The organism is Arenibacter nanhaiticus, assembly GCF_900141935.1.
Lineage (GTDB): Bacteria > Bacteroidota > Bacteroidia > Flavobacteriales > Flavobacteriaceae > Arenibacter > Arenibacter nanhaiticus.
Map to the genome: position 1 here is coordinate 115344 of NZ_FQYX01000006.1, position 57671 is coordinate 173014.

General features: G+C 38.7%; 55 protein-coding genes and 1 riboswitch (2 of these 56 cut by a window edge). Of the genes, 33 read left to right on the top strand and 22 right to left on the bottom strand.

Going from position 1 to position 57671, the window contains the following annotated elements:
- The 3 genes from BUA16_RS05755 to cls form a co-directional block, all read left to right on the top strand.
- Positions 1–612, top strand: partial view of an alpha/beta hydrolase gene (locus tag BUA16_RS05755; RefSeq protein ID WP_072763711.1) — the 3' portion only. 51 nt of this gene lie to the left of the window's left edge; the window shows 612 of its 663 coding nt (coding positions 52–663); the start codon falls outside the window, past its left edge; it ends in the stop codon at positions 610–612.
- A gap of 156 nt (positions 613–768) precedes the next feature.
- Positions 769–1719 carry a lytic transglycosylase domain-containing protein gene (locus BUA16_RS05760; RefSeq protein WP_072763811.1) on the top strand — a complete coding sequence of 317 codons (951 nt, stop codon included), beginning with the start codon at positions 769–771 and terminating at the stop codon, positions 1717–1719.
- The gene (gene cls / locus BUA16_RS05765; protein WP_072763713.1) at positions 1719–3179 is read left to right on the top strand and encodes a cardiolipin synthase; all 1461 of its coding nucleotides are present in this window, start codon (positions 1719–1721) and stop codon (positions 3177–3179) included. Before BUA16_RS05760 ends, cls begins: the two co-directional genes overlap by 1 nt.
- A 225-nt stretch (positions 3180–3404) precedes the next feature.
- Here the strand turns inward: cls and BUA16_RS05770 are convergent, their stop codons facing one another.
- Both BUA16_RS05770 and BUA16_RS05775 read right to left on the bottom strand, forming a co-directional pair.
- A complete protein-coding gene (locus tag BUA16_RS05770; RefSeq protein ID WP_072763714.1) occupies positions 3405–3920 on the bottom strand; it encodes a hypothetical protein in 516 nt (171 codons plus the stop codon).
- Positions 3921–3926: 6 nt separating this feature from the next.
- The gene (locus BUA16_RS05775) at positions 3927–4811 is read right to left on the bottom strand and encodes a DUF6263 family protein (protein ID WP_072763716.1); all 885 of its coding nucleotides are present in this window, start codon (positions 4809–4811) and stop codon (positions 3927–3929) included.
- 205 nt (positions 4812–5016) lie between these two features.
- Between BUA16_RS05775 and rpmH the strand changes: the two genes are divergently transcribed.
- On the top strand, positions 5017–5178 hold the full coding sequence (rpmH, locus tag BUA16_RS05780) for a 50S ribosomal protein L34 (protein ID WP_026809253.1): 162 nt from the start codon (positions 5017–5019) through the stop codon (positions 5176–5178).
- A 100-nt stretch (positions 5179–5278) separates the two neighbouring features.
- The gene (gene carB, locus BUA16_RS05785; protein ID WP_072763717.1) at positions 5279–8131 is read left to right on the top strand and encodes a carbamoyl-phosphate synthase large subunit; all 2853 of its coding nucleotides are present in this window, start codon (positions 5279–5281) and stop codon (positions 8129–8131) included.
- A 1279-nt stretch (positions 8132–9410) separates the two neighbouring features.
- Here carB and gndA read toward each other — a convergent pair.
- Positions 9411–10820, bottom strand: a complete 1410-nt coding sequence (gene gndA, locus BUA16_RS05790; protein WP_072763718.1) for an NADP-dependent phosphogluconate dehydrogenase — start codon at positions 10818–10820, stop codon at positions 9411–9413.
- Between the two features lie 193 nt (positions 10821–11013).
- Between gndA and zwf the strand changes: the two genes are divergently transcribed.
- Together zwf and pgl are read left to right on the top strand one after the other, a co-directional pair.
- Complete coding sequence (zwf, locus tag BUA16_RS05795; RefSeq protein WP_072763813.1) at positions 11014–12546, top strand: glucose-6-phosphate dehydrogenase; 1533 nt, start codon at positions 11014–11016, stop codon at positions 12544–12546.
- A 10-nt stretch (positions 12547–12556) separates the two neighbouring features.
- Positions 12557–13267, top strand: coding sequence for a 6-phosphogluconolactonase (pgl, locus tag BUA16_RS05800; protein WP_072763720.1), 711 nt, complete (start codon positions 12557–12559; stop codon positions 13265–13267).
- A 103-nt stretch (positions 13268–13370) separates the two neighbouring features.
- On the opposite strand, the gene BUA16_RS05805 is transcribed toward pgl, so the two are convergent.
- The 6 genes from BUA16_RS05805 to BUA16_RS05830 all read right to left on the bottom strand — a co-directional run bounded on the left by BUA16_RS05805 (position 13371) and on the right by BUA16_RS05830 (position 18924).
- Positions 13371–13925: an acyl-CoA thioesterase gene (locus BUA16_RS05805; protein WP_072763722.1), complete on the bottom strand. Its 555-nt coding sequence runs from the start codon at positions 13923–13925 to the stop codon at positions 13371–13373.
- 6 nt (positions 13926–13931) lie between these two features.
- A complete protein-coding gene (locus tag BUA16_RS19140) occupies positions 13932–14144 on the bottom strand; it encodes a hypothetical protein (RefSeq protein WP_317045386.1) in 213 nt (70 codons plus the stop codon).
- Between the two features lie 201 nt (positions 14145–14345).
- Positions 14346–15695 (bottom strand): DNA recombination protein RmuC, encoded by a 1350-nt coding sequence (gene rmuC / locus BUA16_RS05815; RefSeq protein WP_072763723.1) that lies wholly within the window; start codon positions 15693–15695, stop codon positions 14346–14348.
- A gap of 154 nt (positions 15696–15849) precedes the next feature.
- The gene (locus tag BUA16_RS05820; protein ID WP_072763724.1) at positions 15850–16641 is read right to left on the bottom strand and encodes an ABC transporter ATP-binding protein; all 792 of its coding nucleotides are present in this window, start codon (positions 16639–16641) and stop codon (positions 15850–15852) included.
- Between the two features lie 105 nt (positions 16642–16746).
- A complete protein-coding gene (locus tag BUA16_RS05825) occupies positions 16747–17778 on the bottom strand; it encodes a FecCD family ABC transporter permease (protein WP_072763726.1) in 1032 nt (343 codons plus the stop codon).
- The gene (locus tag BUA16_RS05830) at positions 17779–18924 is read right to left on the bottom strand and encodes an ABC transporter substrate-binding protein (protein WP_072763727.1); all 1146 of its coding nucleotides are present in this window, start codon (positions 18922–18924) and stop codon (positions 17779–17781) included. It lies immediately after the preceding gene.
- 74 nt (positions 18925–18998) lie between these two features.
- Positions 18999–19262, top strand: a riboswitch (cobalamin riboswitch).
- A 33-nt stretch (positions 19263–19295) separates the two neighbouring features.
- Between BUA16_RS05830 and BUA16_RS05835 the strand changes: the two genes are divergently transcribed.
- Genes BUA16_RS05835 through BUA16_RS05845 form a run of 3 tightly spaced genes read left to right on the top strand, consistent with a single transcriptional unit; the run spans position 19296 to position 23176 of the window.
- A complete protein-coding gene (locus BUA16_RS05835) occupies positions 19296–21140 on the top strand; it encodes a TonB-dependent receptor (RefSeq protein ID WP_072763815.1) in 1845 nt (614 codons plus the stop codon).
- Between the two features lie 12 nt (positions 21141–21152).
- Positions 21153–22211 (top strand): YncE family protein, encoded by a 1059-nt coding sequence (locus tag BUA16_RS05840; protein ID WP_072763729.1) that lies wholly within the window; start codon positions 21153–21155, stop codon positions 22209–22211.
- A gap of 14 nt (positions 22212–22225) precedes the next feature.
- Positions 22226–23176 (top strand): ABC transporter substrate-binding protein, encoded by a 951-nt coding sequence (locus BUA16_RS05845; RefSeq protein WP_072763731.1) that lies wholly within the window; start codon positions 22226–22228, stop codon positions 23174–23176.
- A 34-nt stretch (positions 23177–23210) separates the two neighbouring features.
- Here BUA16_RS05845 and BUA16_RS05850 read toward each other — a convergent pair whose 3' ends face one another.
- Both BUA16_RS05850 and BUA16_RS05855 read right to left on the bottom strand, forming a co-directional pair.
- Complete coding sequence (locus BUA16_RS05850) at positions 23211–24671, bottom strand: S41 family peptidase (RefSeq protein ID WP_072763732.1); 1461 nt, start codon at positions 24669–24671, stop codon at positions 23211–23213.
- A 125-nt stretch (positions 24672–24796) separates the two neighbouring features.
- Entirely contained in the window at positions 24797–26308 is a 1512-nt protein-coding gene (locus BUA16_RS05855; RefSeq protein ID WP_072763734.1) for a S41 family peptidase, read from the bottom strand.
- 237 nt (positions 26309–26545) lie between these two features.
- On the opposite strand from BUA16_RS05855, the gene BUA16_RS05860 reads away from it, so the two are divergent.
- The 5 genes from BUA16_RS05860 (at position 26546) to BUA16_RS05880 (ending at position 29374) form a co-directional block, all read left to right on the top strand.
- Positions 26546–27055, top strand: a complete 510-nt coding sequence (locus BUA16_RS05860) for an RNA polymerase sigma factor (protein ID WP_072763736.1) — start codon at positions 26546–26548, stop codon at positions 27053–27055.
- The gene (locus tag BUA16_RS05865; RefSeq protein WP_072763738.1) at positions 27042–27470 is read left to right on the top strand and encodes a hypothetical protein; all 429 of its coding nucleotides are present in this window, start codon (positions 27042–27044) and stop codon (positions 27468–27470) included. Before BUA16_RS05860 ends, BUA16_RS05865 begins: the two co-directional genes overlap by 14 nt.
- A 4-nt stretch (positions 27471–27474) precedes the next feature.
- Positions 27475–28047 carry a DUF4252 domain-containing protein gene (locus BUA16_RS05870; RefSeq protein WP_072763739.1) on the top strand — a complete coding sequence of 191 codons (573 nt, stop codon included), beginning with the start codon at positions 27475–27477 and terminating at the stop codon, positions 28045–28047.
- 138 nt (positions 28048–28185) lie between these two features.
- Entirely contained in the window at positions 28186–28728 is a 543-nt protein-coding gene (locus tag BUA16_RS05875; protein WP_072763740.1) for a DUF4252 domain-containing protein, read from the top strand.
- Positions 28729–28819: 91 nt separating this feature from the next.
- On the top strand, positions 28820–29374 hold the full coding sequence (locus BUA16_RS05880) for a DUF4252 domain-containing protein (RefSeq protein ID WP_072763742.1): 555 nt from the start codon (positions 28820–28822) through the stop codon (positions 29372–29374).
- Between the two features lie 251 nt (positions 29375–29625).
- On the opposite strand, the gene purB is transcribed toward BUA16_RS05880, so the two are convergent.
- Both purB and BUA16_RS05890 read right to left on the bottom strand, forming a co-directional pair.
- A complete protein-coding gene (gene purB / locus BUA16_RS05885; RefSeq protein WP_072763816.1) occupies positions 29626–30969 on the bottom strand; it encodes an adenylosuccinate lyase in 1344 nt (447 codons plus the stop codon).
- A 216-nt stretch (positions 30970–31185) separates the two neighbouring features.
- A complete protein-coding gene (locus BUA16_RS05890; protein WP_072763744.1) occupies positions 31186–31746 on the bottom strand; it encodes an adenylosuccinate lyase in 561 nt (186 codons plus the stop codon).
- Between the two features lie 35 nt (positions 31747–31781).
- Between BUA16_RS05890 and BUA16_RS05895 the strand changes: the two genes are divergently transcribed.
- A complete protein-coding gene (locus BUA16_RS05895; protein WP_072763746.1) occupies positions 31782–32255 on the top strand; it encodes a heme-binding domain-containing protein in 474 nt (157 codons plus the stop codon).
- Here the strand turns inward: BUA16_RS05895 and BUA16_RS05900 are convergent.
- Positions 32218–32910 (bottom strand): SIR2 family NAD-dependent protein deacylase, encoded by a 693-nt coding sequence (locus BUA16_RS05900; protein WP_072763748.1) that lies wholly within the window; start codon positions 32908–32910, stop codon positions 32218–32220. The genes BUA16_RS05895 and BUA16_RS05900 overlap by 38 nt on opposite strands.
- A 53-nt stretch (positions 32911–32963) precedes the next feature.
- Here BUA16_RS05900 and BUA16_RS05905 point away from each other — a divergent pair, with 53 nt between their 5' ends.
- From BUA16_RS05905 to BUA16_RS05915, 3 genes are read left to right on the top strand one after another with little or no spacing between them, the layout of a single operon-like run.
- The gene (locus tag BUA16_RS05905) at positions 32964–33620 is read left to right on the top strand and encodes a TrmH family RNA methyltransferase (protein ID WP_072763749.1); all 657 of its coding nucleotides are present in this window, start codon (positions 32964–32966) and stop codon (positions 33618–33620) included.
- A 39-nt stretch (positions 33621–33659) separates the two neighbouring features.
- Positions 33660–34190 (top strand): SRPBCC family protein, encoded by a 531-nt coding sequence (locus BUA16_RS05910; protein ID WP_072763750.1) that lies wholly within the window; start codon positions 33660–33662, stop codon positions 34188–34190.
- Positions 34191–34193: 3 nt separating this feature from the next.
- A complete protein-coding gene (locus BUA16_RS05915) occupies positions 34194–34571 on the top strand; it encodes a VOC family protein (RefSeq protein ID WP_072763752.1) in 378 nt (125 codons plus the stop codon).
- A gap of 2 nt (positions 34572–34573) precedes the next feature.
- On the opposite strand, the gene BUA16_RS05920 is transcribed toward BUA16_RS05915, so the two are convergent.
- The 6 genes from BUA16_RS05920 to BUA16_RS05945 all read right to left on the bottom strand — a co-directional run bounded on the left by BUA16_RS05920 (position 34574) and on the right by BUA16_RS05945 (position 41387).
- Positions 34574–35389: a metallophosphoesterase gene (locus tag BUA16_RS05920; RefSeq protein WP_072763753.1), complete on the bottom strand. Its 816-nt coding sequence runs from the start codon at positions 35387–35389 to the stop codon at positions 34574–34576.
- A 121-nt stretch (positions 35390–35510) separates the two neighbouring features.
- Positions 35511–37223 (bottom strand): alpha-amylase family glycosyl hydrolase, encoded by a 1713-nt coding sequence (locus BUA16_RS05925; protein WP_072763755.1) that lies wholly within the window; start codon positions 37221–37223, stop codon positions 35511–35513.
- Positions 37224–37336: 113 nt separating this feature from the next.
- Positions 37337–38116, bottom strand: a complete 780-nt coding sequence (locus BUA16_RS05930; RefSeq protein ID WP_072763756.1) for a carboxypeptidase-like regulatory domain-containing protein — start codon at positions 38114–38116, stop codon at positions 37337–37339.
- 77 nt (positions 38117–38193) lie between these two features.
- Positions 38194–40002 carry a DEAD/DEAH box helicase gene (locus BUA16_RS05935; RefSeq protein WP_072763759.1) on the bottom strand — a complete coding sequence of 603 codons (1809 nt, stop codon included), beginning with the start codon at positions 40000–40002 and terminating at the stop codon, positions 38194–38196.
- A 167-nt stretch (positions 40003–40169) separates the two neighbouring features.
- Entirely contained in the window at positions 40170–40808 is a 639-nt protein-coding gene (locus BUA16_RS05940) for a DUF4337 family protein (protein WP_072763761.1), read from the bottom strand.
- A 3-nt stretch (positions 40809–40811) separates the two neighbouring features.
- Positions 40812–41387 carry a non-canonical purine NTP diphosphatase gene (locus BUA16_RS05945; protein ID WP_072763763.1) on the bottom strand — a complete coding sequence of 192 codons (576 nt, stop codon included), beginning with the start codon at positions 41385–41387 and terminating at the stop codon, positions 40812–40814.
- 114 nt (positions 41388–41501) lie between these two features.
- On the opposite strand from BUA16_RS05945, the gene BUA16_RS05950 reads away from it, so the two are divergent.
- The 4 genes from BUA16_RS05950 to serA all read left to right on the top strand — a co-directional run bounded on the left by BUA16_RS05950 (position 41502) and on the right by serA (position 45487).
- Positions 41502–41954 carry a methyltransferase family protein gene (locus BUA16_RS05950; RefSeq protein ID WP_072763765.1) on the top strand — a complete coding sequence of 151 codons (453 nt, stop codon included), beginning with the start codon at positions 41502–41504 and terminating at the stop codon, positions 41952–41954.
- 103 nt (positions 41955–42057) lie between these two features.
- Entirely contained in the window at positions 42058–42675 is a 618-nt protein-coding gene (locus BUA16_RS05955) for a SatD family protein (protein WP_072763766.1), read from the top strand.
- Positions 42672–43376, top strand: coding sequence for a DUF3307 domain-containing protein (locus BUA16_RS05960; RefSeq protein ID WP_072763768.1), 705 nt, complete (start codon positions 42672–42674; stop codon positions 43374–43376). Before BUA16_RS05955 ends, BUA16_RS05960 begins: the two co-directional genes overlap by 4 nt.
- A 218-nt stretch (positions 43377–43594) precedes the next feature.
- A complete protein-coding gene (gene serA / locus BUA16_RS05965; protein ID WP_072763770.1) occupies positions 43595–45487 on the top strand; it encodes a phosphoglycerate dehydrogenase in 1893 nt (630 codons plus the stop codon).
- Positions 45488–45833: 346 nt separating this feature from the next.
- Here the strand turns inward: serA and rlmH are convergent, their stop codons facing one another.
- Positions 45834–46307, bottom strand: coding sequence for a 23S rRNA (pseudouridine(1915)-N(3))-methyltransferase RlmH (gene rlmH / locus BUA16_RS05970; RefSeq protein WP_072763772.1), 474 nt, complete (start codon positions 46305–46307; stop codon positions 45834–45836).
- A gap of 179 nt (positions 46308–46486) precedes the next feature.
- Between rlmH and nadC the strand changes: the two genes are divergently transcribed.
- The 4 genes from nadC to priA are packed head-to-tail and all read left to right on the top strand — an operon-like array spanning position 46487 to position 51216.
- Positions 46487–47344: a carboxylating nicotinate-nucleotide diphosphorylase gene (gene nadC, locus BUA16_RS05975; RefSeq protein ID WP_072763774.1), complete on the top strand. Its 858-nt coding sequence runs from the start codon at positions 46487–46489 to the stop codon at positions 47342–47344.
- Positions 47345–48322 carry a YihY/virulence factor BrkB family protein gene (locus BUA16_RS05980; RefSeq protein WP_072763776.1) on the top strand — a complete coding sequence of 326 codons (978 nt, stop codon included), beginning with the start codon at positions 47345–47347 and terminating at the stop codon, positions 48320–48322.
- Positions 48309–48746: a DUF2147 domain-containing protein gene (locus BUA16_RS05985; protein WP_072763778.1), complete on the top strand. Its 438-nt coding sequence runs from the start codon at positions 48309–48311 to the stop codon at positions 48744–48746. Before BUA16_RS05980 ends, BUA16_RS05985 begins: the two co-directional genes overlap by 14 nt.
- 13 nt (positions 48747–48759) lie before the next feature.
- Positions 48760–51216: a replication restart helicase PriA gene (gene priA / locus BUA16_RS05990; RefSeq protein WP_072763779.1), complete on the top strand. Its 2457-nt coding sequence runs from the start codon at positions 48760–48762 to the stop codon at positions 51214–51216.
- On the opposite strand, the gene BUA16_RS05995 is transcribed toward priA, so the two are convergent.
- The gene (locus tag BUA16_RS05995; protein WP_072763780.1) at positions 51217–51909 is read right to left on the bottom strand and encodes a LytR/AlgR family response regulator transcription factor; all 693 of its coding nucleotides are present in this window, start codon (positions 51907–51909) and stop codon (positions 51217–51219) included. It abuts the gene before it with no gap.
- A gap of 230 nt (positions 51910–52139) precedes the next feature.
- Between BUA16_RS05995 and rpsF the strand changes: the two genes are divergently transcribed.
- The 6 genes from rpsF to hisS form a co-directional block, all read left to right on the top strand.
- Positions 52140–52478, top strand: coding sequence for a 30S ribosomal protein S6 (gene rpsF, locus BUA16_RS06000; RefSeq protein WP_072763782.1), 339 nt, complete (start codon positions 52140–52142; stop codon positions 52476–52478).
- Between the two features lie 5 nt (positions 52479–52483).
- Entirely contained in the window at positions 52484–52780 is a 297-nt protein-coding gene (gene rpsR / locus BUA16_RS06005; RefSeq protein ID WP_031444567.1) for a 30S ribosomal protein S18, read from the top strand.
- Positions 52781–52793: 13 nt separating this feature from the next.
- Positions 52794–53249 carry a 50S ribosomal protein L9 gene (gene rplI, locus BUA16_RS06010; protein ID WP_072763783.1) on the top strand — a complete coding sequence of 152 codons (456 nt, stop codon included), beginning with the start codon at positions 52794–52796 and terminating at the stop codon, positions 53247–53249.
- Positions 53250–53350: 101 nt separating this feature from the next.
- On the top strand, positions 53351–56518 hold the full coding sequence (locus BUA16_RS06015; RefSeq protein WP_072763785.1) for a TonB-dependent receptor: 3168 nt from the start codon (positions 53351–53353) through the stop codon (positions 56516–56518).
- A gap of 150 nt (positions 56519–56668) precedes the next feature.
- Positions 56669–57139: a DUF6495 family protein gene (locus BUA16_RS06020; RefSeq protein ID WP_072763787.1), complete on the top strand. Its 471-nt coding sequence runs from the start codon at positions 56669–56671 to the stop codon at positions 57137–57139.
- Between the two features lie 110 nt (positions 57140–57249).
- Positions 57250–57671 carry the 5' end (the start) of a histidine--tRNA ligase gene (gene hisS, locus BUA16_RS06025; RefSeq protein ID WP_072763788.1) on the top strand. The gene runs 955 nt beyond the window's last position, so 422 of the gene's 1377 nt are visible here — the first part of the coding sequence; the start codon lies at positions 57250–57252; the stop codon falls past the right edge of the window.

Genomic DNA, 57671 nt, shown 5'->3' on the forward strand with positions numbered 1-57671 from the left:
GCTTCCATTTTTGAAAATATACGCTTGCCCGGGGAAGTATTTGAACTTCATTTTTTGGAATGGAAAATTCCAAAAAAGAACGAAAGTTTAGAAGAGTATGCTGTTAGGATGAATACCCTTGTAAAGCATCCCAATGCTGTTTTGGTGGGAGTGTCTTTTGGAGGGATATTGGTTCAGGAAATGGCCAAACATATTGCGGTGAAAAAAGTGATCATTATCTCAAGTGTAAAACTGGCCTCCGAACTTCCAAGGCGGATGATTTTTGCCAAATACACTAAAGTTCATAAATTGCTGCCGACAGGTATGGTGAACAATATTGAGTTAATGGCTAAATATGCCTTTGGCGAAACAGCTACAAAGCGTTTAAAACTTTATCAACAATATTTGTCCGTTCGCGATAAATATTACCTAGATTGGTCTATTGATCAAATTGTGAATTGGAAACAGCAGGGATATGACAATAAGGTGGTTCATATCCATGGAGAGAAAGATCCTGTTTTTCCGATCACATATATTCGCGATTGTGTGAAAGTGAAGAATGGTACGCATACGATGATTATCCATAGGGCAAAATGGTTTAACGAGCACTTGCCAGAAATTATATTGCAATAAAAAATGGCTAAATGAGGTTTTTTGAAAAAAAAATCCTTTGTATGGAAAGGGTGATCTATAATAATTATCTTGGAATGGAAAATAATTGCCCTAAAAAAGCAAGGAAATAAGAGTAGGACAGACAAACTAAAGAGAGGGATGAAAAAAATGAATTTTATGAAAGCAGTAAAGAATATTTTAATGATTTTGGGAGTTGTTTTTGTGGGTAGCAGTTTAATATTTGCTGTAAAAAACAACGACGCTTCTGTGTCGACAGAAGTTGTAAAGACTACTAAAAACGATGTAGAAAAGGAAGGATATCGGATTACGGCCATTGAAATTCCTGAAAATTTAAATTTCTCGGGAGAAGCGGTTCCTTTTGACGATCCTGAAATTATGGAGCGTGTAGATCGTGAGTTCTTGGTAAATACCTATTGGCAATCCAATGCTGTGCTTTTGATGAAGAGGGCAAACAAGTATTTTCCGATCATAGAGCCTATTTTGGCTAAAAATGGCATTCCAGACGATTTTAAATATTTGGCAGTGGCCGAGAGTGGGTTGCAGAATGTAGTGTCCCCAGCAGGGGCGAGAGGGTTTTGGCAAATTATGCCGGGCACGGCCAAGGATTACGGTTTAGAGGTAAATGCCAATGTGGATGAAAGATACCACATAGAAAAATCAACAGAAGTTGCTTGTGAGTATTTGAAAAAATCCAAGGAAAAATTTGGGAGTTGGACCCTCGCCGCGGCGGCTTATAATGCCGGACCTGCAGGGATACAACGGTATATGGGAGTACAGCAGGTTGATGGCTATTACGATTTGTTGCTTGGGGAGGAAACTGGGCGTTATGTGTTTCGAATCTTGGCAATAAAAGAAATACTTTCCGATCCTGAAAAATACGGGTTTCATTTAGATAAGGAAGATATGTATACCAAGGTCCCTACCTTTACTGTAGAGGTATCAGGGCCAGTGGCCAATTTCGCGGATTTTTCTAAGGAATATGGAATTAATTATAAGATTCTAAAACGCCATAATCCTTGGCTTAGAGAGCCGCACTTGAACAATGCTTCCAAAAAAAAATACATTCTGGAAATCCCTAAAAAAGGCTACTATAAGATATCTAATTAATGGGGCTATGGAAAGAACATATATGGTCTGTTCTATTAGGAGTTAATTATTTGTTGGTTATTGTTTTTGCTGTGATTATTGTTTTGAAAAACAAGAATCCGGTAAAAACCTTATCGTATATTTTTGCCTTGGCCGTCTTGCCTTTTATAGGATTGCTGGTCTATTATTTATTCGGACAGGATTACAGAAAAAATAAAATTTTTGAGAAAAAATATATCCTAGATAATGAAAGACTTGGGGAATGGGCAACCTCCTTAAGCTTAAGTGAAAGTGAAAAGGATAGGTTCGAATCGGAATTTGGCGAAGGTATTTCCAAGATTTATCGTTTGCTTGACAACAATCAAAAGGCTGTACTGACCTTTGATAATAAACTAGAGGTTCTTTTAAACGGGGAAGAAAAGTTTAAATCTTTAAAGGCCGATCTCAAAAATGCTAAAAAGCATATTCATCTAGAGTATTTTGTGATTTTTGACGATGAGCTCGGTAGCGAAATCATAGATATTCTCTGTAGCAAAGCTCAAGAAGGGGTGGTGGTTCGTTTAATATACGACGATGTAGGAAGCAATATGTCTTCTAAGAGCAAAGCAAAGCTCACACAAAACAAAGTGGCTCATTTTCCCTTTTTACCGGTGCTTTTTTCTAATTCTACCTCTAAATTAAACTATAGAGACCATAGGAAAATTGTGGTTGTCGATGGGGATGTTGGGTATGTAGGCGGAATTAATATGAGTAAGAAATACGACAATTCCTTTGATAATGCCCGCTATTGGAGAGACACGCACTTGAAAATAACCGGAGGAGCTGTTGGAGCACTTCAGGCTTCCTTTTTGCTGAGCTGGAACTTTGTGTCTAAAGAGGAGATCACTATAAAAAATGGTTATTTGCCTCAGGACAAAAATAAATTTCAAAACCCTGTGGCCGTACAAATAGCCGCTAGCGGTCCGGATAGTGATTGGGCTAATATTATGGAAGCTATTTTTTGTGCCATTAACTCAGCAAAGGAAAAAGTTTTTATAACCTCTCCTTATTTTATGCCTAACGGTGAAATTTTAACCGCATTGTCAACGGCTGCACGTAGTGGCGTCGATGTCCGTATTCTAATTCCTTACAAATCAGATTCATGGGCGGCCCAATATGCCACGGATTCATATATTGAAGAGTCGCTAAGATCCGGGATTAAAATTTATAGGTATCGAAAAGGGTTTATACATGCCAAAACCATGGTTATAGATGATTTGTTTTCGAGTATTGGTACCGCAAATCTAGACTATAGGAGCTTTTCTATCAACTTTGAAATAAACGCTTTGGTGTATAATAGGGAGGTTAATGAACAAATGAGTGTAGTTTTTGTTCAAGACCTAGAAGATAGTGAAGAAATGACTCTGGAGCGCTGGGAAAACCGTGGCATAGTTAGAAAGCTTCAAGAGTCGTTTGGGAGACTTTGGGCTCCGTTGCTGTAGGAACGCAATAGTTTATTGATGTTGGATTAGGTGAATAAAAAAAAGCTCTGGTAAAAGGTTACCGGAGCTTTTTTTATGTAATAATGAAATGTGCATGGCCGAAAACACGAATGAAGGAACGTGAATTGTAAATGACCGTTAAAAAACAATAAATATCGGCTTATGAAAATTGGAATTCTTTTAGAAGTCCCAAGAAAAGGTATTTGTGAAAAAGACCTCTCTTGCTTAAATTTTTTTCAATTGTTGTTGCATCATTTTAATTTGATCAGCCAGCATATTTTGTTTGTCTAATTTCTTGGCCTCGTTTAAAAGCAAGGTAGCTTCTCTTTTACGGCGCTTTTGCATGGCAATTCCAGCAAGGCTTAATTTCGCCATGGCTACGTCATAATCCATGTTAAGACCCAGTTTTAATGCCTTCTTAAAGAATTTTTCGGCTTGGGTCAAGTTGGTTTGTGAAAATATAATTCCGTTAAGGTAATTATAGTAGCCGTTTTGTTTTGTCGTAAGTGCTGCGTCTGGGTTTTTGATTTTATCGAGCCATTTCTTTGTTCCTTCCATGTCCTGCTTGCGCATTTTTAAAAAGGCCAAAAGAATTATTTCATTTCTATAATACAGAAAAATAAAAATAGAAGAGAGTAAAAGTAAGAATATTCCATTCCCGATATTGCCTTCTATAAATTGGAATACGGCATAGGCAATAATTAGCCCTGCAACGACTAGTTTTAAATTTTTGTTGAACATATTTACTTATAAATTAATTAATTCGTACGTAGTTTTAGAGGTTATTGTGGTAGGGATTTCCTGATCGCTCATTTGTGCAATGGTCGATGTTCCTGAAGATTTTCCGTTTACTTCCATCTTGACGATAAAACCAGAGGACATATCTGTTTGGACCTTGGTAGTCTGAGTGCCACTTAATTTCATGCTGGTGCTCGGGTCCTTTACATCCATGTTTACCTTGGCCTTGCCACTAATATTGGCTCTGTTGTTGGTCACACCAATTAAGGTCCACGTATTGGAAGAGGTCAATGTACCAGAATAGGTATTTTGCCATTGATCGTGTATTTTTATTTTATTGTTGGGGTAGATATAGGTCATTTGCTTATAGCTGTTCGATAATGCTTCCGAACCGAATTCTTTTTGCAAAGACTTTTTCATCATGTTTAAGGAAAATTTGTCTTTTAAGCCAGAGGCCTTGGCCATTTTGCTGACCAAACTATCGCCGCCTTGAACCTCTAGAATATTGCCGTTCTTGGCTAAAATTAATTTGATAGGATTGTTAAGGATGGTATGGAAAACCCTGGATTGTATGTCTCCTTCCTTAATTTGCTTGGCTCTTACGTTCATTAATTCCCCCTGGATGCTCGAAGTCATTTTTAAGTTGAGATCCTTAAAAGTTAGGGAAACCACATAGTTTTTGTTTTCTTCCCCTAAGACTTTAAATTGCAGGATCCCATCAATGGTATTGGTGATGATGTGTGAGGCTCCGTCCAACTCTTGGGTAATCACCTGTTTTGCCTGTTGTTTTATAGTGAAAACATCCCCTTTGTCAAGTTGGTACGCAAAAGTAGTTTGTCCAAATAGTGTTGCGTTGAACAAGGTTAAAAATAATAAAATAAGGGAGCACTTCATGTAATTGTCGAGATTCGGTTTAAACCGATGCAAAAGTAATAAAAACCTAGCGGTCGGCAGTCGAGCTGTTCTAAAAAAAATATTTTTTTAATTACATTTGCCAAAGCAAAAACTCTTTGTATATTTGCACCCGGAATTTGTTGGGACAAGCAAATTCAGAATGATTGTAAAAAGTAATTTAAGGAGACTATAAAAATACGCTACGATGAGCAAAAGAACATTTCAACCATCTAAGAGAAAGAGAAAAAACAAACATGGTTTCAGAGAACGTATGGCTACTGCTAATGGTAGGAAAGTTCTAGCTAGAAGAAGAGCTAAGGGAAGAAAGAAATTATCGGTCTCCTCTGAACTGAAGCATAAGAAATAATGTCGACATTATTTTTGTTTAAAATATTAAGGTGTTACTTTTTTTAGAGTAGCACCTTTTTTTTGCCCAATTCGCTTTTATATTTAAACACTTATTAAAAATGCCCAAAAGAAAAGATTTAAACTCTATTTTAATTATTGGTTCTGGCCCAATTGTAATTGGTCAGGCTTGTGAATTCGATTATTCAGGTACACAAGCATTGCGTTCTTTACGAGAAGATGGGATAGAAACGATACTGATTAACAGTAATCCGGCTACCATCATGACCGACCCGACAATGGCCGATCACGTTTATTTGAAACCGTTGACTACCAAATCGATTAGAGAGATTCTGGAAAAGCACCCTAATATTGATGCCGTTCTACCAACAATGGGTGGTCAAACCGCATTGAACCTTTGTATTGAGGCAGATGAAAAGGGAATTTGGGAAGATCATGGAGTCGAAATTATAGGTGTCGATATCGATGCTATTAATATTACCGAAGATAGGGAGAAGTTCCGCGAACTGATGCTTAAAATAGGGATCCCTATGGCGCCTCAGGCTACCGCAACTTCATTTTTAAAAGGGAAGGAAATTGCTCAGGAATTCGGTTTCCCATTGGTTATTAGAGCTTCCTATACCCTAGGAGGGGCAGGAGCATCTATTGTTTATAAACCAGAAGATTTTGATGAACTTCTTAGTCGTGGTTTGGAGATTTCTCCTATTCACGAGGTGATGATAGATAAAGCCTTAATGGGCTGGAAAGAATACGAACTAGAATTGTTGAGGGATAAAAATGATAACGTTGTTATTATTTGTACCATCGAAAATATGGACCCTATGGGGATCCATACCGGGGATTCTATTACAGTAGCTCCAGCAATGACCTTGTCTGACCGTACCTTCCAGAGGATGCGTGATATGGCCATCAAAATGATGCGTAGTATCGGTGATTTCGCAGGAGGATGTAACGTGCAGTTCGCAGTTAGTCCGGATGAAAAAGAAGATATTATCGCCATTGAGATTAACCCAAGGGTTTCTAGGTCTTCAGCATTGGCTTCTAAAGCAACTGGTTATCCGATTGCTAAAGTAGCCGCTAAATTGGCTATGGGGTACAGCCTGAACGAGTTAAGCAACCAGATCACTAAATCTACTTCCGCTTTATTTGAGCCTACCCTAGATTACGTGATCGTAAAAATCCCACGTTGGAACTTTGATAAATTCGAAGGATCGGACAGGACTTTAGGTCTTCAGATGAAGTCTGTAGGGGAAGTAATGGGAATCGGTCGTTCTTTCCAAGAAGCTTTGCACAAGGCAACTCAATCTTTGGAGATAAAAAGAAACGGTTTAGGTGCCGATGGTAAAGGATATACCAATTATGATGAAATCATCAGTAAACTTACCATCCCAAGTTGGGACCGTGTATTTGTGATCTATGATGCTATCCAGATTGGAATTCCGCTAAGTAGAATCCACGATATCACTAAAATAGATATGTGGTTCTTAAAGCAATACGAACAACTACACCACCTGGAAAAAGAGATTTCTAAATATACTGTAGAGACCCTGACCAAAGACTTATTGTTAGAGGCTAAGCAAAAAGGTTTTGCTGATAGGCAAATTGCCCATATGTTAGACTGTTATGAAAGTGAAGTTTATAAAAAACGCGAATCGCTTAATATTAACAGAGTCTATAAATTGGTAGATACCTGTGCGGCAGAATTTGAAGCAATGACCCCGTACTACTACTCAACTTTCGAGGCAGAGATAGAAACTCCTCAAGGAGAAAAGTATGTGGCCAATGATAGCGTTGTCAGCGATAAAAAGAAAATCGTAGTATTAGGGTCAGGTCCTAACCGTATCGGTCAGGGAATAGAATTCGATTATTGTTGTGTTCACGGGGTACTTGCAGCAGCAGAGTGTGGTTACGAAACCATCATGATCAACTGTAACCCCGAAACGGTTTCTACAGATTTCGATACCGCAGATAAGTTGTATTTTGAGCCTGTATTCTGGGAGCATATTTACGACATCATCAGACACGAAAAACCAGAAGGGGTAATCGTTCAGTTAGGGGGACAGACCGCACTGAAACTTGCTGAAAAACTAGATAAATACGGTATTAAGATTATTGGGACCAGCTATAAAGCCCTTGATTTGGCCGAAGATCGTGGTAGTTTCTCGAACCTTTTGTTAGAAAATAATATCCCATTCCCACAATTTGGAGTGGCAGAAACAGCAGAGGAGGCCTTAGAACTTTCAGATGAGCTAGATTTCCCATTGTTGGTAAGACCTTCCTATGTTTTGGGCGGTCAAGGGATGAAAATTGTGATCAACAAAGAAGAGTTGGAAGAGCACGTGGTAGACTTATTGCGTAAGATTCCAAATAACAAACTCTTGTTGGATCATTACCTAGATGGTGCCATTGAGGCCGAGGCAGATGCAATTTGCGACGGAGAAGATGTGTATATCATCGGAATTATGGAGCATATAGAGCCATGTGGAATTCACTCTGGGGATTCCAATGCTACCTTGCCACCATTTAACTTAGGGGAATTTGTGATGCAGCAAATTAAGGACCATACCAAGAAAATTGCACTGGCCTTAAATACAGTTGGACTTATCAATATTCAGTTCGCAATTAAAGATGATATGGTATATATCATCGAGGCGAACCCGAGAGCATCACGTACGGTACCATTTATCGCAAAAGCCTATAAAGAGCCATATGTAAACTATGCTACCAAAGTAATGTTGGGCGATAAAAAGGTGAAAGATTTCAACTTTAATCCTCAATTGGAAGGATTTGCCATCAAGCAGCCAGTATTTTCATTTAACAAGTTCCCTAATGTAAACAAAAACTTAGGGCCGGAAATGAAGAGTACCGGAGAGAGTATTTTGTTTATCGACAGCCTTAAGGACGATGAGTTCTACAACCTGTACGCCAGACGTAAAATGTACTTGAGCAAGTAAAACAATCCTGCTGGGCGGTTTCTGATAGAAACAGTCCTTAGGTATATAACATCCCTTTTGTTTCCAATGTTTTTGGAAATGGAAGGGATGTTTTTTTTAAAGGGTTTACAGAGGCGCTGTGGAAGGGTATAGATGTCTATAATTTCATTTTGAGATCTTTATTATGATCTCTTATCTTATGAAAATCAGCGCTCTATCTGGTTTGATGTATTGATAAAAGGAGTTTTAAAAGCATCTTCTTTTTAGTGTAATACTTTGGGCGTTCCCTCCTTCGTCGGGCGGGCCCTTGGCTATATCCCTGGCTCCGCTGCGGGGATGCCGCCGCGGTCCCTAACGCGCATATCAATGAACAATAAGCAGTAAACAATTAGCAATGGGAAAACGGAAAATATTTGAATGTGCCAATGGGTTAATTTGAAAATTGGGTGTTATGGGAACCACTTTAATTTGGACATGAATCAATGTTATCTTGAATCGATTAATTTCAAAATTCCAGCAGGGCGGCATATTAATAGGGATTATTTTTATTACCCATCAGCACAGTCCTATGATGGCGACATATTACTGGAATTATTAGTATTAAAGGACGCCCCAAGGGTACGTTTGTAGAGACGCCTAATTTGGGCGACTTTCTTCCACAGAAAGACCGTTGGATTTTTTGGCATTTCCGCCATCAATTTCATCATAGGTTTTATTAATGATTATAGCATTAAGTAGGTGATTTTGGAATTGCTCTAAAGGCACCAAATTCCACAATTGGAAAATGTTGTGTGTTTCTAACTAATATTTTTCTGCCAATTTTCCAATTTCAGACAATTGTATTGTTGAAGTGTCCAAATCGGTTGCGGTCCTATGACTAATTGAATATTGAAATTTACCCTTTCTCCCCAGGCACTCCAATTCGTCATTTAACAGTCTTTTTTCTCTTCTCTCTTTTCTTTCATCCAGGTCTCTTGTTTATGGATAAATGTTCACTGAATTCAGCGTTAGCTATTGCAGCGGTATCCTTTTTTTGCGGAAGGCCGGCTAAAAAAGATTTAGCGGAAAGAGCGACCCGTAGGGGAACGCCCTAAATAAGATTGGTACCTGAAATAAAAATGAAAGGAGTATTTTGACGAAACTTCTCGGTAAATCAACAAAAACGGGAATATAAAGGAGCCAAATGAGTCTTTTAATTGCGTTATAATTCAAATTTCCCAGTACCCTACAACAAAAAAGACTGCCTTCACAGACAGTCTTTTGTATAATAATCCCAAAAACTTCGGGTAGGTGATATAAATTAATCTTCCCACTCGGTATGGAAAATACCTTCCATATCGGTACGCTCATAGGTGTGCGATCCAAAATGATCTCTTTGTGCCTGAATAAGATTCAACGGCAATCTTCCAGAGGTATAGGCATCAAAATAAGTCAATGAGTTAGAGAGTGCAGGTAAAGGAATACCGTTTTTAGCGGCATATGCTACTACATCTCTAGTGCCGCCCAAGGTGGCTTTTACTTCAGTGACAAAATTTGGCGCCACCAATAGGTTTACTAAGTCTTTATCCGCAGCATAGGCATTAGAAATGTCTTCTAACAATTCGGCACGGATAATACAACCTGCTCTCCATATTTTGGCAATAACGGCTAAATCTAGCTCGTAACCATATTCCTTAGAAGCAAAGGCTAATTGGTGCAACCCTTGTGCGTAGGTGTTTATAAAAGCAAAATAAAGTGCTTCCTCGGCCATTTTAATCAAGGCTTTCTTGTCAATAGCTTCTGGCGTTGGACGACCGTAAAGGTCTTCGGCCGCTACGCGCTCTTCTTTTAAAGCAGAGATTTCGCGCATGCTTACCGCAACATCAATACTAGGAACAGGAATGCCTAAATCCATAGCGTTTTGTGAAGTCCATTTACCGGTACCTTTTTGCTTGGCCTTATCAAGGATTTGGTCAACCAATCTACCATCGGTCTTGTCGTCTTGTTTTTGGAATATTTCAGCAGTAATCTCTACCAAGAAAGATTGTAGCCTTCCCTTGTTCCAAGAGGCAAAAGTTTCGTGCAACTCATCGTTGGTAAGCTTGCCTGCCTTTTTAAGGAGATCATAAATTTCTGACGTTAACTGCATAAGGCCGTACTCTATTCCGTTATGCACCATCTTGACATAGTTTCCGGCAGATTTAGGTCCTAAATATGCTACACAGGGCTCGCCTTTGAACTTGGCAGCTACTGCTTCAAAAATAGGTTGTACTTCTTTGTAAGCTTCTTTGTTACCTCCTGGCATAATACTAGGGCCACGTCTAGCACCTTTGGCGCCTCCAGAAACACCGGATCCAAAAAAGTGGATGCCTTTTTCCTGTAAATAAGCCTCTCGACGATCGGTATCCGTAAAAAAGGAATTTCCACCATCGATGATAAGATCGTTTTTGTCTAAATGAGGCAATAAACTTTCGATTACCGTATCGACAATTTTACCTGCAGGAACCAATAACATGATCTTTCTTGGCTGGGATAAAGAATTTACAAATTCTTTGATATCAGAAGTGGCATTCACTTTATTAGTGTCTTTTCCTTCTTCGATAAGGGCATTGACTTTTTCCTGATCAAGGTCATAACCCATGGAAGTGAATTGGTTATCTGCTACGTTTAAAATAAAGTTGCGACCCATCACCCCAAGGCCAATTAATCCAAAATCGTATGTATTTTCCATGTTTTAGTTTTAAAGAAACCTAACAAAACTTAGTTACTTTTGTTAAGTGTCTCTGTTTATAAATGAATAAGCTAGTTTTGTTTTATCTTTGCAGCTGAAAAATAAAAAAAACAAAAATAATCAATTAAAAGGTTTTGACGGCAATTGTTACAAAATCCTTGCTAATTGTATAAAATTTTCAATTACATATTATATGAACAAAACTACAAATCAAATGCTCGTTATATTTGGGGCATCGGGTGATTTAACAGCAAGAAAATTAGTGCCTGCCTTATATAATTTATACAAGGCGAATCAACTTCCTGAGAATTTTGTCGTTTTGGGTGTTAGTAGAAGTAATATGACAGATGGGGAGTTTAGGAGAAAAGTTGTTTTAGAAAGTAAATTCCTAGAAGAAAAGAAAAAGGGCGAATCCCTGGACTTTATCAACTCCTTGGCAGAAAAATTTTTTTACGAAGATCTAGGGGCCGATTACAATCTTGAATACAGTAAATTGGCCACTCGTATTTCTGACCTTAATAATAAATACAGGACAGACCATAACTATATCTTTTATTTGTCAACTCCACCTAGTCTGTATGAGGTAATCGCGAAAAACCTTTCAGATCAAGAATTGAACAATGAAGAAAAGGGATGGAAGCGTATCGTTGTCGAAAAACCTTTCGGTTATAGCTTGGGAACGGCGAAAGAATTAAACCGTGGGCTTCAGAAATATTTTAAGGAATCCCAGATTTATAGAATAGATCATTACTTAGGAAAAGAAACGGTACAGAACTTATTGGTGACACGTTTTTCCAATAGTATTTTTGAGCCACTTTGGAACCGAAATTATATCAGCCATATTGAAATTACCAATGCCGAAAGTGGTGGGGTAGAAAAAAGAGGGGGATATTACGATACTTCTGGTGCTTTAAGGGATATGTTTCAAAACCATTTGATGCAAATAGTTTCCTTAATCGTTATGGAGCCGCCGATAGATGCAAGTGCATTAGAGATTAGGAACGAAAAGGTAAAGGCCTTAAAATCGCTGCGTATTATGCGTGATGAGGAAACCCTATTTAAAAACACCATAAGAGCACAGTACCTGGCATCGGAAATCGATGGCGAAACAGTAAAAGGTTATAGGGAAGAAGAAGGTGTGAATCCGGAATCTAAAACAGAGACCTATGCCGCTATTAAGTTCTTTGTAGACAACTGGCGTTGGAAAGACGTACCGTTCTATGTGCGTACGGCAAAAAGAATGCCTACCAAAGTTACCGAAGTTGTGGTACATTTTAAATCGCCTCACCACCAAGTGTTTAAGGATTCCGATATGGGGAACAAGGACAATAAACTTATTATCCGTATTCAGCCAGATGAAGGGATTTTATTGAAATTTGGGGTTAAAGTTCCAGGACAAGGTTTTAAAGTAGAACAAACACATTTAGACTTTTCGTATTCCGATTTAGGAGAAACGGTAGTAATGGAAGCATACGAACGTTTGTTGTTAGATGCCATGCAAGGAGATGCTACCCTTTATGCCAGAGCCGATGAAGTGGAGGCAGCTTGGGATTTTGTAGATCCTATCTTGGATTATTGGGAAAACGGTAAGGATGTAAATATCTACGGGTATTCTGCCGGTGTATGGGGACCATCCAATGCCGATGATTTGTTGGAAGGTGATTTTAAATGGAGAAATCCAACGGAAAGTTTAGTAGACAACCCAGGTTTTTGTGTTATTAAGTAAAAATATATAGATGGAAATTAAAATTTTTGCTTCCAAAAAGGAAGTTGCCAAAAACTTTTCGGATTTTTTAGAAGAGTTGATCGAGTCAAACGGAAGTGCTCATATTGCCTTGTCTGGCGGTAGTACCCCTAAGGAAGTGTTCGATTTTATGGCAGCCAATTACAAAGGAGTAAATTGGGCTAATGCACATTTTTATTGGGGCGATGAACGTTGTGTTCCTCCTACCGATGCCGAAAGTAATTATAGGATGACCGTAGACCATTTGTTGTCTAAGATCGATATACCTCAGGAAAATATTCACAGAGTATTTGGGGAAGACCAACCTGCGGAGGAAGCCCAACGCTACGCCAAATTGTTGGGCGAAAAATTACCGATGGTAAATAATACCCCACAGTTTGACCTTGTGATTCTCGGGATGGGTGATGATGGCCATACAGCCTCTATTTTTCCTCATGAAATTGAACTTTGGAATGCAGAAGATTTTTGTGAGGTGGCCGTACATCCAGATTCTGGACAACGCAGAATAACCCTTACAGGTAAGGTTATTAATAATGCCAAAACAGTAGCCTTTTTGGTGACCGGAAAAGGGAAAGCCGAAAAGGTGACTAAAATTATAAATGAAGAGCCAGGGTCGCACGTATATCCTGCATCTCTAGTAGCTCCTGCCACCGATAACCTTATATGGTTCTTGGACGAAGAGGCTGCGGCCGGAATTATATAATTCCCATACCTTCTAAAACCCCAATTTCCTAGTAACTACACTAAGGGGATTGGGGTTTTTTAATTGAAGATTTCCGAGGAATGCTTCCGTAGCGATAGGAGCCTTAATTGTTTTCTATAGCTATTTTTAAATTTTCTGCTTCTAAAAAATCCATGTTGTCGGGCATTTTAAATTGTGATTCCGTAAAGAAATTAGTCCTGGTCAAACCCTCGGTTTTTCGCTGTATACTACGCGAAAACCTTCGGATACCCTGCTTGTCAGTGACCAATAGGCCAGGGACTTGAATGTTTTTGCCCTCATTGTCCTTAGCTACCATCGTGAAGTAAGAAGAATTGCAGTGTTTCTTTTTTCCTGTAGTGATATTCTCCGATTCTACCCGGACCCCCACGACCATAGAAGTTCTTCCTGTGTAGTTAATAGAAGCTTTTAAGGTAACCAATTCCCCTACCTCTATAGGGTTTATAAAATCTACCTTGTTTACCGATGCTGTTACACAATAACTTTGGGAATGCTTAGAGGCACATGCAAAGGCAATCTGATCCATTAAATTTAATACGTAGCCTCCGTGAACCTTGCCTCCAAAATTGGAGTGGGAGGGAAGCATTAATTGGGTAATGGAAACACGTGATTCCTTAGCTGTTTTAAACTTTTTTTCCATATTATTTTATTCTTTATAGTGAGGAGAAGTTTCTTTTTCTATATCGTTAATGAAGTGTTTTGTGCCGCTCAGCCAGCATATACTGCCAATATATTCGGGATACTTCACCCGAACATAATTCCCTGGATACTCTTGTGTTTTGGCAACATTTTTTTCAACTAAAACCGAAACTGAAAATATTTGGGCTCCAGAAATCCCTTGACTTATTTCGCTTGCCATGTTTTTATAAGTAGGCCTTTATGGCTTGTTTTAATGAGTTCTCCTGAAAGGATACCGCTGCTGTACGGTATGCTGGATAAATACATAATAAGCTATAAGGTTTAGTGGTAAGGCTAAAATGGTGTAACTAAATATTTTTATCAACTTATAAGGGTGTAAAAGTTTGTTGAAGGCATATGTTTTCTTTGTACATCACGGGTTTTAAAGTTTAAATAAGGTTTCTTCTGCCTCACTTTCTTCCTCATGTGCTCGTTTTAGAATAGATTCGGGGATAGATTTTTTAGCCTTAGCACCCATTTTCTTTAATTTTTCTATACTTCCCACAATATTACCTCTTCCTTCGACTAGTTTATTCATGGCGCCTTTATATTCTTGTTTGGCTTCATCCATTTTTTTGCCCACCTTGGTAAGGTCAGCGACAAACCCTTCAAATTTATCGTATAAGGCACCCGCTTGTCTGGCAATTTCTATAGCGTTTCGTTGTTGTTTTTCATTGTTCCACATGCTGTCTATGGTGCGCAAGGTTGCTAATAGGGTAGCAGGGGTTACAATAATAATGTTTTGTTCAAAAGCCTTGTTGTATAGGGAATTGTCGTTGTTGACGGCAATGGCAAAGGCAGGCTCTATAGGTACGAACATCAAAACAAAATCTGGACTTTCCATCTCGTAAAGATCTTCGTACTTTTTAGACGACAATTGGTCTACATGCCTCCTTAAGGAATTGAGGTGGTCTTTTAAGAACTTCTCTTTTAGGTCGTCCTCGGCATTTACATAACGTTCGTAATCGGTAAGGGAGACCTTGGAATCTACAATCATCTTTTTGCCGTCTGGAAGGTTAATGATCACATCGGGCAAGACCCTGCTGCCATCGGTTCTGGTAAAGCTTTGTTGTACAGTGTACTCTCTGTCTTTTTCCAATCCCGATTTTTCTAAAACACGCTCTAGTACCAATTCTCCCCAATTCCCTTGCATTTTACTGTCTCCTTTTAAGGCTTTTGTTAAATTTTCGGCCTCTTTGGTGATTTTTAAGTTTTGGGATTGTAGGTTGGCCAATTGCTCCTTTAAAGCAGAATGCATGCCGACACTTTCTTTTTGGCTGTCCTCGACCTTCTTTTCAAAAAGGTGGATCCTTTCCTGTAAGGGCGATAAAATGTTTTTGATGTTCTCTCGGTTTTGTTCGGTAAACTTGCTGCTCTTCTCTTCGAGGATCTTATTTGCTAGGTTCTCAAATTCCTTAGTGAATTTTTCTTGTAATTTTTCAACCTCTAATTTTTGCTCCCTATTCTTAAAATCCAAATTTTCCAAATCTGTTTCATTACGGGCAATTTGAAGATTTAGTTGTTCGCGCTCTGTGTTAAGGGACAGTTTATCAGCTTCGAGTTGTTCTATTTTTTGGGTTAGATCGGCCGTGGTCCTTTTAAGGAGTTCCATTCTTTCCAACAAGGTGTTTTCACTCGACTTTGATTTGAGTTTCTCAATGTATTGGCCTAATAAAAATCCAAAGATGAGGAGTACGGGCCCCGCTATGATTATGATGGTTAAATCGTTCATTAAATATAGGTTCTTTATTGTAAAGATAAGAGATTGAAGTTAATTAAGAGTATAATCCCTGTTCGTATTTGTAGTGCTTGTATTACGTAAATGACATCTCCAAACTTATAGTACCCAGGAGAACATAATTTGTGTGGGCAAAGGGGATTATCGATTAAATAATTTTGAAAGATCCAGAAGTGGGGTCAAACGTAATAGTGTCCGAAGGAAACAATCTTTCAAAACTTTGTTGGCGAATGAGTTCGCAGGGTTCTCCAAAACTGCTCCTATCTTTCTCTAAAATTAGCATTTTATCGCATAATTGAATGGCAATCTCGATTTCGTGAGTAGTATAAAGGATTGTTTTTTTGGTTTCGTGGGCAATATGTTTTAACAATTTTAAAATATGCACCTTGTGATACAGGTCTAGATGCGAAGTAGGCTCGTCTAACAATATAATAGAAGTGTCCTGGGCCAGGGCCCTGGCAACCATTACCTTTTGTAATTGACCATCACTGAGTTCGTAACATTTTTTATGCTGAAGCGCCTCTAGCTGTACCATGCTTATCGCCGCCTTTATCTTATGTCGGTCTTGCTCGTCTAAAGAGCCTATCCAATTGGTATAAGGCTGTCTTCCAAGGCTGATTAATTCCAATACGGTTAGGTTCTTAGAGGCTATGGGTTCCGTGAGCACCACACTAATTTCCGAGGCAAGTGCCAAAGGGGTGTAGTGTTCCAAAGGTTTTTTGTTAACAAGGATTTCCCCAGATAATGGTGGTTGTACCTTTCCTAAGGTTCTTAAAAGGGTAGACTTCCCAATGCCGTTGATTCCAACGATAGCAGTCATTTCACCTTGGGATAGCGAAAAATGAATATCCTTAGCAATAACCGTTCGTTGTTTTTTGCTAAAGTAACCGATTTGTAATCCGTCTACTTTTAGGGCGATATGATGGGTATGGGCGTTGATGATGGTTTAAATTTTACGATGCTAAGATATTTGTTTTTTGGTAACCGCCTTGCGGTATTCCCAAATTCTTGTGGTTCGTGGTCCATTCGTCAAGAACTCCAATTCTTAAAAGATCATTTTTCGTTTGCGAAGTAATAACCAAATAACTACGGGTGCCCCTATAATAGAAGTGATCGCATTTATGGGCAATACACTGGAAGAATTTGGCATTTGAGCAATTGTATCGCATAAAAGCATTAATATAGCGCCATAAATCAATACTGCGGGTAGTAAAATTCTATGATCTGTAGTATTGAAAATTTGTCTGGTAAGATGCGGAACGGCCAAGCCTATAAAGGCAATGGGGCCAGCAAAGGCTGTGATTCCGCCAGCCAGTAAACCTGTAGCTATAATTATGAAAAAACGCGAATTTTTTAAATTCACTCCTAAACTTCTAGCGTAATTCTCGCCTAATAAAAAGGCGTTCAAAGGTTTTATACATAGAATGCTTATAAGGGTTCCAACAAAAATTATTATCAGCAACATTAACAATTGATTCCAAGTTAAATTACCAACAGAACCAAAGGACCAATAAATATACTGTTGTAATTTTTCGGCATTGGTAAAATAGGAGAGTACACTAACCAGAGCTCCCGTAATACTGCCGAACATTAAGCCAATGATCAATAAGGCCATGGTGTCTTTTACTCTTGCTGCTACGATTACTACGGCAAACAGCACCAAAAAGCTACCAATACTCGAGGCTATGGCCAATGAAATATCGTTGATAAAAGAAAGACTAAATAGGGAGCCCAATAAAGAAGATCCCATGATCAGTATCGCAGCGCCAAGGCTGGCCCCCGAACTAATTCCCAAAACAAAAGGGCCGGCAAGTGGATTTCTAAACAAGGTCTGCATTAGCAAGCCGCTTAATGACAAACCGCTCCCGATCAAAATAGCAGCAAAGGCTTTTGGAACTCTATAATTCCATATGATATACTGCCAGGAATTGTTGGTTGCCTCTGTACCAAATATAATTTTCATGGTATCTGTAAAAGGAATGCTTACCGAGCCAAGACTTATATTGATAACAAAGCATAGCAATAGAATTATGCCTAATACTATAAAGGGAGCCTTATGTTTTTTATGGTCGTTCAATTATTGTAAGGGCTTGAAAAAAGTTGGCAAATAGTCGGGTAATAACTCTGGATGAAAAATATGAATAAAATCCTTTAGGACAATATCCGGACGGCTGGGCCCCAATTCAAAAAACAATAGACCGCCCGTACTCCCTGTCGCTAAGGTGTAACTGTGAATGTTTTTGTTCTTAAAGGCATCAAACTGTTGGTAATGCAAACTAGCCTCTGCCATGGAGGCGTAGGTCGTATGCATAGAGGGCGATATCCAGAAATCGGCCTTCTCGGCCTTGCTAAAAACACTTTCCCAGCTTAGGGAAAGACTGCCGGTTTCTCGGGTTTCCTTCCAAAGATAGTCAGCTTGGGCATCTTTAAAAAACTGTGCCATCCAGCTATTTCCACCTGGTAAATACCAAACATCTTTGTACAGTCCGCCACTGAGTACCGTAGGTTTGGAAGTTGCTTTTTTTGCCAATTCCTTGGCTTCTTGATACGAGGTTTCTATGGTGTTGAAAATAGTGTCCGCTTTTGCTTCCTTGTCAAAGAAAGGGGCAAAAAACTTTATCCATTCGCTTTTTCCCAACGGACTTTCCTCGGTCCAATCGCCGTTGTAGACAACGGGAATGTTGGCGCGCTGAATGGTGCTATAGGCACTGTTTTTATTATCGATGCCAAAACCTATGACTACTTCTGGCTGTAGGGCAATGACCATTTCGGTATTAATAGATTCGTTGCTGCCTAAATCTTGTACCTGACCTTTTGAAATTAATTCTCGGGTAGCTTCGGAAGAAATAAAATTGGTGTTGGGGAAACCTACCAGTTTATCGGGAACGCCCAGAGCTTCCAAGGCGGGAATATGGGTCGTTGAGGTCACTATAATTCTTTCGATCGGAGTGGCAATAATGGCATCATAGGCCGATGCATCCAAACTAATGAAAGCTTGTTTGGCTTTTGGAATCAAAGCATAGGTATAAGAAGACTCGGCATTAGGCCAAGGAGAATTTATGGTGATAACGGTAATATCATCGGAAGTTTTTGCTATGCTAAAACCTTTGGCATATTCAATGACAACCTTTTCCGTTTCGTTTAATTTGGGTAGCTGTTGCTTTTTTTCCTCTTTACAAGACAAAAAAAACAGAAGAAAGATAATAGTAAGGAGCTTTTTCAAAGCAAATTGTTATTGGTTAAGCGGTCAAAAGTAGTATTATTTGAGCGAGACAAAAAAGATAAAACAAATTGTTTAACTTTGCACGGAATTTTGGTTCCTATCTGTTTTAATAATAGGATTAAATGGGAATCCGGTTAAAATCCGGAACTGTTCCCGCAACTGTAAGCTTTGTTTGTAGTACTACAAACTCTTGTCTACATCCTCAAAAACCACTGTTTGTGTTATGTATGCTGATGTAATTCAGTAACCAGGTCCTCTTATATATTAAAGGGCCGCATAAATGGGAAGGTTGGTAGCAAGAAGCAAGTCAGGAGACCTGCCATTTTCAAAACATAAATTTACAAGCTTTCGGGAAAAAGGCTTTAAAGGATATGGCAAATAACAAGACGTTTTTAGTAGTGTTAATGGTTTTTCAGGTTTTGGCATTAAATGCCCAAAGTGGTAATACCATTGTTTTGGAGGAGGTCATTTTAAGCGATGTAAAATTGCTACACTTTTCCAATGGAATAAAGGTTACCGTTCTTAAAGATTCCGTTATTCAACGCAACGGAACCTCCCTTACAGATCTCTTGCAGTTTAATTCTACGATTTATTTTAAGGAAAATGGGTATGGGATGATATCTTCCCCTTCCTTTAGAGGCACCAATGCCTCCCAGACCGCCGTGGTATGGAATGGGATCAATATAAACTCACAATTGAGTGGGCAAACCGATTTTAATACCATTAGTCCTCAAAATTATAAGGATGTGGTGGTTAGAAGTGGAGGAGGAAGTGTGCAATTTGGGAGTGGGGCTATCGGTGGAAGTGTGCACCTAAACGATACCTTTCTTTTTCAGGAGCATTACTATAACCAGCTAGTGTTTGGATATGGAAGTTTCCAGACCAAAAATGTAACCTACAAAACTGCCTATGGTACCGATAAATGGTCTTTGAGTTTAGGGGCTAATTATAAAATTTCGGAAAATGATTATAATTATCTAGGCACTGATAGGAAAAATGAAAACGGGGCCTATAATAACTTGGATGTAAAGGCTACCGTGGGTTATTTTCTTTCCAAAGCCAAGGTGCTAAAGCTATACCATAATACTTTTATAGGAGATAGGGACTTTTCCGGAACCATAACTGCAGCGGCAAAAGACCACTATAAAGATGTTACTTCTCGCTCTCTTTTAGAATGGGGGAATTTTAATGGGCATAAGATAAGTAGAGTGAAATTGGCCTATTTGTATGAGAAGTACCGCTATTATCCCAATAAAGAAAAATCAGATTTTAGTTATGGCAGCTCTAATAATCTGATCTTTAATTATGATTACAAGTATACTGTAGGCAACTTTATATTTAATGGGATAGCAGATTTTAATGTCATTTCTGCCGAAGGGACCAATATAGAGAATGCGCATAGAAATATGTTTTCGGGCACATTTTTGTTAACCCATCACCTAAGTGAAAAATTTCGCTATGGTGTTAATATCCGAAAAGAGGTGGTCAATGATTACGATAGCCCATTGCTGTTTTCTATGGATACAAATTACGATGTTTCTGATCGTTACAGTATTAATTTAAATGCTTCTAAAAACTATAGGATTCCTACTTTTAATGACTTGTATTGGGTAGGTGCTGGAGCAATTGGCAATAAAGAGGTTACACCCGAATCGTCTTTCCAGGCAGAATTGGGACAACATATAAAAGGTGAGAAATATACGTTAGGGCTCACGGCATATTATATTATATCTGAAGATCTTATACAATGGAAGCCTAACGATGCCGGTAATTGGATGCCTGTGAACATTAAAGACGCTTACAATTATGGTTTGGAGGCTTCTTTAGATTTGCGCCAACAATGGCACATCCATCAATTATCGTGGAAGAATCTATACGCCTATTCCAAATCCGTAGACAAGGATACTAACAAGCAACTCATTTATGTGCCCTTCCATAAAATCACCTCTAATATTGCCTATCAATACAAAGCATGGGAGTTGTACCATCAATTGCTCTACAATGGTCAGGTGTATACAACCTCTGATAATAGCGATTTTCTACAGGGATATGTCTTGTCTAATATAGGAGTTGGTCGCTCCTTTGAAATAGATAAAGTGATAAGCGGTAAAATAGGGGTGAAAATCAACAATCTATTTAATAAAAATTATCAGAATGTGGCGTACAGACCTATGCCCAATAGAAATTATCAACTTAATATTTCAATTAAATTTTAAACAACAAGAACAATGAAAATTAAACATGCAATACTTGCTAGTCTAGCCTTTGGACTGCTATTTACTTCCTGTGAGAATGACAACGATGATAATAAACGATCTTTAGGGGATTATGATAGAGGAATATTAATCTCAAATGAAGGTCCGTTTCAAAATGGTAGTGGTACCGTGTCCTATGTTTCTTATGATTTAAATGAGGTAGAAAACGAAATCTATAAAAAGGTAAATAATGAAGACCTTGGAAATATTGTTCAGTCCATTGGATTCTATGATAAAAAAGCCTTTATTGTAGTTAATAACTCTAATGCCATAGTAGTGGCAGACCGTTTTACCTTTAAAAAATTAGGGGCCATTACAGAAGGGCTCCATAACCCAAGATATTTTACCGCTGCCAACGGAAAGGGTTATGTCACCAATTGGGGAGATCCAAATGACAATAATGATGATTTTGTGGCTATTATTAATTTGGTAGATTTTACGGTTGAAGGAACAATTCCTGTAGAATTTGGCCCAGAAGTATTGGAGGAGGAAAACGATATGGTGTATGTAGCTCATCAGGGTGCTTGGGGTTTTAATAATAAAATTTCCGTGATAGACCCTGCTACCGATAAGGTGGTAAAAATCATTCCCGTAGGTGATGTGCCTAATTCCATGGCTTTTGACGATGCCGATAACCTTTGGGTAATGTGTGCTGGGAAGCCAAGTTATAGTGGTGAGGAAACTAAGGGGGAATTGGTAAAAATAAATACGACTACCAATACTGTGGCAAACACCTTTGAATTTACTACTACCGATCATCCAAAACAATTGGTTGAAGAAGACAATAGTATTTATTATACCTTAAATAGTAATGTTTATAGTATGACTGCTACTGCGACGTCACTGCCAACATCACCCTTATTAGAAGGAGTTTCTTTTTATACGATGCGAGTCGATGATGGAAAATTATATGGCACCGATGCTAAGGACTATAATAGTAAGGGCGATCTAACTATTTACAATATAAACTCTAAAGAAATAATTAAAACAATTCCAGTCGGAATTATTCCTGGAGGAATTTATTTTAACTAATAGCTTCATGCCCTATGCTAAAAGTCTGTTCGTTTTTACCTGCCGTTACCCAAATGTTATACGATATGGGGTTGGAAGACCACTTGTTCGGGATAACTTTCGAATGTCCCCAGCAAGCTTTGCAAGAGAAACTTCCGGTGGTCCGTTGTGTAATGGAAGGTAAAAACCTGACTAGTAGAGAAATAGACACCTTGTTTTCGGAAAGTAAACATCAGGGAAAGAGCCTTTATTATGTAGATGAACCTGTGTTAAAACAAATAGCGCCAGATATCATCTTTACTCAGGATATTTGTGATGTTTGCCAGATAGATACCGAGTGCACCGCGGCAGCGGTGGCAGTTTTAGAAAAACAACCTACCATAATTTCTATTTCGCCCGAGTCCTTGGAAGATGTTTTTAGGGCCGCTATTGTTATAGGGAAAGCCTTGGGACAAGAAGGGAAAGCCCATGCCTATTTGGAGGCACTGTACAGAAGAAGGGACAGGGTTATAGATAATTTAAGGAAACATAGGGCTATGCCGAAACGGGTAATGCTGATGGAATGGATTCACCCCATTTATAATTGTGGACATTGGATTCCACATCAAATCGCCTATGCCGGAGGTATAGATATGTTGGCGAATCCTTCGGGGGATAGTATTGTAACCTCTTGGGAAAAGATCGTAAAATACGATCCAGAAGTATTGGTTATTGCCCCATGCGGATTTACTATAACCAGGACGATGGAGGAAATGCATCTACTGACACAAAAACCAGGTTGGGAAACCTTAAAAGCTGTAAAGAACAACAGGGTGTTTTTGGCAAATTTTGAGCTGTTTACCCAGTCTTCGGCTGGTACTCTGGTCGATGGGATAGAGCTTTTGGCTGGACTTTTTCATCCAGATATCAATACTATTCCACCACATCTACAACATAAATACCTGCAGTATTATCGAACGGATACAGAAAAAGGGCTTGCGAAATAACGCAAGCCCTTTTTTTATATAAGTCTGATGTTGGCTATTTTAGAGATTTGTCTAATATCATATGATCTTTTAAGGACGTGAACATCTTGGAATTGGTGAGCTCCTCTATGGGCATATTTACCTTAAAGTCCCACTTGCCTGTGGTCCCCGCAATTTCTTGAATGGCTCGGGCCAATAAAGGCTCGTTAAGATCCCCTAATGATCCCATGTTCGATAAATCTTCATTTAAAGTGATATCTGGTAATAGACCCGAGGTGTAATCCGAGAACCCGACTGAATTTTCATTCCTACCCATAAGAGGTTGCATGGCCCAACGGTTTTTGGGATTTATTTTACCCTCTCGGCTTTTATGATAGATGTAATCGTTTTCCCTATCATCGACCATAGTGACCGAAAATTCATTTTTCCCCCTCGTTGTAGTCCCTATATGAACAATATCCATATAAGGATCCAATCCGTTCATTACCAGTTCGCTGGCAGAGGCCGTACTATTTGTGGCTAAGACATATACCTTGCTAAGATTTAGGCTGTTAATAGGAGTACCCGAAGCGGTTTTATCGGTAAAATAATCTTCTAGTTGTTCTTTCTTTAGGGTGGGTTGTATTTTATCGTTCCAACGTTGCCTGATATAAAGGTCCTCGGTATTGGTGCCGTAGATCATACTGGCCAAAAGTTGGGAGGAATATACCGAGCCACCAGGATTGTATCGCAGATCCAAGATCAACTCTGTTACGCCCTCATTTTTAAAACCACCGAAAGTATTGTTTAAGGATTCGTTAAAGGACTGCGTAAAACCGTTGTACATTAAATACCCAATTTTAATTCCGTTGCTTTCTATCGTTTTGGCCACAAAAATTGGGTCCTCTACCAGTCCTACCTCCTTGGTAAGGGTAACTTCCTTATTGTTGTCGCTAATTTGGGAGCCAGAGATATCGGCCATGCCGAGGGTATAGGTATCATTTTCTCCAAAGAGGAGAGAGGTGTAATTTTCATCGGTAAGTTGCTGGCCATTGACCCGTGTAAAAATATCGCCCCTAGCAATTGCTTTGTTGGAAGCATTGGAATTTGGAATAATATATTTTACATACCCATAAAGATCCTTTCCCTGGTTAATTCTGACCAGTCCGAATTCAACCCCGTTGCTTTTGCTTATGCCATTCAATTGATTTACCAATGTCTTATAATCGCTATTTACAAAACTAAATCGGTCTATAGCGGCATCCGAACCTACAATGTTACTATGCCGGTGGCAGGTATTGTAAAAGAAGTTTTCCGGATCTGGGTATTTTTTCAAATAACCAACATAGTCTTCGTTGGTCGCAAACCTGTCATCGCCCAAATTTTTGGCCTCTGCCTGCCAAAAATACCATTGGTTAAGCCCCTGCCATATAAAATTTTGTACCGTAGTTTCCTGAGGGTATAAAAAAGCATTGTCGTCCTTATCAGTACAAGAGAGACAAAGAAAAAGTACAAGGAGGCCAATTGTTTTTTTCATCTTATTATTTTTTCAGAGATGGAGTAATCATTGTAAAAAAACATCCTTAATGTAAGGAAGAAACCTCAAGAACCAAAATTTAAAAGATAGACCACATGCAATCCGGTCTATCTTTTATTTTCCTTCTATTTTTTAATCAGGGGAATCGGGTTTTTAAAATCCATGTACATATTGTCTTTTACAGGAGTAAACATTTTGGAACTGGTAAGTAATTGCACGGGTACGCGTACGCTAAAATCTTTTTTGGCAGTGCTCCCTGTAATTAAAGAAATGGCCTTCGCCAATAGGGGTTCGTCGGTACTTCCGAGGACACCTAAGTTAGACAAGTCTTCCGAAAGTTCATAATCGGGAAACAAGCCCTTGGTGTAATCCGAAAAACCATCGGCATTTTCATTACGTCCTAATAAGGGCTGAATGGCCCAAGAGTTTTTAGGGTTTATTTTATCTTCCCTTTCAGGGTCATAAACGTTTCCATTATCATAATCGTCTACAAAGGTTACCGAGAATTCGTTTTTCCCAGTAGTGGCGGTCCCAATATGCACAACATCTATATAGGGATCCAAACCATTCATCACCAGTTCGCTGGCAGAGGCAGTACTTCTGGTGGCAAGTACATATACCTTGTTTAGGTTTAAGGTCGTGATTGGGGTGTTATCATCTAAAGTATCGGCAAAGTAGCTGGTGAGGTCCTCTTGTTTAAATTGAGACTGTAACTTTGTATTGTAGCGTGCCTTTAGCAGGGGTTTGTCGGTATAGGTACCATATATCATACTAGATAATAAGACGGCCGAATTTACGCGTCCACCAGGGTTATAGCGTAAATCGAGCACCAAATCTGTGATGCCGGCTGCTTTTAATTCATCAAAAGCTGTATTTAGCTTTTTATCGAACTCACTGGTAAAGCTGTTGTACATGAGGTAGCCTATCTTTTGTCCGTTCACCTCAATAACCTTGGTTAAGAATACCGGGTTTTCGATTAAGCCTTCCTCCTTGGTCAAAGTAACTTCCTTCTCAGAATTGCTGATGGTCGTATTGCTAATGCTCCCCATATTTAAGGTATAGGTGTCGTTAGTGCCAAACAATAAGTCTATATAGTTGTCTCTGTTTAGGGGAACCCCGTTTACCCCCGTAAAAATATCCCCTCTTTTAATATCCTTGGTAGCGGCATTGGAATTGGGAACTATATAGCGTACATATCCAAAGACCTGATCTCCATTGCCGTATAGGCTAAGCCCAAACTCTAAGCCATTACTTTTAGAGATGCCCGAGAAAGATTGAGTTAACTCCTTATAATCTTCGGTATAAAAACTAAACCGGTCCACAGCCGAAGCTTCCCCAACTTTTTCAATATGATTGTTACATAGGTTATAGAAGAATGTTCCAGGGTCTTGTTCCGATTCTAGGTATTTAACATAATCGTCATCGTTACTAAAGCGGTTATCTGCGAGATCGGGAACATCTGCCTGCCAAAAATAATAGGCATTCATACTTTGCCACATAAAATTTTGAACCGTGATGTCAGTAGCTTCTGGGGTAGGGGGTGTTTTGTCAATTACGACCGGGGTATCGTCATTTTTAGAACAACTTGTAAAGAATAGAGTTGCTCCAAAATACACTAACAATAAATATTTATTCATAGATTAAATTAATTTAGAAAGGGTATTCTTATACGTTTACAATAATTATTCCATAAATGGTATGGATAACGATTAGGGAATATTCTGTAGTTACATACGAATACAAGAACCAATTGGTTTCTTTCTCGCTAAATTAGTTACATTAAAAAGAAATAAAAATTTATTGTAACAAAAATCTTTGGTCATCGTCTTTCTATTGTGGGCCTAGAAGATGGTATGCAAAACAATTAAAACCCAATGCAACAATCGGATTTTTTACATGTGGTGATGCCTTTTAAGGATAAGCTTTTTAGGCTGGCAAAACGACTTTTGGTGTCCAAGGAAGAGGCTGAAGATGCCACTCAGGAGGTTTTATTGAAATTATGGTCTAAAAATAAATTAATGAATAGCTATAACAATGTAGAGGCCTATGCTATGATGATGACCAAGAATTTTTGTTTAGACCGCCTAAAATCCAAACAGGCAGGCCATTTGAAATTAGTACATACTAATTATGAGGACAATAATATTTCGCCACAACGGCAAATGGAGGTTGGCGATAGCTTGGCTTGGATAGAAAAAATCATGGACGATTTGCCCGATCAGCAGAAATTGGTATTACAATTGCGTGATGTAGAACAGTACGAATACGAAGAGATATCCGATTTGCTAGAAATGAAGCCGGGAGCGGTGCGGGTAGCATTGTCCAGAGCTAGAAAAACAGTTCGGGAAAAATTAATGCAAAAACATAAACATGGAATTGTATAATATAGAAAAACTATTAGAAAAGTATTTTGAAGCGACTGCAACAGTAGCCGAAGAAGAAATGTTGCGGAGCTTTTTTTTACAGAAAAACATTCCTGAGCATTTACAGCAATATGCTCCAATGTTCCAATATTTTGCTGTAGAAAAGGAAGAACGGTTTACAAAGGACCTTCCTTTAAAACCAAAAAGGAAGTTTGTGAAATGGGTTTCCGTAGCGGCCGTAGCAGTGTTAGTAGCCGCAATAAATATTACGGTCCCTAAATCAACAGCCTTGGAAAGCGAGTATACCCAAGAAGAAATAGCCTCGGCCCAGGAAGCTTTTAAGTTGTTGGCATACAATTTTAATAAGGGAACAAAACAATTAGGGTATTTGGAAGAGTTTCAAAAAACAACCGATAAATTTTTAATCAAAGAATAAGACGATGAAAAAACAGCTTGTATTTTTAATATTATTACTGGTCCCGGCATATATCTTTTGTCAAGATATTTTTGACAAATACGAGGACAATAATGATGTGACCTTTGTGGTAATGCAGCCTAAAATGTTCCAAATGCTCGGAAAAATGAGCATTAGTACAGAAGATCCGGAAGCACAGGAGTTTTTTGCCCTGGTAAACTCTATCACGAGCTTTAAGGTAATTACGACAGAAAGTGCCGCTATTTCCAAAGATATAGATTCTTGGGTAACTAAACGATTGGGAAATTCTTCCTATGAAGAGTTAATGAGAGTGCGCGATGGAGCGTCTAACGTAAAATTCTATGTAAAAGAAGGGAAAGATAAAGACCATGTAAAAGAATTATTAATGTTCGTCACTGGTTTAAAAGACAGGGAAGAACTTAAGGACGTGGATATGAACGGCAGGAAGGTAGAGACTGTTCTATTATCCTTAACGGGCGACATAGATCTTAGAAAAATTGCCACCCTTACCGATAAAATGGACCTTCCAGGGGGAAAACAACTTGGTAAAGCAGCAGAAAAAAAGCAACGACAATAATTTTTATGGATAGATATAATCTATTTTAAATACCTTCTTAGTCTAATTAATTATAATAGAACCATTCATAAAACTTAGTTTAGCAGTGGTGGGAATAACAATTAACAACCTTAAATAATAAATAAAATAATAACCAAGATGAAAAAAAATATTCTAATAGCTTTCATGGCCATGTTGCCTTTTGTTGGACTCTCACAATCTGTGTTCGATAAGTATGAAGATTCGGATAAGGTAAGTGCGGTAGTGATCAATTCTAGTATGTTGAAATTGTTGAGCAATATTAATGTCGATGTTAACGATAAGGAAGCACAAGACTATATGGACATCGTGAAGAGTTTAAAAAACTTGAAGGTCTTTGTCACACAGGATAAAAAAGTGTCCGAGGACATGTTGCAAACCATTGGGAAATATTTAAAAACAGCTTCTTTGGAAGAACTTGTAAAGGTTAAGGATAAGGATGCCAATGTATCTATTTATGTCAAGGAAGGAAAGGACGAAGACCATGTAAGTGAATTGCTGATGTTTGTCAACGGCTTGGATAAAATAAGTCTAGAAGAAGGGATGCCAAAAATTGAAACGGTATTGCTTTCCTTGACCGGGGATATTGATCTTAATAAAATAGGTTCCCTTACCCAACAAATGAATTTGCCGAAAGAACTTAATAAGGCATCAAAGAAATAGTGTTAAGCGATATTTTGACGTCCTAGCATATACTAATAAGGTAAAGCAAAGGTTGTTTTGGGTATGATGATACTTCTAAAAGAAATAAAAAATGATACAAAAACTCAATAAAATCGTGCTGGCTTGCTTGTTGGTATTGGTTATGGTGTCCTGTAATTCTTCGCCCAGTCTGCAGGAATACTATGTGAACAATGCCGAAAATGCTGATTTTATCGCTTTAGACCTACCTGTAAGCTTGCTTAATTTGGAAAATGTCGATTTAACGACTGCACAAAAGGAAGCGCTGAATTCTTTGAAAAAATTAAATGTATTGGCGTTTAGAAAAACCCTGGATAATGATATGGCTTATAAGCAGGAGAAAGAAAAAGTAAGTGCCATTTTAAAGGGTAAGGATTTTATAGAGCTTATGAAGTTAAATTCGGGGTTTGGCAAAGGGGTGATAAAATATGTAGGTGATGACGATGCCATTGATGAGGTGATTATTTATGCCGATAGGCAAGATAAAGGCTTTGCCTTGGTTCGGGTTTTGGGGAGGGATATGAATCCGGCCAATTTGATGCAGCTCTTGCAAGCTTTACAAAAGTCTAATTATAAAGGTGAAGGTTTAGAAGGAATACAGAAGCTTTTAACCGAATCGCTGGATTAATCTAGCGGGTAGGATGTGTTTTTTTTCGTTAGGGAACGCCCAAATTATTTTTAGAAGAGTAGTAGGGAACCGCAATATCACTGATCCAATGGCTATACTGAAAAACCTTTGACTTTATTCTTAAATACACTTTCTATACATAGAAACACCTATAGGAAATGGCGGGGAATAATCGTTTCGGGGACCGAAAATAAGAGTATAAAAAAAACCACCGCAAGGTGGTTTTTTTATCTGTATAAGTAAATAACGAGTTATATCCCTGTGTAATTGCTAGGGGTAATGACCTTTAATTCGGCTTTTATTTCATCAGAAACCGCTAGGGTGTCTATAAAATTAGCAATAGATGTTTGCGTGATTTTTTCGTTGGTACGAGTCAGTCCTTTCAGCGCCTCGTATGGATCTGGGTAGCTTTCTCGTCTTAGGATCGTTTGAATGGCCTCGGCAACTACGGCCCAGTTGTTTTCTAAATCTTCCTGGAATTTGTCATTGTTCAATAACAATTTGTCTAGTCCCTTTAAGGTCGATTGAAAAGCAATTAAGGTATGTCCGAAAGGAACCCCTACGTTTCTAAGAACGGTACTGTCCGTTAAATCTCTTTGTAATCTAGAAACAGGGAGTTTTGCAGACAAATGTTCAAAAATAGCATTGGCAATACCTAAATTGCCTTCAGAATTTTCAAAATCGATAGGGTTTACCTTATGTGGCATGGCAGAGGAACCAACTTCTCCTGCTTTTATTTTTTGCTTGAAATAATCCATAGAAACATAGGTCCAGAAATCGCGGTCTAAATCTATGACGATGGTATTGATACGTTTTAGGCAATCGAAAAGGGCTGCCATATGATCGTAGTGTTCTATTTGGGTTGTTGGGAAAGAATGGTGCAGGCCCAATTTTTCCTGTACGAATTTCTGTCCAAAAGCCTTCCAGTCAATACTTGGATAAGCAACCTTGTGAGCGTTGAAATTTCCTGTGGCACCACCAAATTTAGCGGCATTTGGAATTTCTTCAAGAAAGTTAAACTGTTCTTTTAAGCGAACGGCAAATACTTCAATCTCTTTCCCTAAACGGGTAGGAGATGCGGGCTGTCCGTGGGTACGGGCCAACATAGGGATAGCTTCCCATTCCTTTGCCAAAGATTCTACCTTGTTCAATACCTCTAAGTAAAGCGGGGCATATACCTCGTTTACGGCTTCTTTAATAGAAAGCGGAATAGCAGTATTGTTGATATCCTGGGAGGTAAGTCCAAAATGAATGAATTCTTTATGGGCTTGTAAGCCCAAAGCGTCAAATTTCTTTTTGATAAAATACTCAACGGCTTTTACATCGTGATTCGTTACTTTTTCAATTTCTTTGATGGCAAGGGCATCCTCAGAACCAAAGTTCTCATAAATTTCCCTTAAAGCTCCAAATTTTGAAGTATCAAAATCAGAAAGCTGTGGTAGCGGAATTTCGCAAAGAGCAATAAAATATTCTATCTCAACTAAAACCCTGTATTTTATAAGGGCCTCCTCTGAAAAGAAAGGAGCTAAGGATTCTGCTTTATTTCTATATCTGCCATCTATAGGCGAAATGGCGTTTAATTTGTTTAATGACATGGTATGAGAAATTGAATGTTTTTTGAAAAGCGCAAAGATAATCATAACTTCAGGAGTTTAAAAGTTAAGCCATAGAATGTTTAGGGTTTTTATGTTAGGAATTTTGCGGTTTGTTCAACAAAAGTTTTGGTAAGCGATAAATTATGAGGTTTCTTGGGAGCAGTAGGTGCTACTCAGCTTTTTTATGAAGGGTTTAATAGATGCTTCTAATTACTCTCAGGAGATTTTAGCCAAAATTTGTCTTGCCCTAGCTTGATAAGCGGCACTGCCCCGATGATAATTTTGTTCGAGTACCAATCTGAGTTCCGGATGGATCCATTTAAATTTTTGTCCTAAAAGCAGTAGGCAGGTCATGCTATAAGCTTTGGCAGCTACCTTGTGCTCCCCAATCAGCCAATCGAAACAAACCTTTGTAATTTGTTCTAAATCTTCGTTTGTGAAGGCATTTCGGGTAGCGATGTCATTTTCTACAAAATAAGATTTGGTGAAATACTCACAGATTTTTGCTAAGGGTCTTATGGACGCATCCCTGTGTACGGAGCCTATTTGGCGTGTAAAAATACTAAGATATGGTAACAATAAATCTAGTCGATCCTTGGCAACAAATTCTAAGACCCAACAAGCCTTGCTCGAGATAGGTGCATCATCCTGAAATGCTATTTTTAAAAGAGAAGCGATGAGTTTTGGGTTTTCTAGGACCATCAAGGCCATTTCCTTTCTATGGTGTCTAGAATGGGTTAATTGGTTTAGTCCTTGATAAAGCGCTGAAGACTTCATAAATAATACTACTTTTAAATAATAAATGGAATTACATGAAATATATAAAAAAAATCGGGTGGGGTTTATTGATCGTTTTTGTGTTGATTCAATTCTATAGACCGTCTAAAAATATGGCGGTTTCGGATACCATGGAAAGTTTTTTAGTAGAAACAAATCCCTCCCAAGAGTTAAAATTAATTTTAAAACAAGCATGTTTCGATTGTCATAGTAATACCACGGTATATCCGTGGTACAACAATATAGCGCCAATCTCCTTTTGGTTAGATGCCCATGTCAAAGACGGAAAAAAACATTTAAATTTCTCGGAATGGGGCAACTACACCATCAAGAAAAAGGATCATAAAATGGAGGAGGTAGTAGAAATGGTCAAGGAAGGAAAAATGCCCTTAACAGAATACACTTGGACCCATAAGGAAGCTGTATTAACCCCAGACCAAAAACAAGCGATCTTAGATTGGGCCAACCATACTAGAGCGCTTTATCAATTAGGTCCGAAACCAGAGTAGGGACCTTGTCTACGGCACGGCCTTGTAAAATCCTTAAATTATTAAAGTCCGATGCCTTTATATTGGGCTTGGGGTCTATAAAATATATGGGGCTATGTAATGGTGCATAATGGACCAGGCCAGCGGCAGGGTATACTTGCATAGAGGTGCCAATGATAATTATTATATCGGCCATGCTGGTGGTTTCCGCAGCTTTCGGCAGCATGGGAACATCTTCGCCAAACCATACTATATGTGGTCTCAATTGACTTCCGTCCGAGGCTGAATCTCCTATTTTTATATCGGATTTCCAATCAATGACCACTTCCGGATTCGCAGTACTCCTGGCCTTGAGCAATTCGCCGTGCAAATGGAGGACGTTGGAGCTTCCGGCGCGTTCGTGCAAATCGTCTACGTTTTGGGTGATGATGTGTACTTGGTAATGTTTTTCTAGGGCCGATAAGGCTTTGTGGGCGGCATTTGGGAAAACGGTAGACAATTGCCTTCTCCGTTCATTGTAGAATTCCAGGACAAGATGTGGGTTTTGGGCAAAGCCCTGCGGAGTGGCAACCTCCATTACATCGTGTCCTTCCCATAATCCGTCGGCATCCCTAAAGGTATTGATGCCACTTTCTGCACTGACGCCCGCCCCGGTTAATACCACTATTTTTTTCATTTGATAGAAATAAGATATTTTTGATAAAAATAACCCTTTTCTATTGTTTGACTATGATCGATTATGACCTTTTGCCCTATTTGGAAGAATTTATTATGCCTGAGAGAAAATCTCGTTTTTTAGAAATACTCCAAGAACGTACCAATTATATTACGGTGGCAATTGAAGATGTTTTTCAGCTGCACAATACCAGTGCCGTTATTAGGAGCTGCGATATTTTTGGCGTGCAGGAGGCGCATGTTATTGAAAGCAAGTATGGCAAACGGTTGGACGAGGATATAGCTATGGGCGCCCAGAAATGGGTAGATGTGAAAAGATATGCCGATACTACAAGCTGCATCAAAACCTTAAAGGAAAAAGGGTATAAGATTGTGGCAACCACTCCCCATCAAAATGATTGTTTGTTGGACGATTTTAAATTTGATGGCAAAATAGCCCTGTTTTTCGGGACTGAACGCAATGGGTTGAGTCAGGAAGTTATAGAGGAAGCCGATGAATTTTTAAAGATCCCTATGGTAGGGTTTACCGAAAGTTTAAATATTTCCGTTTCTGCAGCAATTATTCTTCATGCCCTTACCAAGGAGTTGAAAAAGAGTGACATCGATTGGAAATTGACTGAAGAGGAACAGTATCTAAAACGGGTAGATTGGACTAAAAAATCGGTGCGGAGTATTGAAGATGTCTTGGCGCGTTATTACGGGGAGAAGTAAATTTTCACTATATTTATTTATAATCAAACCAAAAATAAAATGACAACACTACTTTACATCGTTCTGGCCATTATTGTTCTAATTACCGTATTGGCCATATTGGCCCCCAAGGACTATGAGGTAAACCGGGCAATAGTCATAGCGAAGCCAAAGGGAGAGGTTTTTCAATACCTCAGGTCCTTGAAAAAACAGGACGAGTGGTCGCCATGGGCCAAGAAAGACCCAGCTATGGAGAAGAAGTTTACCGGAACCGATGGTGAAGTAGGCGCCCTAAGCCATTGGAAAGGAAATAAGGCAGTAGGGGAGGGAGAGCAGGAAATAACTGGAATAATAGAGGGAGAAAGAATAGAGTCCGAGTTGCGGTTTTTAAAACCTTTTAAATCTACTTCGGATGCCTATATCGATGTGGAAGCTGTCGACGAGCACAAAACAAGGGTTGTTTGGGGTTTCAAAGGGAAAAACAAATTCCCTATGTCTATTATGATGCTTTTTATGAGTATGGATAAAATGATGGGCAAGGAATTTGAAAATGGACTACAGAGTTTAAAATCGATTTTAGAAAAAAAATAAGCTATGGAAAGCAATATGGTCGGTTGGTTCGAAATTCCCGTAACCAATATGGAAAGGGCTAAAAAGTTTTATGATACGGTTTTTAATATCAATATCGACATTCATCAATTAGAGGAGTTTACAATGGGATGGTTTCCTGCCGCGCCAGAAAAAACTGGTGCCATGGGATCTTTGGTACAGCATAGCATGTACCAGCCAAGTGAGACTGCGGGGCCTTTGCTTTATTTTTCCTGTAAAGATCTGGCCCATGAGTTAAGCCGCGTAGAAAAAGCCGGAGGAAGTATCTTGCAGCCTAAGAAAGAAATAGGAGGTGGACATGGTTTTATGGCCTTGTTCAAGGATTCTGAGGGAAATAGGATAGCCCTGCATTCGCAAAAATAGCCTTAGAGGTAAAAAATACTGGCTTCGGCTCTTGCTCCAAAACGCAAGGGTAAAATAGCGGTGCCAACCCCTTTGGAAACATACATTTTTGAGGTGCTGTTGGTATACCACCCTTTTATGTAGTTTCCTGCACCACGAGGCATAAATAATGGTTTGCCGAAAAATGTAATTTGTCCGCCATGGGTATGACCAGAAAGAATGGTTAAAGGGGCAATTTCCATGGTTTTGGCTTGTGCATCTATAGCTTCCCTATAAGCAGGACAATGGTTTAGGACAACAATGGGCCTTGATTTGTCGATGGTCTGGCAAGCTTTTGTAAAGTCAGGAACGCCCCCGACATAATCGTCTATGCCAACAATATTTACCTCCCTGCCTTTTGCCATAAAAAGATGGGACTTATTAATCAATAGCTGGCCATTTTGCTCGGAATAGGTGTTTTCTAAGGCTTCTAAATCTATTTTTCCAGAATATTCTTTATTTCCCAAAATAGCGATTTTAGGTATTTTTTTGGAAATTAAGTCGAGGAATTCTTTTATTATTGGTACGTCCCTGCGGTGTTCAATAGTGTCTCCGGTTATAAACAGCACATCTGGGCGTTCTTCATTAATCCGCTTGGCTATAGATTTATGGTAATATTTGATTTCTTTTAAATGAAGATCGCTAAGTTGAATGGCCTTAATTTTTTTTGTTTCCCCTTCTGCAAGATCAAATACCGTCCACGATATAAAATACCTTTCTAACCAATAAGAATCTATTACTGCAAACCCCGTTACACCCAAAATGATATTTTGGATAAAGCGTCTTCTGTTTAATTTCATAAGGGTGTCATTATAAACTTGGATACAAGGTTTTGAAGTTGTAAATATAGCCAATAATGACTTTTAAAGTTTGGTGGGAGAGTTGAAAAAGAGACTTGCGAAAACAGTAAGCTACAATGGTTTAGTGGTGTGTAGACTGTTGTTCAGCCAATTCCAGCAAGGCTATTTCATAATCGTTATCTAGTTCCACCGTACCATTTTTTACTTCTATATAGGTTTCGGAATAGGCATCAAAAAGCTTGGTGCCATCTTCTATATACTCTTTAACTAAAAGGGATTTTCTTCCTTTGGGCAAATCTAATCCTATTATTACCTTGTCTTTATAGGTGTCTTTTACAAATTTTCTAGAAAATACATAGGGAGTTTGTGATATACGTTGGTGTCTGCCTGCTCCAATGGCAGGGTGACGGCTCCTAAAACGACCTAGTTTCTGCCAGTGTTGTAAAAGGTCTTGGGTGATTTTGTTATTTTCTATTTCTTCCCAATTCATAAAGGATCGCAGAGTCGCATCTCCTTGGGCATCCGGAATCGTCAAGCTTCTATTAGATTCATCCCCGTAATATACTTGTGCAGTTCCCGGGCTTAGAAAAAGTATGTTGGCCGCCTTATAGCCTTTTTTTCTTTCTTTGTCAAAAGGATCGCTATCATCATGAGAACTTAGGTAGTTTAAAACCCCTTTCCCAGCCAGGTGCTTGTGCAACAACTCGTCGTATTTGGTAAATATGGTTTCATAATCCTTATGGGCATCAGTTTTTAATTCAAAATTGATCAGACTATTGAAACCGTGATTAAAATAATCTACTTTTCGATCTCCAAAATCATATTCCCTTCCAGCCGATATACCATAGCCATACACTTCCCCAAACATATAAAAAGGAGTCTCGTCTAACATATCATTGGGATGTTTTTGCTTCCAGGTGTTAAACGAGAAGGATGCTTGTTCGTATAATTTACTCCAGATCTTCTCATCAACATGTTTGGCGGTGTCCACTCTAAATCCGTCTACACCAAATTCATGAACAAAATCGGTTAACCATTTTATAATATAGTTGCTAGGGGTCCTAGGATAACCGGTTCGGGCAAAAAACAAGTTTAAGGCATCGAGTTCTTCACTTAAGCGGCCTTCTTTTTTCCATTTTGCTAAAAGGTGGTCTGGGAGCTTTACATTTTTTTCTGTGGCGGTAAGAATGTCGGGTAAATTTTCAACCAGGGTACAGCTAGTAGTGCTTTGGTAGTTGGTATAGGTACATGGTGGGGCGGTGCGAACCCAATCGGACGGCCAGACAGGATCTTTTTCGGTCACAGGTCCCGTATGGTTTAAAACAACATCTAGGAGTATACGAATGCCATTTTTATGAGCTGTTTTTACGAGTGTTTCTAAGTCTTTTTTAGAACCAAAATTGGGGTCTAGGGCTGTCCAGTCCTTGGTCCAATACCCGTGGTACCCGTAAGTATTACCTGTGCCTTCGTCAACTTTACCGTGAATTTGTTCTGCAACCGGGCTAAACCAAATGGCATTGACGCCTAGATTGGAGAAATAACCTTCCTTTATTTTTTGGGTGATACCGTTCAAATCACCTCCCATAAATCCGCGAAGGACTCCCGTTGAAGCTGTTCTTTCGAAATTTATGTCGTTAGTAGAGTCGCCGTTGTAGAAACGATCGGTGAGCAGAAAATAAATATTGGCTCCCTCCCAAAAAAAAGGAGTTATGATGTCTTTGTCTTGATGGGGCTGGACTGTTGCCGTGATATCGGCAACCTTATCATTTTTCTCCGTATCCTTACAAGAGAGAAAAAGAACTAATAATGCTAAAATTAGGATAGGAAGTTTCATAAGCATCCATTTTATTTAAAGCTATGAAACGATACTGTAATTAGAAAATTTAATTTACAGAATAAAATAAATTTCGAACCTGGATTGGTAGTGGAAAAAAGTCGGCTAAGTGCTTAATTTTTTCGGTTCAATATTTTAAATTCCTCGTAGCAACTGCTAATGGCATCTAAAATTTGTAGATCATTGGCGGTACTGATAAAGGATTTGGAATAATTACAATTGGTAAGAATGTCGTTTATGTCAATTTTTTCTACCTGCAGTAATTCTGTAAGTGTTTCCCTGTCAAATTTAGATGCCAATAAATTTCTAATTTGATCGTCTTCTTTCATCTGCCTTAATTTACGCATCTGATTTGGTTTTTTACCAAATAGATTTCGCAGTAAATCTGCTGGGTTGAGGATGGCCCCTAGAACTTTGGTAACGGCACTTGGGTTTTTGCTGCCTCCTTCGTATCCAAAAGATAAACCGGAAATACTGTACTGAAAGGCATTGTTTAAAGGTAAGTTCTTGACATCGATTTCTAAATATCCAGTGAGAGAATATGGTCTAACGATTACTTCCTCCAAGGCATAGGCCAATTCCGTTAAGGCAATTTTAGTGTTCTTAAATTTAAACATGTCGTTGCTGACACGTATTTTTTGGGATTTAAAACCTAAAAAGGTAAAGAATAGGGTGTCGTTTACCTTGGCGGTTAAATTAAATTCGCCCTTTTCGTTTGTTATGGTACCCACCACCTGGTTAAGGTTTACCACGTGGACACTTTCCATAGGTTGGTCTGTTTGAGCATTTACGACCAATGCCTTTAATTCTTGAAGGTCATTCAACCCTTTGGTTTCTTGGGAGTAACCTAAGGTACCAATAACCAATAAAAAAAACGCTAAATATCTTCCCATGTGATAGAATCCAAAATTTAAGAACGTAAACTAACTAAAAAAATACGCCGGAGCGTATTTTTTTAGTATAGAATTAACTAATATGAATCATTTTTTCTTTTGGTTCTTCTTTTTCCGGAATAAGAACCGCTAGAAGAGCCTCCTTTTGAAGAAAAGCTACTTTCCCTTCTTCTTCCGCGACCTCCTCTGTCGTTGTCTCTATCTCTTCCTCCACCAAAGCTTTTGCCACGGTCTCTGCTACCACGGCCACGACCACCGCCGCCACCTGGGCTTTTAGATACTTCAACATTGACAAACCTTCCGTCTACCTTAAATTCTGTAAAGGTTTTTAAAATGTTTTCTGTTACGGCAGCATCGGTGTTAAAGAAGGAAAAACTTTCTTTAACATCAACCTTAAAGATATCGTCCTGACCCAGGTTAACAGTATCTCTTAGGAAATCTTTTAAAGACATCCAATCGTATCCGTCTTTTTCACCTACATTGATGAAATATCTAACGTTACCATTGGTAGGGATTTCGGCCGATCTTCCTCTTTCGCCTCTTTCACCATGTTCCCTAGGCTCAGCAGATTTTAAATCCTTTGCCTTGTTGTAGTAGTTAAAGAAACGGGTAAACTCAACAGAAACGATTTTTTTGATAAGTTCCTCACGATCAATTCCTTGAAGGACATCGTTGATTGCGGGTAGGTAAACATCTACTTCGTCGTTTACTTTAGTATCCTTTATTTTGTTGGCCAAGTGATACAGCTGAATCTCGCAAATTTCCATTCCAGTCGGAATTTTTTTGCTGATAAATTCTGTTTGTATTTTGTTTTCGATGGCCTTAATTTTTCTCAGTTCACTTCTGGTAATGATGACCATAGAGATACCCGACTTACCGGCACGACCTGTACGACCACTACGGTGCGTATACGTTTCAATTTCGTCAGGTAATTGGTAGTTGATTACGTGGGTAATATCATCTACGTCGATACCACGGGCAGCAACATCGGTTGCTACCAACATTTGTATTTGTTTCTTACGGAATGAGTTCATGACCAAATCTCTTTGGTTCTGACTTAAGTCGCCGTGCAAAGCTCCGGCATTGTATCCGTCTTCGATTAATTTTTCGGCAACCTTTTGCGTATCTCTTTTGGTTCTACAGAAAATAACCGAAAATATATCTGGATTGGTATCTGCTAATCTTTTTAAAGCAGCGTAACGATCTCCTCCACCTACAACATAATATTCGTGTTGTACGGTATTGGCTCCTGAGTTTTTAGATCCTACAGTGATTTCCTGTGGGGAGTTCATGAATTTTTTGGCGATAACCGAAACCTCTCTTGGCATGGTAGCTGAAAATAACCAAGTAGATTTTTCTTTTGGAGTATTGGATAAAATATCCTTGATATCCTCGAAAAAGCCCATGTTAAGCATTTCATCGGCCTCATCTAGTACACAGTAGTCTATTTTAGAGATGTCTACCAGTCCACGACTGATCATATCTTTCATTCTACCAGGGGTAGCTACAACAATTTGTGCTCCTCGTTTAACTTGTCTAGCTTGGTCTGTTATGCTCGCGCCACCATAAATAGCAACAACGTTTAAACCTTTTTCATATTTGGAATAAGCAACAAGTTCGTTGGTAATCTGTAAACAAAGTTCCCTTGTCGGAGATAAAATCAATCCTTGGGTAGTTCTGCTTGCGCTATCAATTTTTTGGATAAGTGGAAAACCAAAGGCAGCTGTCTTTCCTGTCCCTGTTTGGGCAAGGGCTACTAAATCTGTTTCACTTTCTAATAAGATTGGAATTGCTTTTTCTTGAACTTCAGAAGGAGCTTCAAATCCTAAATCAGTAATAGCGTTCAATAAGGACGGAGTTAGTCCTAATTCTTCGAATTTTGTCATAATAAGTTATAAAATAATCGCAAATATGTATGTTGAGTAGAGCGATTATTTATATAACCCTTTTTAGACTCCGGTCAACACATGCTATACCAGCGGCGTTAATTAAGGGGGCAAAGGTACTGCTATTTATTTAATAACTGCGTTTTTTTTGTAAATTAGTGATGTTTTTATGGAAATACCCAAAAACCGTACGAAGTAGCGGTGATGCCTAAAATGCCTAAAAAGAGGGTTAAGGTGGTAAAGATTTTTGCTTGATTTTTGTTCACGATAATAGAAAGAATTCCCATGACCAAACAAACTTGGAAAAATAATATTCCCAAGTTAAATACCTGTGAAGCGCTGCCGTACTCTCTGATGAGTTTTTCCCATTCTTTTACGCCTGTGATAACACCCATTTGGCCATCTAAGTCTTGAGCCCAATAGGCTTGTGGGATATTGGAGGAGCCGACTAAAATTTCTGTTTTTTCAGCTGCGTATTTATGAACCAGTGTTTTGGTGTGATCTATCTTTTCCCTAAAGGGTGAAAAAGAACTGTTGGTGACAATGGAGGCGTCGTTTAGTATATTTAAAAGACTAAGTTCACTTTCTTTTATGCTTTGCTTTACGCTTTTTGCTTGGTACCATGCCGTGTGGTCGACAAACATGCTTTGAGATATCATTAAGTCTTCTTTCAATTTGTTGTTGGCCATTTCTGTTATAGCCATAAACAAGGCAAAAACAGCAACTAAATACCCACCTATAGTTTCTGTGCGTAGCTTTGGAAAAGAAAAAGGGGTCTTAGAGGTCTGTAGTTTTGTTTCTGACATAATTTACCGGTTTTTAAAATAGGCAAGTAGTTCTTGGATAGCTCTACCTCTATGACTTATTTTATTTTTGAGTGCAATAGGGAACTCGGCAAATGTTTTCTCGTATCCGAGAGGCTTAAAAATGGGGTCGTAGCCAAAGCCCCCTACGCCATGTCGTTGGTGTGTAATCTCGCCTTCTACAATGCCTTGGAAAAGTAATTCCTGTCCGTTTATATGTAAGGCAATGACGGTTTTAAAATGTGCGTTCCTGTTGGTGCTGTTTTTCAGTTCCTCTAATAGCTTCGTTATATTGTCTTCCGAGCTTTTCTGTTCTCCCGCATAACGTGCAGAATATACTCCTGGCGCTCCGTTTAAGGCGTCTACTAATAGTCCGGTGTCGTCTGCAAAACAAGGGTAGCCGTAATTTTTGGTTACAAATTTAGCCTTTAAGATAGCATTGCCCTCTAAGTCTTCCGCGGTTTCTGGGATCTCTTCCGTGCATCCAATGTCCGTAAGTGATAGTAGTTCTATGTCATTAGGGAGTAGGAGCTGTACCTCTTTGAGCTTGTTGTTATTATGGGTAGCGAATACTAGTTGCATGGCGTTAAAGGTCTCTGTTAAAGTGTTTTTGCGGTGAATTTAAAAAATCTTTTGGGATTAATAGTTCAAGAGGGCTGAAAAGTGTTAAATTTATTGTTTTGTTATTCTTGTTATATGAAAGTGAAAATACCTCCAGTGGGAGTGGCGGTTGTGTTTGCCCTATTGATGTACTTGCTTGCAATGGTGTTGCCTGTGGGAGATTTTGAGTTTTTCGGAAGAAATTATCTGATTTTAATATTGGTATTCATGGCTGTTTTAATAGCCTTTGTTTCTTTGTTTCAATTTGTTAAATTTAAAACATCTATTGATCCCTTACATCCTGGCAAAGCATCTCGGTTGATAACGACTGGATTGTATAGTTATTCTCGAAACCCAATGTACTTGGCTTTATTGCTGCTGTTGTTAGCTTGGGGATTGTGGTTGGGAAATGCCTTTAATACCCTGCTGGCTGCTGGCTTTGTTTATTTTATAAATGCGTATCAAATCCTGCCAGAAGAAGAAGCCTTGTTGAAAAAATTCGGTAAGGACTACCAAAAATACTGTTTGGCTGTAAGACGTTGGTTTTAGAAATGATAGGGATATTACGGATAGGGTATTGAAAATAGAAGCAGCTTTTAAATTTTAATATTAGCTTTATAGCTTATAATTGAATATATTAGTCTTTTAGCTTATGAAAGTAATCGCAATACTTACCGGGGATATTGTCAATTCTGAACAATCAGAGGTGATTCAGTGGATGACGATGTTAAAGAAGCGTCTAAATCAATTGGGGACAACACCCGTAGATTGGGAGATTTATAGAGGCGATGAGTTTCAAATTAGAACAAGTCCTGAAAACGCTTTAAAAATTGCCATTGAAATTAAAGCATTGATAAAAACAGTGAAAAAGCTCGATGTTCGTATAGGGATCGGGATCGGTGAAGAGAATTTTGAAGGGAGTAGTGTTAGTCAGTCCAACGGAAAAGCTCATCAGCGTTCGGGTAGGGTTTTTGAAACCTTAAAAAAGCAAAAATTAAATTTAGCGATTTCTACAGGCGATTCACAAAAAGATAAGGCCTTAAATCTTGTATTGCGGTTAGCGCTCGATTTTATGGACAATTGGTCTGTCGTCACGGCAGAGGTAGTGCGTTTGGCTTTAGAACAACCTGATGTTTCCCAGCAAGAATGGGCAGATTACTTAAAGGTACAGCAATCTGCCGTAAGCCAACGTTTAAAAAGGGCGAGAATGGAGCTTGTTATGGAGGTGCTTGATTTTTACAAGGAGACAATCAAGGATTTGGATACATGATACTATTTACAAAACTCTTTTTGGCGCATCTGATAGGTGATTTTCTACTGCAACCAACACGATGGGTCATTCATAAAGAGGCCCATAAAATAAGATCCAAATATCTATACTTGCATATATTAGTACATTTTGTGCTAACGATGATTTTGCTCTGGAACCTTAGCTTGTGGTTTTGGGTTGTATTGTTAATTCTGTCCCATTACCTTATAGACGTAGCTAAGCTCTATATTAATCCATGGTTTAAAAATAAAAGTATTCCCTTTTTTATAGATCAATTTTTACATCTTTTGGTTATTTATGCCTGCGCGTATACCACCGATGTGGTAACCCATACATTGACCTTAGTGCAGCAAATAGACTGGTCTTTGGTTACTGCAATTGTTTTTGTGGGATTTCCATCGTCAATAATAATGACAAAGTTATTGGAGGGGATGGCTAATAAGATAGCATTGGATCATAAATCCTTGCCTAATGCCGGAAAATATATTGGAATAATAGAGCGATTGTTTGTGTTTGTTTTTATGATCATGGGAAGATGGGAGGTAATTGGGTTGCTGATAACGGCAAAATCGGTGTTTAGGTTTAATGATTTAAAAGAAAGTAATTCGCGAAAACTAACAGAATACATATTGATAGGGACTTTATTGAGTTTCGGTTTGGCCATCATAGCGGGAATTATCTATAAAGGCGGGTTGTTATAAACGAATTTTAAGTTAGAGGATGCTAATTGCCTAGTTTTTTGGTAGAGTATGTTTTGATGGTTGCGTTCGTTTTTGTCAAATTGATAATATTTTGGCTTTTAAAAAAACAATAATGCATTAACAAGGGTTTTTGTGTTGTCGGAAAGTTACTTTTATGACCAAAGATGGGATTTGCAAATAATTAATTTATATTTTTGCGTCTAAATTTTTCAGAATAAATGGTTCAGGCAGGAAGAAAATATGTTTTTGATTTTGACAGTACATTGACTAGGGTAGAAGCCCTAGATGTGTTAGCGGAAATCACCCTTAATGGAAATTCTAATAAAGAAGAGATTATTCGTGAAATTCAGGAAATCACCAATCTAGGGATAGATGGGGATATTTCCTTTACGGAATCTTTGGAAAGAAGAATAAAGTTGTTGAATGCTCATAAGAGTGATTTGGAGGTGTTGGTAGATCAGCTACGTGATAAAATATCCAGATCTATCGAGTCTAACAAAGAGTTTTTTGAGGCTTATTCTGATGATATCTATGTGATATCTTGTGGGTTTAAGGAGTTTATAGATCCAATCGTAAAAGAATATAACATTCCAGAGCACAGAGTGTATGCAAATACCTTTAAGTTTGATGAGGATGGAAAAATCATTGGTTTTGATGAAGCTAATGTTTTGGCTACCCATAACGGGAAAATAGCTTGTTTAAAAAATCTTGACCTAGAGGGAGAGGTACAGGTTATTGGCGATGGGTATAGTGATTATGTAATGCGTGAAGCAGGTATAGCGGATAAGTTTTTTGCCTATACAGAAAATGTACATAGAGAAAAGGCTGCGAAAAACGCAGATTATATTACACCTAACTTAGATGAATTTTTATTTGTGAATAAATTGCCTAGAAAAATATCGTATCCAAAGAATAGAATTAAGATCCTCCTTTTGGAAAATGTGCATTCAGATGCATTTGAAAACCTATCCAAAGAAGGTTTTTCTGTAGAATTATTAAAAAGCAGTCTTCCAGAAGAAGAACTGATAGAGAAAGTTAAAGGAGTTCACGTTTTGGGAATACGTTCCAAGACCCAAGTGACTCAAAAGGTACTGGATGCGGCAGATAAGTTAATGGCTGTTGGTGCTTTTTGTATCGGAACTACTCAAATTGATCTTGAAGCTTGTAAGAAAAAAGGAGTGGTAGTATTTAATGCTCCTTATAGCAATACTAGATCTGTAGTAGAGCTTGCTATTGGCGAAATTATTATGCTGATGAGAAGTATTTTTCCAAGAAGTACCGAAATTCATGGTGGGCAATGGAACAAAACCGCAGCAAACTCTAAAGAAGTTCGTGGTAAAAACCTTGGAATCGTAGGATACGGGAATATTGGGAAACAGTTATCTGTATTGGCAGAGGCTATCGGGATGAGAGTATATTACTATGATGTTGCCGATCAGTTGGCCTTAGGAAATGCTATTAAATGCAATACTTTAGAAGATCTGTTGAATGTTTCTGATGTGGTTACTCTTCATATCGATGATAGTAAAACTAACAAAAACTTTATAGGTGAGCGCGAAATAAACCAAATGAAAGACGGAGCTATGTTGGTGAATCTTTCTAGAGGGTTTATAGTAGATATCGAAGCCTTGGTAAAAGCCTTGAAAAGTGGTAAAATTGCCGGTGCTGCTATCGATGTTTTTCCTGAAGAGCCAGGAAGTAATGGGGATTTCCATACAGAACTCCAAGGCTTGCAGAATGTGATTTTAACTCCCCATATTGGAGGAAGTACCGAAGAGGCGCAACGTGATATCGCCGATTTTGTACCGAACAAAATAATGGATTACATCAACTCGGGAAATACAGTAGATGCCGTAAATTTTCCCAATATAAGATTGCCAAAGCAAAACACCTCGCATCGTTTTTTGCACATCCATAAAAACGTGCCTGGCATTATGGCGAAAATTAACAAGGTGTTGGCGCGTTATGATATGAATATCACTGGTCAATACCTTTCAACTGATAACGAAGTAGGCTATGTTATTTCGGATCTGGATAAAGAGTATAATAAAGAAGTTATTAAAGAGCTTAAGAAGATAGACAATACTATAAAATTTAGAGTATTGTATTAATTAGTGAGGTCAGGAGTTTAAGGCTTCTAAACTTTTCTTTAAAATATATAGTAGGTTGCTGCCCCGTCTGTTTACAGCGGGGTAGTTTGTTTTTAAAAAGATATTTTTTCTAGAGTTATCAGCTGGCAGGGTGTTTTTCTTTATAGCCAACTTTGTGGCGGCATAACTGAAGTGGCGAGTTTTTTTGCGTTAGGGATCGCAGCGGCATCCCCGCAGCAATGCAAGGGATATAGCGAAGAGCCCGCCCGACAAAGGAGGGAACGCCCCAATTATAATATCAATAATGGATCGTAAGGGGGTAGGAGTGAAGCTATTTTGTTTTTAAGGAAAGCTGTGTGCATCATCCTTATTGGTGGTGATAAGGCTCGTTCCTTAAGATCGTAAACCCTCGGTATAGCTGCTCTATCATGAATAATCGTACCATTTGGTGGGAAAAAGTCATTTTTGATAAACTTATTTTTCCGCTGGCCTTTTCGTAAACGGCATCGCTAAAACCGTAAGGTCCGCCAATAACAAAAACCAATTGCTTTAACCCGGTATTCATCTTCTTTTGAAGGTATTTTGAAAACTCCATAGAGCTGTGCTGTTTACCGTTTTCATCCAACAAAATCATTTGGTCCGTAGGGTTTAAACGATTTAATATAGCAGCGCCCTCTTTCTCCTTTTGTTGACTTTCAGAGAGGTTTTTGGTGTTTTTTATGTCCGGAATAATTTCTAGCTCAAATTTTATATAATGGCGAAGTCTGTTTTGATATTCATCCATTAAATGCTGCAATTGTTTGCTATCTGTCTTTCCTAATGCAAGTAACTTTATGGTCATGCCGCAAAGATAATTTACAATTTTTAATCTAGATAGATATCTTTGGCAAACTTCAGTTCCTATATTTGGGACTATGGGTTTGTAGGCCTCTTATCTATAAAAGGTATTGGTAATTGAGGTCTATAATAAGGGAATATCTAAATAACATTTTAGTAAATTAGCATTGTAAAAATAAAAACATGATTTCAGAAGCACAATTTAAAACCGAACTGGATCTTATTATAAAAAATGCCATCCGTGAAGATGTTGGGGATGGTGACCATAGCTCTCTAGCCTGTATTCCGAGCACAGCTACTGGGAGGGCAAAGCTTTTGGTGAAGGATAATGGTATCATCGCGGGGGTAGCCTTTGCAAGACAGGTATTTGAATATGTAGACAGTACCTTGGAGATAGAAACCTTGATGAATGATGGCGATAAAGTGAAATTTGGCGATGTCGTTTTTTATGTCAGTGGTAGTTCTCAAAGTATCTTAAAAGCAGAAAGGCTAGTGCTTAACGCTATGCAGCGCATGAGCGCCATTGCAACAAAGACTAATTACTATGTAAAGTTATTGGATGGTACCAAAACTAAAATTTTGGATACTCGAAAAACAACGCCTGGAATCAGAGCAATAGAAAAGTGGGCCGTAAAAATTGGAGGTGGAGAAAACCATCGGTTTGCTCTTTATGATATGATTATGTTAAAAGATAATCACATTGATTTTGCAGGAGGGATCACAAAGGCTATAGAGAAAACCCAGGAATACCTGAAAACCGCCAAAAAGGATTTGAAGATTATAGTGGAGGCAAGGGATTTAAACGAGGTTAAAATAATTTTACAATCCCCGGGTATATACAGAATTCTTCTGGACAACTTTAATTATGAAGACACTAAAAAGGCCGTTCAGTTGATCGGTGATACGTGTTTGTCCGAATCCTCGGGGGGAATCACAGAAAATACCATTCGGAAATATGCGGAATGCGGGGTTGATTTTATTTCATCAGGGGCGCTGACACACTCTATTTATAATATGGACCTGAGCCTAAAAGCGGTTTAAATGTCGGCAGAAATAGAAAAAGAACTCGCTAAGATTCCCGTATTGAACAGCGTGGTGAAGTTGCTGAAGCAATTTAAACTACCTGCCTTTGAGGGACTGTCTTTTTACGATCTTATGGAAATGTATGTTCTGGGAATCGTAAAGGGTGCCGTGTCTTCTCGGGCCAGTGCTATCGCCTTCAGTCTTTTTCTGGCCTTGTTTCCGCTCTTGATTTTTTTAGTAACCCTGATTCCGTTTATAATTCCTTACCTAACTTCGGAATTCGCCAACTTTGATGCTGAGTTTTTAGAGTTTTTGGAGTCCTTTTTGCCACGGGCAACAGGAGATTTCTTTAGTGAGATTTACATGCAGATAAAGGCACAGGAAAGGGGCGATGTCTTGTCCTCGGCCCTAGCGTTTATAACCTCTATATTTTTAATGGCCAACGGTGTAAATGCTATTTTTGGCGGCTTTGAGAATTCGTATCACGTGAGTCTTACACGTAATGTTTTTAGACAATATATCTATGCCTTGTTGATAGGGATATTGTTGTCTGTTCTTATCTTGTTGGGGGCTGTGGTGTTTGTTTATTTTGAGGCCTTTGTTCTTGGAGGGTTGAGCAGTTTAACCACCGGAGCACATCAAGAACAAATAGACCTGGTGTTTGCCCAGACGGGGAAGATTGTTTTCTTGGGGTTTCTGACCTATTTAATAACTGCTATATTGTACTATTTTGGTACTAAGGAAGGTAGGCAAACCAAGTTTTTTTCTGCCGGTGCGCTAATGACTACGATCTTATTTATGCTTACCTCGTACCTCTTTGGGGTGTATGTAGAGAAGTTTGCTAGGTATAACGAGTTGTACGGTGCTTTGGCCGGACTATTGATATTACTGGTGTTTATATGGTTGAACGCTAATATTTTGTTGCTTGGATTTGAATTGAACGCCTCCTTGAATTCTCTGAGAAAAAATTTAAAAAATTACAATGGAAAAGAGTAGGTTGATTTTATATGGATTGATGGTTTTATTGGCGTGGCCTTCCTATGCTCAAAATGTTTTTGGGACTTGGAAGACTATAGACGATAGAACGGGGAACCCTAAGGCAATTATAAATATTTATAAGGAAGACGGACTTATGCATGGTCAGGTTGTTGAAATTTTGGAAGAGGGAAGAGAAGGTGCCGTATGCACGAAATGTGAAGGAGAAAGGCAGGGAGAGCCTATATTGGGCATGAAAATTATCGAGGGACTGGAGAAGAACGAAAAGGGAGAATGGAAAGGGGCGACTTTGTTTGATCCGGAACAAGCGATGACCTTTAGATGTAAGATATGGTTGAATCCCGAGAATCCCGACGAACTTAAAGTAAGAGGCTATTTGGCATTTATGTATCGTACCCAAACCTGGATTAGAGTCGGCGGATAGAAGAAAAAAGATTATGCAGTATTTCATCAACGTTGTTTTGCCGGTTCCTATTGAGAAGCTTTTTACCTATAGTATTTCTGCTGCCGAGGCAGAAATTATAAAGCCGGGAATGAGGGTAGCCGTCCCCTTTGGGAAATCAAAAATATATACGGCAGTAGTAGCCGAATTGCACCAGACTCCGCCCGAAGCTTACCAAGCGAAGGATATAGAGCATATATTGGACGACTATCCGGTCATTACAGAGATACAGCTCAAGTTCTGGAAATGGATTGCGCAATACTATCTTTGTTCGGTAGGGGAGGTGTTTAGGGCTGCCGTTCCTGGAGCACTGTTGCTAGAAAGTGAAACGCTTATCCTGAGAAATGAAGAGGGGATTGTAGATGAAAATGCACTAAAAGACGACGAGTATTTGGTGTTCGAAGCGCTTCAGCATCAATCTATTTTAAGGGTTCAGGAGATCAGTCAGATCCTCAATAAAAAAAATGTACTTCCTTTATTGGATAGGTTGCTGCAGAAGAAAGTTATTGTACTCAAGGAAGAGGTGTTTGAGCAGTACAAGCCTAAGTTGGTGCGTTACGTGAAATTGGGAAAAGCATACAGCTCCGAGGAAGACTTGGCTGAGTTGTTGAATTCCTTGACAAGAGCACCTAAGCAAAGTCAGGTGGTGCTAGCGCTATTTCAGCTTCAGGCAGTAAGTAAAAAACCAATTAAAGTATCCGATTTGGAAAAGGCAGCAAACTGCTCGGCTGCCAGTATAAGAAGTTTGATCGATAAGGAAATCTTGGAGGAATATCTCATTCAGACAGATCGAGTGGTGTATGAGGGGGAAAAAGAAAATTCCGACCTCAAATCCCTTAATCCTTATCAGGAAAAAGCGCTAAAGGATATTAAAATTTCATTTCAGGAAAATAAAACAACCCTTTTACACGGAGTGACCTCTTCCGGAAAAACGGAGGTTTACGTAAAATTAATCGACGCATATATCCAGCAGGGAAAACAAGTCCTTTATCTATTGCCGGAAATAGCTCTTACTACCCAATTAATTTCAAGACTGCAGAATTATTTTGGCGATAAGGTCGCTGTTTTTCATTCTAAATACAACGTACAGGAAAGAGTAGAGGTGTGGAACAATGTGCTGGGAAACAAGCCAAAGGCTCAAATTGTTATAGGTGCCCGTTCGGCCTTGTTTCTACCCTTTTATGAGTTAGGGCTCATTATTGTTGATGAAGAACACGAAAGTTCTTTTAAGCAGTACGATCCTGCACCGCGATACCACGCTAGGGATGCGGCAATTGTACTGGCCAGTTTGCATGGTAGTAAAATTCTATTAGGGTCTGCGACACCTAGTATGGAGAGTTTTTATAACGTTAAGACCTCAAAATACGGGTATGCGCGGATAGATAGGAGGTATGGAGACGTGCTGATGCCCGAAATGGAAATTGTCGATATCAAGGAACAAACTCGTAAAAAACGTATCAAAGGACATTTTTCGGAGCGACTGATCGAAGAAATTACCGAGGCTCTAGAACTTGGAGAACAAATTATTCTTTTTCAAAACCGAAGAGGGTATGCTCCTATAACGGAATGTTCTACCTGTGGCCATTCTCCTCAATGTCCAAATTGCGATGTTAGTTTAACCTTTCACCAGCATAGAAAACAATTGCGTTGTCATTATTGCAGTTATCATATGGCTTTGCAGAAAGCATGCTTGGCCTGTGGAAGCGCTACGATAGATACCAAAGGTTTTGGTACCGAACAAGTAGAGCAAGAATTGCATGGCTTGTTTCCAAATGCTACCGTCGGGCGAATGGATTTGGATACCACTAGAGGCAAGCATGGGTATGAGAGAATTATTACTTCCTTTGAAAGACAAGAGATCGATATCTTGGTGGGAACCCAGATGCTTACCAAAGGACTCGATTTTCGGAATGTCGGATTAGTAGGGATCATGAATGCCGATACCTTGTTGAATTTCCCTGATTTTAGGGCTCATGAAAGAAGTTTTCAGCTCCTTACCCAGGTGGCAGGAAGGGCTGGGAGAACACAGAAAAGGGGGAAAGTGATTATTCAAAGTTATAATCCTTATCACCAGATTTTACAACAAGTGACTACTAGTGACTTTAAGGGGATGTTTCAAGAGCAATTATATGAAAGGGAGCAATTTAAGTATCCGCCAATTAACAGGATTATAAAGATAACCTTTAAACATAGAGATTATAATAAACTCAATGAGGCTGCCGAGTGGTTTACTCAATCGTTGAGAAACGTATTTGGAGACAACGTGCTAGGTCCAGAATATCCGCCGGTGTCCAGGATTAGAAACCTATACCTTAAAAATGCCATGTTGAAAATACACAAGGATTATTCCTTGGGCAGAACAAAAAATAGCATTAAAAAAATAGAGCATTCATTTAATGCTATCGCCCAATTTAGAGGCGTTCGTATAATTTATAATGTAGATCACATTTAATTAAAAATTGTTCAGAGCTTCGGCAAGTTCGGTTTTTTTGTTTCTACTTAAAGGTATTTGTTTTCCGCTAACTTCTACGTTTTTGCTGTTAAACTTCTCTACCTTTTCTAGGTTTACGATATAGGATTTGTGAATCCTTAAGAATTTGTCTTCCGGTAATTGTTTTTCAAAAGATTTCATGGTCGATAATATGACGATATTCGCATCATCGGTGACTAATTTGATATAATCCCCCAAAGCCTCTATCCATTTAATTTCGTTAAGGATAACCTTTCTTTTCTTTAGGTTGCTTTTCACGAAAATGTGCTCTTCGTCTTCACTCACCTTATTGATTTGTTCGTATTTTAAAACAGCTCTCTTTACAGAGGCATCAAAACGCGATAAGGTTATAGGTTTATGAAGATAATCCGTTACATCGTATTCAAATGCTTTTAAGGCATAGTCCGGCTTCCCTGTAATAAGAATTACTTGTGGGCTGTTGTCTAAAGATTCCAAAAGATCAAAACCTGTAATAATAGGCATTTCAACATCTAGAAAAATTAAATCAATCTCATTGTTCTTAATCCCGTTCTTGGCTTCTATGGCATTGCTGTATTCCGCTACCAATGCCAAACTTGGATGATTGTTTACAAGTTTGGCGACCGCCATCCGCTGCATGGACGAATCGTCCACAATTATACATCTTAACTTCATAAATGGTTGATTTGTGGGGTTAAATCATCGACAAAGTACATAAAAATATGGGTGTCAAACAATAAAAGTTGTGAACATGGTCGAAATTGTTGTGTAGATGGCGATGACATTGGTTTATTTGATATTTTAGATTATAGTAAGGTGTTGTCCTATCTATAACGAAGATTTCTTTATTTTCTTGTGATTAGAACAATTAATTGTTACTTTTGCAGACTTAAAAATATAAACATATGAGCAATTACGAAACTGTTTTCATTTTAAATCCCGTTCTGTCTGAGACTCAGATAGAGGAAACAGTTAAGAAATTTGAGGATTTCTTAATTAACAAAGGAGCTAAAATGGTAGCCAAAGAAAACTGGGGACTAAAAAAATTAGCGTACCCAATCCAACACAAGAAAAGTGGTTTTTACCATTTGTTCGAGTTTACAGCTGAAGGCGATGTTGTTTCTCCTTATGAACTAGAGTTCAGAAGAGATGAGCGAGTGATGCGTTTTCTAACTGTAAAATTAGACAAGCACGCCGTATCATGGGCAGAAAGAAGAAGAACAAAGTTAAAGACTAAAGCGTAAGGAATATGGCATCTATAGAACAACAAGCTAAAGGAAAAAAAGACGGAGAGATCAGGTATCTTACCCCGTTAAATATAGAGACTAATACTCAAAAGAAGTATTGTCGTTTCAAGAAATCTGGTATTAAATATGTAGATTACAAAGATCCTGATTTCTTAATTAAATTAGTAAATGAGCAAGGTAAATTGTTGCCAAGAAGACTTACTGGTACTTCCTTAAAATATCAGCGTAAAGTGGCCGTTGCAGTTAAAAGAGCACGTCATTTAGCTTTAATGCCTTATGTTGGCGATTTATTAAAATAAAAAGAAACGGACGATGGAACTTATATTAAAGGAAGACGTACAGAACTTAGGTTTTAAAGATGATTTAGTGACTGTTAAAAATGGCTTTGGTAGAAACTACCTTATCCCACAAGGATTGGCCGCTTTAGCTACATCTTCAGCAAAGAAAGTATTAGCTGAAAATTTAAAACAAAGAGCTCATAAAGAAAAGAAAATTGTTGATGCAGCCAAGAAAGTTGCGGAAGCTGTTAAACAATTGGAAATTAAGATTGCAGCAAAATCTGGTGCTGGGGATAAATTGTTTGGATCAATTACAAATATTGATTTGGCAGCAGCCCTAGAAAAAGAAGGACAGTCAATTGATAAAAAATATATCGCTATTCAAGGTGGTGCAGTAAAAAGGACTGGTCCTTACAATGCACAAATCAGATTGCATAGAGAAGTTATCTTTGATCTTGCTTTCGAAGTAGTTGCAGAAGCAAAAGCTTAAGACTTAATTACATAGTAATTTTAAAGGCCACAGAAATGTGGCCTTTTTTTGTGTTACTTTTATAGAAACTGACCAAATGTTAATTCTAAAATCAAGTACACATGAAAAAAAAGCTATTTCTGGTTCTTACATTGTTGTGTTTTGGCCAATTACTTCGGGCTCAAGTTACTACCGCCAATATCAGAGGCGTTGTTTTAGATGAGGAAGGCATTTCCTTATTAGGTGCTAATATTGTTGCAATTCATACGCCTACAGGAACCAAGTATGGAGCAATTACCAATGAAGACGGACGATTTAATTTATTAAACCTTAGGGTTGGTGGTCCTTACGAAATTACTATTTCTTATATTGGGTTTAAAAGTAGAACTGAAACGAATGTTTTTCTAAGTCTAGGAAAAACCCAAAACTTCGAAGTACAATTGGTGTCAGATTCCCAGGCCCTGGAAGAGGTAGTGGTTGTTTCTGGTCGCGGTTCAGGTACTTTTGGAAGCGATAGGACAGGGGCGGAAACCAGTGTAGGGAGTCGGGAATTGACCCGGTTGCCCACCATTTCGCGTTCTGCAGCAGATTTTACCCGTTTAGAACCTACCGCGAGTGGAAATTCCTTCGGTGGTAGAAACGATCAGTACAATAACTTTTCCCTGGATGGCGCAATTTTTAATAATCCGTTTGGATTAGATGCTCCCACCCCTGGTGGACAAACCGATTCTCAACCCATTTCTTTGGATGCAATAGAGCAAATACAAGTAAGTACAGCTCCTTACGATGTCACACAATCCGGATTTACAGGAGCCTCTGTCAATGCGGTGACTAAAAGTGGTACCAACGAATTACACGGTACCGTTTATGGGTTTTTTAGAAACGAAGATCTCACTGGAGGTAGGGTTAAGGGAGAAAAGGTTGTAAAACCGGCCTTGTCCCAAAACCAATACGGGATAAGTCTAGGTGGCCCCATTGTAAAGGACAAATTGTTCTTTTTTGCTAATTTTGAGCAGGATATTAGGGACGATTTGGGTACCAATGGATGGATTCCAAATACAGGGTCTGGAGCTGTAAACGAATCCAGAGTGCTAGAGAGTGATCTGGTAGCGGTTCAAAATGCCTTGTCTGTCTTTGGGTATGATACAGGAGCTTATCAAGGATTTACTTTTGGGGCAAAATCCCTAAAAGGAATTTTTAAATTAGATTGGAACGTCAATGATAATAACCGATTGGCTTTGATCTATAATTTTTTGGATGCCTCCAAGGAAAAATCGGCACATCCAACAGCAATAGCCTCTAGGGGTCCTAATTTTACTACTTTGCAGTTTAGGAATTCAGGATATGAAATTAACAATAAACTGCAGTCCTTTCAGTTAGAACTAAATTCCACACTATCCGATGAGGCAACAAACAAATTGCAGCTAGGGTATTCTTATTTTGACGATTTTAGAAATCCTTTTTCTGCTCCAGCTCCCATAATTACCATTCAGGACGGTAATGGTTCTAATTACATTATCGCTGGTCATGAGCCCTTTTCTATCAATAATACCCTGGATCAAAGAGTGTTTCAATTGAGTAACAATCTTAGTTTTTTTAAAGGGAACCACACCTATACCGTTGGCTTTTCTTTTGAGAAGTTTCAGTTTAAAAACTCCTTTAATTTAATTAATTACGAGTCCTTTAATTTCGGTATTTTTCCGTATTTCGGAATGTTCGCGCCTTATTCAAGTGTACAGGAGTTCTTGGATAATGCACAGCCCGGTGGGGTCGTGGAAAAGTATTTGGCGGCAACCCAAAATTCCTATAACTCTCGAAATGCGGCAGGGGCAGGAAATGACGGGGGATGGAGGCTCTCGGAGCTCAATGTGGGACAGTTGGCATTTTATCTTCAAGATGAATGGAATGCTACACAAGACTTTAAGCTTACCTATGGGGTTAGGGTAGATAAACCCCTTTATTTTAATACGGCCCGTTTAATTCAAAAGTATATCGATACAGATAATGGCGCTGTAAGGGATACCAGTATCCCGTATTTTAATCCCAATACGGGAGAAGAAGTATTCTTGAACTCTACCACTATGCCCTCCTCAGATTGGTTGGTGTCTCCTAGAGTAGGGTTTAATTGGGATGTGAACGGAAACCGTGAAAATCAATTTAGAGGAGGATCGGGTGTTTTTACCGGCAGATTGCCATTTGTTTGGATAGGAAATCAGGTGAGTGGTGCCGATGATGGTTTTTTTCAATTAGTAGATCCCGATTTTAAATTTCCACAAGTATGGAGAACAAATTTAGGGTTGGATAAAAGGTTTGAAAACGGAATCATAGCAACGGTAGACGTATCCTATACCAAAGATATTAATGGGGCTCATGTGCAGAACTGGGGGCAGCGAAATCCATCCTTAACCTTAAATAGTCCTGGGGATAATAGAGCGTATTACGCGGCTTCCGATAAAGGAAATAATGCCTATGTCTTTACCAATTCCGATAAAGGAAGGGTGTGGAGCTTATCTATGAAAACTCAAAAGAATTTCCAGAATGGATTGTATGCTAGTCTGGCCTATAGCTTTTTAAATGCCAAGGATGTAAATTCCATCGAAGCAGAAATTACGGGTGATGCCTTCGATTTTAACCCTGTTGTAGGGAATTCTAATTTGGATGTTTTAAGTTATTCCAAATATGGCGATACCCATAGGTTTATTGGGGTAGCTTCCAAACAGTTTGTGTATGGAAATGATCAATGGGCTACTACGGTTTCTGCATTTTTTGAATACGCACAAGGGAATAGGTATAACTACACCTATGCAGGAAATATTAATGGGGATAGTTCTGGTCAAAACAACGATCTCTTATATATCCCTACAGCCAGTGAAGTAGCGCAAATGGCGTTTCCGGACAATTCACAAGCCCAGGCCTTTGAAGCTTATATTCAGCAAGATAATTATTTGAGTAAGCATAGAGGAGAGTATATGGATCGCTATGGGGCTTTGACCCCCTGGAGAGGACGCTGGGATGTAAAGGTGCTGCAGGATTATAAATTCAGTCTTGATGGAGATAAAACCCATACAATTCAGTTTAGTGTAGATGTTCTTAATTTTGGAAACCTCATAAATTCCAATTGGGGCGTAGTACAGCAACCAAACAATACAAGTCCGCTTGGGGTAAATGTAGATCCCGATACCCAAACAGCTACCTATAGCTTTAATCCTAACCAAACAAAAACAAATGGTTATGATGCCAGTCTGTTGTCTAGGTGGCAGGCACAATTCGGTTTGAGATATAAATTTTAGAATTATTGTGAATTTAATTTTTAAAAGGCTGGGCAAATCGCCTAGCCTTGTTATTTTTGCAGCAAAGTAAAAACAACACTTTAAATTGTTGTGAAGGCATTCATCGTGGCAGTGAAAATGAACCAAGCCATGTAAGTAAGATTTATACAAATGAAATACACCAGACTCACCAGGCAACAGCTCGAGGAATTACATCAGGAATTTATTAATTTTTTGGCTACCCAATCAATTACGGGAGCGGAATGGGAAACTATAAAGAAAGAAAAACCCGAAGTGGCCGAAGAGGAGATAGATGTCTTTAGCGACTTAATTTGGGAAGGCGTATTGTCTAAGGTTGGTTATCTAGAAAATATATCGGCCCAACAGATGCATTTATTTCATTTGGCAGAAAAGGAGATGAAACTCATTTCGGTGAAGGTAATGAATCCAGAAATCGACCTCCGTACCGAGCTAGGGTTTGGGTGGTTTAAAAAGAATTACCAGTCAGATTTTGTGGAGTATTTAACCGCATCTAAAGCGTATACCGAAGATAAGAATCTAGACAAGTTTAATTTAATCAAACAAGGGGCGGTTATAACCAAGGGAGAATTGTATAAATGGTTTGACGACCTAATGCAGTAAAAAGCATGTACAGTTCAAAAGATGTCTCTTCTTTAAATAAGATTGCCGTCTAGGGGCCTGCTTTAAATCCATAAGTTATATCCAATAGTATTATACCACAATAAATTTATATGGCACAGAAACCATCCATTGCTAAGGGAACAAGAGATTTTTCCCCTTCAGAAGTCAATAAGCGGAATTATATTTTTGATATTGTAAAGAAACATTTTAAAACCTATGGTTTTCAGCCAATAGAAACACCGTCCTTCGAGAATTCCGAAACCCTAATGGGGAAATACGGAGATGAAGGCGATAGGCTTATTTTTAAGATTCTAAACTCTGGAGATTATCTGAGAAAAGTAGATGATAAAACCTATGAAAGTAAGGATGCGACTGCCATGACCGCTAAAATTTCGGAAAAAGCCCTTCGTTACGATCTTACGGTTCCTTTTGCTCGTTACGTGGTAATGCATCAGAATGAAATAGATTTTCCTTTTAAAAGATATCAGATTCAACCGGTATGGAGAGCCGATAGACCTCAAAAAGGTAGGTT

Bases quoted from the DNA above. Each gene is read 5' to 3' on its own strand.
- BUA16_RS05760 (WP_072763811.1), top strand. From the start codon at position 769: ATGAAAGCAGTAAAGAATATTTTAATGATTTTGGGAGTTGTTTTTGTG.
- cls (WP_072763713.1), top strand. From the start codon at position 1,719: ATGGGGCTATGGAAAGAACATATATGGTCTGTTCTATTAGGAGTTAAT.
- BUA16_RS05770 (WP_072763714.1), bottom strand. From the start codon at position 3,920: ATGTTCAACAAAAATTTAAAACTAGTCGTTGCAGGGCTAATTATTGCC.
- BUA16_RS05775 (WP_072763716.1), bottom strand. From the start codon at position 4,811: ATGAAGTGCTCCCTTATTTTATTATTTTTAACCTTGTTCAACGCAACA.
- rpmH (WP_026809253.1), top strand. From the start codon at position 5,017: ATGAGCAAAAGAACATTTCAACCATCTAAGAGAAAGAGAAAAAACAAA.
- carB (WP_072763717.1), top strand. From the start codon at position 5,279: ATGCCCAAAAGAAAAGATTTAAACTCTATTTTAATTATTGGTTCTGGC.
- gndA (WP_072763718.1), bottom strand. From the start codon at position 10,820: ATGGAAAATACATACGATTTTGGATTAATTGGCCTTGGGGTGATGGGT.
- zwf (WP_072763813.1), top strand. From the start codon at position 11,014: ATGAACAAAACTACAAATCAAATGCTCGTTATATTTGGGGCATCGGGT.
- pgl (WP_072763720.1), top strand. From the start codon at position 12,557: ATGGAAATTAAAATTTTTGCTTCCAAAAAGGAAGTTGCCAAAAACTTT.
- BUA16_RS05805 (WP_072763722.1), bottom strand. From the start codon at position 13,925: ATGGAAAAAAAGTTTAAAACAGCTAAGGAATCACGTGTTTCCATTACC.
- BUA16_RS19140 (WP_317045386.1), bottom strand. From the start codon at position 14,144: ATGGCAAGCGAAATAAGTCAAGGGATTTCTGGAGCCCAAATATTTTCA.
- rmuC (WP_072763723.1), bottom strand. From the start codon at position 15,695: ATGAACGATTTAACCATCATAATCATAGCGGGGCCCGTACTCCTCATC.
- BUA16_RS05835 (WP_072763815.1), top strand. From the start codon at position 19,296: ATGGCAAATAACAAGACGTTTTTAGTAGTGTTAATGGTTTTTCAGGTT.
- BUA16_RS05840 (WP_072763729.1), top strand. From the start codon at position 21,153: ATGAAAATTAAACATGCAATACTTGCTAGTCTAGCCTTTGGACTGCTA.
- BUA16_RS05845 (WP_072763731.1), top strand. From the start codon at position 22,226: ATGCTAAAAGTCTGTTCGTTTTTACCTGCCGTTACCCAAATGTTATAC.
- BUA16_RS05850 (WP_072763732.1), bottom strand. From the start codon at position 24,671: ATGAAAAAAACAATTGGCCTCCTTGTACTTTTTCTTTGTCTCTCTTGT.
- BUA16_RS05855 (WP_072763734.1), bottom strand. From the start codon at position 26,308: ATGAATAAATATTTATTGTTAGTGTATTTTGGAGCAACTCTATTCTTT.
- BUA16_RS05860 (WP_072763736.1), top strand. From the start codon at position 26,546: ATGCAACAATCGGATTTTTTACATGTGGTGATGCCTTTTAAGGATAAG.
- BUA16_RS05865 (WP_072763738.1), top strand. From the start codon at position 27,042: ATGGAATTGTATAATATAGAAAAACTATTAGAAAAGTATTTTGAAGCG.
- BUA16_RS05870 (WP_072763739.1), top strand. From the start codon at position 27,475: ATGAAAAAACAGCTTGTATTTTTAATATTATTACTGGTCCCGGCATAT.
- BUA16_RS05875 (WP_072763740.1), top strand. From the start codon at position 28,186: ATGAAAAAAAATATTCTAATAGCTTTCATGGCCATGTTGCCTTTTGTT.
- BUA16_RS05880 (WP_072763742.1), top strand. From the start codon at position 28,820: ATGATACAAAAACTCAATAAAATCGTGCTGGCTTGCTTGTTGGTATTG.
- purB (WP_072763816.1), bottom strand. From the start codon at position 30,969: ATGTCATTAAACAAATTAAACGCCATTTCGCCTATAGATGGCAGATAT.
- BUA16_RS05890 (WP_072763744.1), bottom strand. From the start codon at position 31,746: ATGAAGTCTTCAGCGCTTTATCAAGGACTAAACCAATTAACCCATTCT.
- BUA16_RS05895 (WP_072763746.1), top strand. From the start codon at position 31,782: ATGAAATATATAAAAAAAATCGGGTGGGGTTTATTGATCGTTTTTGTG.
- BUA16_RS05900 (WP_072763748.1), bottom strand. From the start codon at position 32,910: ATGAAAAAAATAGTGGTATTAACCGGGGCGGGCGTCAGTGCAGAAAGT.
- BUA16_RS05905 (WP_072763749.1), top strand. From the start codon at position 32,964: ATGATCGATTATGACCTTTTGCCCTATTTGGAAGAATTTATTATGCCT.
- BUA16_RS05910 (WP_072763750.1), top strand. From the start codon at position 33,660: ATGACAACACTACTTTACATCGTTCTGGCCATTATTGTTCTAATTACC.
- BUA16_RS05915 (WP_072763752.1), top strand. From the start codon at position 34,194: ATGGAAAGCAATATGGTCGGTTGGTTCGAAATTCCCGTAACCAATATG.
- BUA16_RS05920 (WP_072763753.1), bottom strand. From the start codon at position 35,389: ATGAAATTAAACAGAAGACGCTTTATCCAAAATATCATTTTGGGTGTA.
- BUA16_RS05925 (WP_072763755.1), bottom strand. From the start codon at position 37,223: ATGAAACTTCCTATCCTAATTTTAGCATTATTAGTTCTTTTTCTCTCT.
- BUA16_RS05930 (WP_072763756.1), bottom strand. From the start codon at position 38,116: ATGGGAAGATATTTAGCGTTTTTTTTATTGGTTATTGGTACCTTAGGT.
- BUA16_RS05935 (WP_072763759.1), bottom strand. From the start codon at position 40,002: ATGACAAAATTCGAAGAATTAGGACTAACTCCGTCCTTATTGAACGCT.
- BUA16_RS05940 (WP_072763761.1), bottom strand. From the start codon at position 40,808: ATGTCAGAAACAAAACTACAGACCTCTAAGACCCCTTTTTCTTTTCCA.
- BUA16_RS05945 (WP_072763763.1), bottom strand. From the start codon at position 41,387: ATGCAACTAGTATTCGCTACCCATAATAACAACAAGCTCAAAGAGGTA.
- BUA16_RS05950 (WP_072763765.1), top strand. From the start codon at position 41,502: ATGAAAGTGAAAATACCTCCAGTGGGAGTGGCGGTTGTGTTTGCCCTA.
- BUA16_RS05955 (WP_072763766.1), top strand. From the start codon at position 42,058: ATGAAAGTAATCGCAATACTTACCGGGGATATTGTCAATTCTGAACAA.
- BUA16_RS05960 (WP_072763768.1), top strand. From the start codon at position 42,672: ATGATACTATTTACAAAACTCTTTTTGGCGCATCTGATAGGTGATTTT.
- serA (WP_072763770.1), top strand. From the start codon at position 43,595: ATGGTTCAGGCAGGAAGAAAATATGTTTTTGATTTTGACAGTACATTG.
- rlmH (WP_072763772.1), bottom strand. From the start codon at position 46,307: ATGACCATAAAGTTACTTGCATTAGGAAAGACAGATAGCAAACAATTG.
- nadC (WP_072763774.1), top strand. From the start codon at position 46,487: ATGATTTCAGAAGCACAATTTAAAACCGAACTGGATCTTATTATAAAA.
- BUA16_RS05980 (WP_072763776.1), top strand. From the start codon at position 47,345: ATGTCGGCAGAAATAGAAAAAGAACTCGCTAAGATTCCCGTATTGAAC.
- BUA16_RS05985 (WP_072763778.1), top strand. From the start codon at position 48,309: ATGGAAAAGAGTAGGTTGATTTTATATGGATTGATGGTTTTATTGGCG.
- priA (WP_072763779.1), top strand. From the start codon at position 48,760: ATGCAGTATTTCATCAACGTTGTTTTGCCGGTTCCTATTGAGAAGCTT.
- BUA16_RS05995 (WP_072763780.1), bottom strand. From the start codon at position 51,909: ATGAAGTTAAGATGTATAATTGTGGACGATTCGTCCATGCAGCGGATG.
- rpsF (WP_072763782.1), top strand. From the start codon at position 52,140: ATGAGCAATTACGAAACTGTTTTCATTTTAAATCCCGTTCTGTCTGAG.
- rpsR (WP_031444567.1), top strand. From the start codon at position 52,484: ATGGCATCTATAGAACAACAAGCTAAAGGAAAAAAAGACGGAGAGATC.
- rplI (WP_072763783.1), top strand. From the start codon at position 52,794: ATGGAACTTATATTAAAGGAAGACGTACAGAACTTAGGTTTTAAAGAT.
- BUA16_RS06015 (WP_072763785.1), top strand. From the start codon at position 53,351: ATGAAAAAAAAGCTATTTCTGGTTCTTACATTGTTGTGTTTTGGCCAA.
- BUA16_RS06020 (WP_072763787.1), top strand. From the start codon at position 56,669: ATGAAATACACCAGACTCACCAGGCAACAGCTCGAGGAATTACATCAG.